We start from the raw sequence: 57,671 nt of genomic DNA, 5'->3' as shown, positions 1-57,671 counted from the left end.
TACGCAGTCGTTGGTGGATGCATTCTTTATGGAAAACGGTCTGCCTATCAATGATGATAATTCCGAATATGTGGAAACAGGTTATTCTGTTTCTGATGAAACTCGTGATAATACAGTGTGGGATACGGAAGTGAACGGAGGAGCGATAAGCAAGAAAAATACTTATAATATGTATTGTCATCGTGAGCCTCGTTTTTATGTTACGGTGAGCTATAATAACTCTTATTTCACACAGGAGAAGCGTGTATTTAATTTTTTCAATGGAAGTGCCGACAATCCGCATACCCATGATGCTCCGCAAAATGGTTATTTGATACGTAAAAAAATCTCTCCGGACTTAAATGTAAAACAGGGTACTTATAAGTATCGTCCGGGTATTGTCTATCGCTTGGGCGAGGCTTATCTGAATTATGCGGAAGCATTGAACGAATCCGATCCGGGTAATGGAGACATTTTGGTCTATCTGAATAAAATTCGTGAACGTGCGGGCATTCGTCAGTATACCACAGGTGCTACGGATGATAATTTTATTCATGTTGATTTGAACGACCAGGCGGAAATGCGCAAGTTGATTCGTGCCGAACGTCGTGTGGAATTGAGCTGTGAAGGAATCCGTTATGATGATCTTCGCCGTTTGAAAGAAGCGGAAAATGTATTGAACGGTGATTTCTACGGAATGAATTTCAGCGGAAAAGATAATTCTTCTTTCTATGTACGTACGCCTTATCTGAAACGGGTATACAAGAAAGCCTATTATTGGTTCCCTATCCATCAGTCGGAAATAGATAAGAATGATAAACTTGTTCAAAGCCCTTATTGGAATTAACGGTTAAAAATGCAATTGATTATTATGAAGAATGCGATAAAAAATATTCTAATGACATTACCCTTTGTAATTATGGGCTGTCAAGATGAAACGGAGCGGATAACTTTGGATTTCCCACAAGACACGATGGGACTGAAAGTTTCTTCGAGTGATGTGGTATTGAATCAGGATTTGGGTAATGAAGAAGCAATATCCTTTACATGGGGAAGTGCTGCCAATCGCGGAGAAGGAACGAAACTCACATATTATTTTAAGATGGATATGGCCGATAATAACTTTGAGACTTCCATCGCAAAAGTAGAAATTCCGGAAGGTGTACAAAGTATCAGTTATACGCACAAGGAGATGAACGCTTTATTGAGCGGGTGGAAGGTAACAACGGGAGAAACTGCCATGTTAGAGGCAGAAATCATAGCTGAAGTTTCAGGAGGCAGTGTATATATGAAACCGGAAATATCCAAGGTGCAGTTTTCGGTGACAGGTTATTATATTGCGGCGAGAGATCTTTTCATTGTAGGTAGCGCCGTTGAAGGGATGGATGCAACTAAATCGCTTAAAATGAATGAGGTGCTTTCCGAACAAAAATATGAATGGGGCGGACATTTGAAGCAAGGTGACTTTAAGTTCATAAAGAGCCGGACAAGTCTGACACCTTCTTATACAAGAGGCGCCGATAACAATACATTGGTTTATAATGAAACGGATGATGGTACGGAAACATTGTTCCACATAGATACGGAAGGGTATTATTTCATTACTGTCGATGTGGAGAAATTAACTATTGCAAGTGAATATCCGGAAAATAAATATGAAAAAGTTTGGGCGATAGGTGATGCTACTCCGGCAGGTTGGACTATTATGAATGCGGTTGGATTGACGAAAATTAATAATATACAGTTTGTTTATGAAGGGGATTTATATGGAGGACATTTAAAGTTTCCGTTGGAATTACGTGAGGATTGGAATATACCTTATCTGATGCCGAAGACGCATGATACAGAGCCTGGCGGTGATAATACTATGGAGTATGTAGAGAAAGAAAAAGTAGAAACTCATGATTATCAATGGAAAATTACGGAATCTCAGGCAGGCAGTTATAAAATAATTTTGGATACTTATCTGATGGAAATAACATTTGAAAAGAAACCGAAAATAGAAATACCTGATAATCTTCCTATTAAAGCTGTTTGGATGACGGGTGACGCTACTGTAACCAAATGGAATACACCATTTAAAATAGCTTTCCTGTATAATCCGGATGAAAAGGAAGGTACGTTTGTATGGGAAGGACATCTCGACTTAGGAGAAATAAAATTTCCCCTGAGTAATACTGAAGGTTTTGAGTGTGATTATTTGATGCCTGAGGTAAATGGTACTTTAGTTACCAATGCGCTGAAAATGGTACGTAAGAATTATCCTGATAATACAGATGAGAACGACTATAAGTGGAGAGTGGATGAAGCCGGGAAATATAAGATATCTCTGAATGTGATAGATATGACAGTTAAATTTGAAAAACTACCGTAATACCAGGTAATTATGATAAAAATATTTATTATACAATTTTTATTGATTGTGGCATCCCTTTTTGGGGGATGCCAAGATGAAGGAACCGGATGGACGCCTGATATGATTCCTGACGAGAATTTGCCGTCTGATGATGATGACGATGAACAGGTGTATGCACCTATCAGTTTGAACGCTCCTTTATATTGGAGTGTATATGAGTATGCCTGGGTAGCCGAACAGGCCGGTAGTAATACGAATATGCCTGAAGTGACTTGGGATGCGAATATTGATTGGGTATCGGAGAATCTTCTGCCTTATGGTTACGGTATGATTTGTACGGACGGCTTTATGTCAATGACAAACGATCCCGGTATTGATCCGGGTGGGTATATGACCCATTATGCCGGTATAAAACTGACGGATTTAGTAGCTAAATGTAAGGCCAAAGGTTTGAAACTGGGTGTTTATGATAATCCGTTATGGGTACACTGCTCGTATGAAACGGTAGTAAAAGGTACGGAAGGTATTACAGTGGGGAGTTTAGTGTACAATTCCGCCAAAGATGATGTTCTTTATCCGGATAAAGGGGATGTCTTTACTTGGATAGTTCCCAGCCATAAAGGTGCTAAGGAGTTTATTGATGGCTTCTTTAAATATTATAAGAAAATAGGAGTAGAGTTTATCCGTATGGACTTTCTCTGTCTGTTTGAAACGGCAGATGGCGCTGGCGGAATGCCCGGTAGAGGATATGGACGTGAAGAATACGAACTCGCGCTGAAGTATATTTCCGAGGCCGCCACAAAGTATCAGGTATTCACTTCGCTTGTGATGCCCAATCTGAAAAATGATGCGGAGTTGGAGAAGAAATATGGTAATATGATTCGGGTAGATGCCGATACAATGAAAGGCGGATGGCAACACTTTGCAAGCAATGGCCCTACATGGTTCAATCCCGATGGATGGCCGTCTACCTCTAATATGTTTACCGGCCTTATCAGTTGGTCGCACATTGCGGGAAGGGGAAAGGTAGTGCTGGATGCTGATTTTACCCGTTTGAATACATTTGATACGGAAGGTGAAAAACAGAGCGTGATTTCTTTGCAACTGATGGCGGGTGGTCCGATTGCCGTAGCCGATCAGTATAATACGATTGTCAGCGGTGATTTAAAGTTTTATCAGAATGAAGAATTGCTGGCTTTGAACAAAGACGGATTTGTAGGAAAACCTTTGTCGGATGATTTGTGGAATGCAAAAAATCAAATATGGTACGGACAGATGTCCGACGGAGACTATATCGTAGGTTTTTTCAATAAAGAAGATAATGAATATGACCGTACACTCGATTTTTCTGAAATAGGCATTGAGGGCAAGGTAAAAGTGCGTGATTTGTGGAAACATCAGGATGAGGGGGAAGCTGAAGCTTCTTTGAGTTATAAGATTCCCGGGCGTTCTTGTAAGATTGTACGGCTGACAAAATCTGAGTGATAATGAAAGTATAATAAAACAAGTATTGTCTTGTTTGAGAAATTCAGGTAAAAATAATGATATGATAAAGAATTTGAATATGAAACTGTTTTTGATGGCATTGACATTCTTTTTCGGAGGATGCGAGGATAAGGGTACAGGCTGGACACCGGATATGATTCCCGATGATCCCGTGATAACTCCCGGTGATGACGCTGATACGGAAGGAATACATACTTATAATGCCCCTCTCTATTGGAGTGTCTATGAATACTGTTGGAAATTGGAGCGCAGAAATGAAGAATTGGTCAATGCCGGTGGGCAAGGACAGGCTATTGATATGTCTGAAGGTTCCTGGCAGAATATAATCGACTATGTGGCGGAAAATCTGCTTCCTTATGGTTACAATATGATTTGTACAGATGGTTTTATGGCGATGGATGGTACTTCCGAGCCCGATCCTATGGGATATATGACGAAATACGGATCGGTAAAACTGAAGAAACTTTCGGAAATGTGCAAGGCTAAGGGACTGAAATTGGGTGTCTATGACAATCCTTTGTGGATACATGGTCCGGAAGAAACCATTATAGAGGGTACTGATAATATTACCTTCAAGGATTTGCGTTATAAGCAAGGTGAAGATAATGTACTTTATCCTGACGCCGACGATGGCTTCTGGTGGGTAGTAGCAAGTCATAAAGGCGCTGAGGAGTACATCGACGGCTTCTTTAAATATTATAAGAATCTTGGTGTGGACTTTATCCGTATGGACTTTCTTTGTTATTATGAAAACGGGTACGACCGCGGTATGAATGCCATAAAAGGTAAAGGGTACGGACGAGAGAATTATAAGCTTGCTCTGCAATATATTTGTAAGGCTGCAAAGAAATACGGTGTATTTACTTCGTTGGTAATGCCCAATATGCATGAGGACGCGGCTCTGGAGCGCGAGTATGGTAATATGGCGCGTATCGTTGGTGATACGTGGAGCGGTGGCTGGCATCATGTGTCTAATTCCGATCGCGGCAAAGTATTTGAAGATTGGCCCAGTTGTGGCAATATGTTCGATGGCTTTACGCACTGGTCTAAATACTCCGGACGTGGTAAAATGATTATGGACGGTGACTTTATCCGCTTGAATACATTCGGTTCCGATGCGGAAAAGGAAAGTGTCATTTCTCTGCAACTCATGGCGGGCGGTCCGGTAGCGATTGCCGATGTGCCGGGAGATAGTTTTGCCAATTCAGATTTGAAGTTTTGCCAGAACGAAGAAATACTGGCTTTGAATAAGGATGGTTTTGCCGGTAAACCTTTATCCGATGTTTTAAATAGTACGAACAGTCAGATATGGTATGGACAGATGACAAACGGTGACTGGGTGATAGGCCTGTTCAATCGCGAAGATTCCAAGCAGTTTCGTTCGGTGAAATTCTCCGATTTAGGTATTGAGGGTAAGATGAAAGTGCGTGACTTGTGGAAACATGCAGATGAAGGAGAAGCTGATAACTTGAATGTGGAACTTGAGGCGCATGCCTGCAAGATTGTGAGGTTGACCAAACTCTGATTGTCTCACTTATGAATAGATAGAGAAATATGAAAAATACAATTAATATAGTGTTATTTCTACTTCTGGCAGCAGTGGGGAAAGCGCAGAATCTTTTCTCACCGGACGGTAATTTATTACTGAAGACAGTAGTAGAAAGGGGAATTCCCTATTACGAACTTTCTTATAAAGGTAAAGCTGTGCTTGCACCGAGTCGTCTCGGATTGGATATTAAATATGAACGCGGATTAATGAACGATTTCAGTGTGAAATCGGTACAGACGGATTCATTGGACGAATCGTGGAAACCGGTATGGGGTGAGCAATCGCTTATCCGTAACCATTATAACGAAATGCTGCTTACCTTGGAACAAGGTTTCAGCGGGCGCACGTTGAATATACGTTTTCGTCTCTTTAATGATGGTTTGGGATTTCGTTATGAGTTTCCCGAACAACCTACTTTGAATAAGTTCGTTATCAATGAGGAACTGACTCAGTTCAATTTGGCGCATGATTATACGGCTTTTTGTATGCCGGGTGATTATGACACTAATGAGTTTACTTACACCACAGCTCCTCTTTCTCAGATACGTGAAGAGATGTCTAAACAATCCGTGGCCATGAAGTCGTATGAAGCGAAATCGGCGGGTGATTTGATAGTACAGACGCCTCTGATGCTGAAAGGGAGTAACGGATTGTACATTAATATCCATGAAGCTGCTTTGGTGGATTACGCAGCTATGGAATTGAATGTAAATGATAAGTCTTTTTGTTTGACTGCCTGCTTAGTACCGGATAAAAACGGTGATAAAGGTTTCTTGCAAACCCCTTGCTTCTCACCTTGGCGCACAGTGGTAGTAAGTGATGACGCAAGGAATATCCTTGCCAGTAAGCTGATTCTGAATCTGAATGAGCCTTGCGGATATGCAGATACATCTTGGATTAAGCCGATGAAATATATCGGTGTATGGTGGGAGATGTTTATCGGGACAGGGAAAGATTGGGCATACAGCAGTTATAATCGTGCAAAACCGGGAGTGACCGATTATAGCAAACTGACTCCTAATGGGCGTCATGCGGCCAATACCGATAATGTAAAAAGATATATTGACTTTGCTGCCAAACATGGTTTTGCCGCCGTATTGGTGGAGGGATGGAACGAAGGTTGGGAAGACTGGACGGCTTATACTAAAAATCGCCAGTTTAGTTTTACTTCTCCCTATCCGGATTTCGATGTAGATGAATTGCAACGGTATGCCCATGAAAAGGGGGTGCGTGTAATGATGCATCATGAAACGTCTGCCAATGCCGCTGATTATGAACGACAATTGGATGATGCTTTCAAATTTATGGTGAATCATGGTTATAATGCAGTAAAAACGGGTTATGTAGGCCCTATAATTCCGCGTTGCGAATATCATGCTTCGCAATGGATGAATAATCATTATATACATGTGGCAAAGCGCGCAGCGGATTTTAATATTATGGTAAACAGTCACGAAGCTGTACGTCCTACAGGGTTGTGCCGTACTTATCCAAACTGGTTGGCGCAGGAATCTGCCCGTGGAACCGAATTTGAATCAATGGGCGGTAATCCGGTGGATCACACTACTATTTTACCTTTTACCCGTTTAATGGGCGGACCGATGGATTATACTCCGGGTATCTTTCAGGGAGATTTGAGTTATTACGAGAACGGTTATAAAAAGGAGCAGCAGGCACGTACTACACTGGCCCGTCAATTGGCTTTGTATTGTACTATGTATAGTCCGCTCCAAATGGCTGCGGATTTGCCTGAGAATTACGAACGTTTTATAGATGCATTCCAGTTTATCAAGGATGTGGCGGTAGATTGGGATGAAAGCAGGTATTTGGAAGCCGAACCGGGTGATTATATCACTGTAGCACGACGTGCCAAAGGTACAAATAATTGGTTTGTAGGCTGTACGGCCGATGAGAATGGGCATGTATCCAATCTTAAACTTGATTTTTTGATTCCCGGTAAGAAGTATATCGCTACTGTTTATGCCGATGCAAAAGATGCCGATTGGAAGAAAAATCCGCAGGCTTATGTTATTCGCAAAGGGATTGCTACTTCCGAAACCAAACTGAAACTTAGGGCGGCTTCGGGTGGAGGCTATGCCATCAGTTTGATAGAAGTGCAAGATAAAGCAGAATTAAGGAAAATGAAAAGTTTACCAACTAATATTTATTGAAAAATGAAACGAATAGGATTATGTAAATTCAATGCTTTACTTCTCTTGGCAGGACTATGCGTGATGGGCAGTTGTGCCGAAGACGAATTACCGGCACCGATGAAGAAAGCGCGGACTGTGGTAAAACTTACGGCAGATTGGTCGGAATGTTCTTCGGCAGCACCGGCGAAATATATGGTGCGTATAGGCAATGAAACACAGGAAGTAACCGGTAATGTAAATAGTTTTTTATTGCTCTCCACAAGTGATTATGGCATGGTGGCGTATAATGAACCGCAAGGAGTTAGTGTTAACGGTAATATAGCTACCCTGAATGCGGTAGCTACAAGGAGTGAGGGAAGTTCTGTCGTTACAGGTAATCCCGATGATTTGTTTTCTGTTTCGGAGGATTTAGTACAGGATGAACTACTTGCTTTGACAGGAGATACATTGCGGCTGACTGTAAAGATGCAACAGCGTACACGTCAAGTTAATATAACAATGGATACCGATGTGGAGAGTATTAAATCGGTGACAGGTATGCTGGATAATGTAGTTTCGAGTATAGACCTAACTACCGGTGAACTGCTGAGTGTGGCTAAAGCTTCTGTCAGTTTTACTGCGTCACCGGTAGCAGAAGGTGAGGCAAGTATGCGGCTCAAAGGTACTGTGCGTCTATTGGGGGTATCTCAAGAAAAAGCCCAGCGGCAGATAATGACGGTGGAGATAACTAAAGAAGATGAAACAACTGAGACAATAACTACCGACCTTACTGAAGTATTGTCTAAACTTGACGAAGGCGGTAATACGCCGTTGGATATAGAAGGAAGAGGTGGGTTCAACGGTAATGTCATAAATTGGGTTGTGGAAGAAAAAGGAGATTTAGATTGGTTAAAATAATTAAGAACTTTAAAGACTTAAGCAATGAAAAAGAACACATGTTTTGTTATGCTGGCTGCTTTGATGATGGCAGGTTGCAGCAATGAAATAGAAGAACAGGTAATGGATAGCAGACGGGTACCACTGCAAATAAATGGTGATATCAATATGCTGATGACACGTGCGGCAGATGACTATTGGGATGAGAAGGACGCTATCGGTGTGTATATGGTAAGTGCAGAAAATAGCATAGTAGGTGATGTAAGTAATTATCGTTATGTAGTAATTGATAAGAACAATGGTAATTTTTCTCCTGACGGGGAAACTAATACGGCTTATTTTCCCGAAAGTGATGATGTTGTGAATGTAGTGGCTTATTATCCGCAAGGAAATGTAGTTGAAAATAAATTATCGTTGGATTTAGCTAATCAGGATGAGCAGCCACGTATAGATTTAATGTCAGCAAAAGCAGAAGGTGCAAGTAAAAGTACTCCTATTATTAATCTTGGATTTAAACATCGTTTGACTAAACTTTTTTTTGAAATAGAAGGTGATGTCAATACCGATGGTATATATGCTGCAATAGGCAATCAATATACTGATATTCAGTATGATATTTTGAATGATAAGTTGTTGATTGCTGATGGGAGTGAAAAAAAAGACATAGTTATGAAATATTGGAATTTGAGTAATTATCGTTTTACAGAAGCTATTGTGTTACCCAATGAAGAAAACAATAGTGCAGAAGATCGTAAATTGACATTTCAATTGAATGAAAAAATATTTAATGCGACGATTAGTAACAGTACTACATTTGAAGCTGGTAAGAAGTATACTTATAAAGTTAAATTTGAAACAACTCCTTCAGGAAATATAAATGTAAGTATTACAGGAGTAAGCATTAAGAATTGGGACGATGGTGATATAAGTGATGATAATATAATAGTTCCTGGAACATTGAAATTTGATAGATTATACTTGGCAAGTGGTTTCACGGATTGGGGACGGCCGTATGAAATGATGAAAAGCGAAGATGGGAAAACCTTTACTTGGACAGGAAATGTAAAAGATGATAACCAAGAAATAAAATTTGCTCTCCTTCAACAAAGTATTATTGGAGATGTACAATTAATGCCTAATATGAATGGAACAACTAATAAAGAAGTAGAATTAAATGTGGAAATGAATGCATATCCTGTGATATATTATGATAATGAATCCATTAAACGTGATAATAAGTGGGTGATAAAAGAAAAAGGTACATATACTGTCACTGTTAATGTGGAAACTATGAAAGTAGAAGTGGAAAAGTTAGATGTTGTTTATTTGGTTGGAAGTGTTTTATCAGTGGAAGAGGGTGAAAATCAAAACAATGGTTATGATTTGAAAAGAGCTCCCTATTTTACAAAGATAGATAACGATAAATATGAATTGATAATCAACTTGCATGAGGGTGACTTTAAAATACTCTCCAAAATAGAATATACTAATACTAATGATGATTATTATGCTCCTGAGGCAAATACTCCATTTGCAATAGGAAGTAACATGAATGTAGATTGTCGTCAGGAGAATGGTAGAGATTACAAATGGCAAGTAACTGAAGCCCAAACCGGTACTTATAAACTCACTCTGAATACTTCCGAATTGGAAAATGTAACATTAACCGCAGAGAAATTATAATCAGCAACAACTGAATCAACAGGGTGAAATAAAAGTTTTCAGGATTTTATAAAAAGCTTATATCCTCATTCATAAATACATGTCTATATTAACGGAATAATCTATGAATGAGGATATTTTTTGTACTATTAAAAGCCTTTTAATAAAGGCTCATATAGTAAAGGGGCGGGGAGGTATAATCAAGGAATAGATATAGGTTATACAAACTGTCAGTTAGTGATATGAATTCAGATAAATCATACAGATTTATTTATTATTTACTTAAACAGGTACTTTTGAATATGAAACAAACTTTTCAAATGATAGTATTGGTAACTTGTGCGTTGTTTATGGCACTGACGGTGCAAGCGCAGAATGCTACCAAGGTTTACCAACAGGTTTCTCCGGACAATAATGTCCATCTTTCTTTTGAACTGCAAGAAAAAGGCAAACCCTCTTATTCTTTACAATACAAGAAATCTCAGGTTATCAATCCCAGTACCTTGGGCCTTGAACTGAACGGGCAGGAAAGCTTGCAGGAGGGATTTGAAGTAGTAAATACCTCTACATCTTCGTTCGATGAAACTTGGCAACCGGTGTGGGGAGAGAATAAGGATATACGTAATTATTATAACGAACTGCTGGTGGAACTGAAGCAAACATCGACCGGCCGTTTTATGAATCTTCGTTTCCGCGTGTACGACGATGGGATAGGCTTTCGTTACGAATTCCCTCAGCAGAGGAATTTAGTCTATTTCGTTGTCAGGGAGGAACATTCGCAGTTTGCCATGAGCGGTGACCATACTGCATGGTGGATTCCGGGAGATTATGATACACAAGAATATGATTATACGGAGTCTAAACTTTCCGAAATCCGCGGGTTGCTGCAAGGCGCTGTCAGCGGTAATGCTTCGCAGACTGTTTTCTCGCCTACCGGTGTGCAGACTTCCCTTCAGATGAAAACGGCCGAAGGACTTTATATCAATTTGCACGAGGCTGCGTTGGTTGATTATTCATGCATGCATCTTAATCTGGATGATAAGAATTTAATATTCGAATCATGGCTGACTCCGGATGCGGTAGGAAACAAAGCATATATGCAGAGTCCTTGCCATACTCCTTGGCGTACGGTGATGGTGAGTGACGACGCACGGAAGATATTGGCATCGAATCTTATTCTTAACCTGAATGAGCCTTGTAAATATGAAGATACTTCTTGGATTAAGCCGGTGAAGTACATCGGTGTGTGGTGGGAAATGATTGCCGGTGGAAAGCCATGGGCGTATACTTGGGATATTCCTTCGGTGAAACTCGATGAAACGGATTATACCGGGGTGAAACCCAACGGGGTTCATCCGGCTAACAATGCTAATGTAAAGAAGTATATTGATTTTGCCGCCGAACATGGCTTCGACCAAGTATTGGTGGAAGGCTGGAATATTGGTTGGGAAGATTGGTTTGGCAATTCTAAAGATTATGTTTTCGACTTCCAAACTCCTTATCCCGATTTTGATATTAAAATGCTGAATGAATATGCTCATTCAAAAGGGGTGAAACTGATGATGCACCACGAAACATCATCCTCTGTACGTAACTACGAACGGCATATGGAAGCGGCTTATCAGCTGATGAATAAATATGGATATAACTCGGTCAAGAGTGGTTATGTGGGGAATATGATTCCCCGCGGAGAACATCATTACGGACAGTGGCTTAATAATCATTATCTGTATGCTGTGACTGAAGCTGCGAAGCATCGTATCATGGTTAATGCCCATGAGGCAGTACGTCCTACGGGACTTTGCCGCACGTATCCAAACCTGATTGGTAATGAGTCTGCCAGAGGTACGGAATACGAGGCTTTTGCCGGTAACAAACCTTTTCATACCACTGTGCTTCCGTTTACTCGTCTGCAAGGCGGCCCGATGGATTATACCCCTGGTATTTTCGAAATGGATATGAATAAATTGAATCCCAATAGTCATTCTCATGTAAACTCCACCCTTGCGCGTCAACTGGCATTGTATGTCACTATGTATAGCCCTTTGCAAATGGCTGCCGACCTTCCGGAGAATTACGAACGTTTTATGGATGCTTTTCAGTTCATCAAGGATGTAGCGGTAGATTGGGATGAAAGCCGTTATCTTGAAGCCGAACCGGGACGTTATATTGTGGTTGCCCGTAAGGCTAAGGGAACGGATAATTGGTTTGTAGGCTGCACCAGTAACGAGGACGGTCATATTTCAGCATTGAAGTTGGACTTCCTTGATAAGGATAAGAAGTATATTGCCACTGTCTATGAAGACAGTAAGGATGCCCATTATCGAACTAATCCTCAAGCTTATACCATTCGGAAAGGAATTGTGTCGGCCAAATCTGTATTGAAAATGAAAGCAGCGCCGGGTGGCGGTTATGCTATCAGTATCATGGAAGTTACGGATAAGGCTGCAATGAAAGGAGTGAAGAATCTGAAATAATATTTTAATTGAAACATTGAATGCCCAATGAATGGACTTAAGAAATCTTCTTCTCAAAAGAAACCCTTGCAACAAGGGTTTCTTTTGAATTTTAAAAAGGGGAAAACAATTATTTGTTTAGTTGCCCTACTAATGCTGGCAACCGCAAAGACTTCAGCGTCCGATAATAATCCGGTTGCCAATCCTGAAGCGGTGGTGATTTGCGGAAAAGCGCGCTTCACTGTTCTTACACCGGAAATGATTCGTATTGAATACAGTGCTAAAGGTATATTTGAGGACCAAGCTACGTTTACCGTAACCAATCGTAGGCTGAAGGTGCCACGTTTCAGGAAGAGGGAAGACAATACGTATTTGTATATAGTTACCGATAAGGTAAGGTTGAAATATCGCAAAAGTACAAATCCGGTGACAACTCCTGCGTCTCCTGAAAATCTGACCATAACTATCGATAACAATGGATGTGAGTCTGTGTGGTATCCCGGTAAATCAGATTCGTTGAATCTTAAAGGTACCTGCCGCACTCTTGACGGAAGTAATGGAGATAATAAGCGTGCCGAAATGGAGAACGGATTGATATCACGTTCCGGATGGGCTGTCATAGACGATTCATGGGCTGCCATACGCTCTGACGGTGGGCGTTCTTATGCTCTCCGGCCCAATGCGGATATGGAGTTTGACTGGTGGGCGGAACGCTCCGATACGGATGCTCTTGACATCTATTATCTGGGTTATGGTAATGATTATAAGAAAGCTATTTCCGACTACACTAAAATTGCGGGTAAGATACCATTGCCGCCCGATTATGTATTCGGATATTGGTATAGCAAATACTCTGCTTATTCGGCAGATGACTACCGCCGGATTATGTCTGAAATCGAGGATAATAAGATTCCTGCCGATGTAATGATTCTGGATATGGATTGGCACTGGAACGTAGGAAATGGACAATCCGGAGATAAAGGTGGTTGGACAGGATGGTCGTGGAATACCAATCTGATTCCGAATCCTAAGGGCTTGCTCCGGGATATCCATGATAATAATTTTAAGATTGCCCTTAATCTTCATCCTGCCGACGGTATAAACAAGAATGAATCGCCTGTCTATTTCGCGGCAATGAACTCGGAACTTAACGGTAAGTATCTTAACGACAAAAAAGATAATATCTCTTGGAGCATTGACTATACGGATTTTACAAAATCATTCTTTAAAAATATCATCCGTAATCACGAAAGTGAGGGAGTTGACTTCTGGTGGATTGACTGGCAGCAACATCTTACAAGCAATGATACTTACGGATTGAGTGAAACATTCTGGTGCAATCATATATTCTTTAACGATATGGTGAGAAAACGTACAGACCGCAGACCTGTAATTTTCCACCGTTGGGGAGGCTTGGGCAGCCATCGTTATCAGATTGGTTTTTCGGGCGATGCTCTTATAAACTTTCAGACTCTTGGCTTCCAACCTTATTTTACGGCTACAGCTTCGAATGTAGGGTATGGCTATTGGGGGCACGATCTTGGCGGACATGCGTTCACAGATGAGAGTATTGTAAATGATCCGGAACTTGTACTTCGTTGGATACAATTCGGAGTGTTTACACCGATTTTCCGTACACATGCGACAAACGATGCACGCATAGAACGTCGAATTTGGAAGTTTGATAATTTTCCGACGATGCTTGAGGCGGTACGGCTTCGCTACTCGCTTTTTCCCTATCTCTACACTATGGCCCGTAAAGCTTATGATACCGGTATATCTGTTTGCCGTCCTCTGTATTATGAATATCCGGATAGTGAGGAAGCTTATGTCTATGAGAACGAGTATTTTTTCGGTGATGATATCCTTGTAGTTCCTATTACTGAAGCTGCTGTTGATGGTATCAGTGCCAAGGAAATCTGGTTTCCTGAAGGAAAATGGTGGAGCGTATCTACCAATGAACTTATTGAGGGACCGTGTAAAAAGGTTATGAATTTCACACACGAGCAAATACCCTATTTTTTCAGACAAGGGGCTATCATACCCTACAACCCTCCTACTGTAATGAATGTTACCGAACGTCCGGATAATCTAATCCTGAATATTGTAGCCGGTTCTGATGGTGAAAGTTCTTTATATGAAGACAGTGGAAATAATAGTGATTATGCCACTATGTACTCTACAACAGCTCTGAAACAAATAGCTGATGGAAATAGAGGTAAGTATATTATTTCTGCACGTCGGGGTAATTATAAGGGTGGCGCGTCTGTACGTTCATATACGTTGCGGATATTTGATACTGCCGCACCCGTATCCGTAAAGGTGAACGGTAATACTGCTGTATCGTATGTTTATGACAAAGATAAAAGATGTACTACGGTCGAGGTTCCTGCCATAAAATGCTCCACAGGAGTTAAAGTTGAAGTTATCTATTCGAAAGAATAGATAACTTCAAATCTGTTTTTGAATACGTTATTGTCGAAAGATATTTTTCGGCAGTTGCATTTTTTATAATGTTCGCTTTTGCGCGGACAGTTGTTCGGAAATGAACACAGCTTTGTTTTAGATAATCGTTGATTTTCAGTTGTTTATAAGTTTGGCACAGCAATTGACTATATATAGCCGAAGGCGCTCGGCAAAGAAAGCCTGAATAACTCAAACTAATAATAACAATAAAAACATAACGATTATGAAGACAAATGTAATTCTTAAGGCAGTGGTAATGGTAGCGTAGTAATGGCAAGCGTATTAAACTTCTCTGCGAATGCAATGAATCCTACGGATTACGTAAAGAACGAGGAAATGAGCGGCGAACTGGTAACAGCCCGGACAATCTTCCGTAATGAGGATGGTTATTTATTCCGTCACCTGCGTTATACTTATGGCTATGACAATGAGAGTCGTGTAATCAGCAAAGAAGCTTCCAAATGGGACAGTGTAAAAGAAGCGTGGGTTCCTTACTTTAAGCTGAATATCGAATATACGGGTGATGAGGTTTCTTTGAGCTATGCCCGTTGGAACTCCAAGGACAATGCTTACAATGATAATATTGAAACCAGCGTTTACGAACTGAATCACAATGACGCTACTTTGATGCTGGCAAGTGTGAAATGAGACATACAGGCATAAAAAAAGGAGTACCGCTGTACTCCAACCTTTGTTAACCTTAAATCTAATACTATGAAAAACACATTGCAAAGGTACGGACTTTTGGGAAATCTCCAAATAAAACAAATAAAAAAGTGTGTTTTATAACACGTTTTAGCAAAAATACCCACTTTGTTAAGGCTTACTAAGGATTTAAACCCTCTACATACGTATTTTCTAAAAAAGGATTATCTTTGTCCTGCTTAATCAAATTACATTAAAACTCTAAACAGATACCGCTGTGAACGAAGATATTGTCCTTACCCCGATGATGAAACAGTTCCTTGATTTGAAGGCGAAACATCCCGATGCCGTCATGCTGTTTCGTTGTGGCGACTTCTATGAGACTTATTCCACCGATGCTATTGTAGCTTCTGAAATTTTAGGCATTACCCTGACAAAGCGTGCCAATGGCAAAGGGAAAACGATTGAAATGGCCGGTTTTCCTCATCATGCGCTCGATACGTATCTGCCCAAGCTGATACGTGCAGGCAAGCGCGTAGCCATTTGCGACCAGCTGGAAGACCCGAAGCTCACCAAGAAACTGGTGAAACGCGGTATCACCGAGTTGGTAACACCGGGTGTGTCCATTAACGACAACGTACTGAATTACCGGGAAAACAACTTCCTTGCCGCCGTTCACTTCGGTAAAGGCGCTTGCGGCGTGGCATTTCTGGACATCTCTACGGGTGAGTTCCTGACCGCCGAAGGGCCTTTCGACTATGTGGACAAGCTGTTGAATAACTTTGCTCCGAAAGAAGTGCTTTTTGAACGTGGCCGTCGGGGAATGTTTGAGGGTAACTTCGGCAGCAAGTTCTTTACATTCGAGCTGGAAGACTGGGTATTTACGGAAACCACCGCCCGCGAGAAGCTGCTGAAACACTTTGAAGTAAAGAATTTGAAAGGATTCGGCGTGGAACACCTCAAGAACGGTATCATTGCTTCGGGGGCTGTCTTGCAGTACCTCATTCTGACGCAGCATACGCAGATAGGGCATATCACTTCGCTGGCGCGCATAGAAGAAGACAAATACGTCCGCCTGGATAAGTTTACGGTGCGCAGCCTGGAGCTGATGGGCAGTATGAACGACGGCGGCAGCAGCCTGTTGAACGTGATAGACAAAACTATCAGTCCGATGGGAGCCCGTCTGTTGAAGCGCTGGATGGTGTTCCCCCTGAAAGATGTGCAGCCCATTAATGAGCGATTGAACGTAGTGGAGTATTTCTTCCGCCAACCCGACTTCAAGGAACTGATTGAAGAGCAGTTGCATTTGATAGGTGACCTGGAACGTATCATCTCCAAAGTAGCCGTGGGGCGTGTCTCTCCCCGTGAGGTGGTTGCCTTGAAAGTAGCCTTGCAGGCAATCGAGCCTATTAAGGAAGCCTGTATGGATGCCGATAACGCCAGTCTGAACCACATTGGTGGGCAACTGGACATCTGCCGCGCCATTCGTGACCGCATCGATAAGGAAATCAACAACGATCCCCCGTTGCTCATCAATAAAGGCGGCGTGATAAAATCCGGCGTGAATGCCGAGCTGGACGAGTTGCGTCAGATAGCTTATTCCGGTAAGGACTATCTTTTGAAGGTACAGCAGCGGGAGAGCGAACAGACGGGGATTCCCAGCTTGAAGATAGGTTATAACAATGTGTTCGGTTACTATATCGAAGTGCGCAATGTGCACAAAGATAAAGTGCCGCAAGAATGGATTCGCAAGCAGACGCTGGTCAATGCCGAACGCTACATTACGCAGGAATTGAAAGAGTACGAAGAGAAGATACTCGGCGCCGAAGACAAAATACTGGTACTGGAAACACAGCTTTACACAGAGCTGGTACAATCGCTGAACGAGTTCATTTCCGCCATTCAGATTGATGCGAACCAGATAGCGCGTCTGGACTGTCTGCTTTCCTTTGCCACCGCGGCCCGCGAAAACAATTATATCCGTCCCGTAATCTCCGACGACGAGGTGCTGGAAATACGCCAGGGACGTCATCCGGTCATCGAAAAGCAGCTTCCGATAGGCGAGAAGTACATAGCGAACGATGTAATGCTGGACAGCAGCACGCAGCAGATAATCATCATTACCGGTCCCAATATGGCGGGTAAGTCGGCGTTGCTCCGTCAGACCGCTTTGATTACGCTTATGGCGCAAATCGGTAGCTTTGTTCCGGCCGAAAGCGCGCATATCGGTTTGGTGGACAAGATATTTACCCGTGTGGGAGCCAGCGATAACATCTCCGTAGGCGAGTCTACGTTTATGGTGGAGATGAACGAGGCGGCGGACATATTGAACAACCTTTCTTCCCGCAGTCTGGTGCTCTTCGACGAATTGGGGCGCGGTACTTCTACTTACGACGGTATTTCCATTGCGTGGGCCATTGTGGAGTATATCCACGAACATCCGCGCGCCAAAGCGCGCACGCTCTTCGCCACGCACTACCATGAACTGAATGAGATGGAAAAGTCCTTCAAGCGTATCAAGAACTATAACGTGTCGGTGAAGGAAGTCGACAATAAGGTCATTTTCCTGCGCAAATTGGAACGCGGCGGCAGTGAGCACTCCTTCGGTATCCATGTAGCCAAAATGGCGGGTATGCCCAAAAGTATCGTGAAACGCGCCGGTGATATATTGAAACAGCTTGAAAAGGACAACCGCCAGCAAGGCATCGCGGCCAAGCCGATGGTTGAAGTGGGAGAGACGCGCGGCGGCATGCAGCTCAGTTTCTTCCAGCTCGACGACCCGGTGTTGTGCCAGATACGCGACGAGATACTGAACCTGGATGTGAACAACCTGACACCGCTCGAAGCGCTGAACAAGCTGAATGACATCAAGCGGATAGTCAAAGGAAAGTAACCTGCGATGTAAGTCGGGTTTCAAAGAATGAAACAAAAATTTCTCCTGAGGGAACGGTTTGTTTCCCCGTGAGAAACTCTTTGTTTCACGTAGCGGAACAAGAAATATCAAGGCATGGAACTTTCAGTTTCCTTAGGTGGAACTGTCGGTTTCATGCCTTGATACTTTTTTATTGTTGCGGAGTTCTTATTTTCCTGCCGTTTTCTTGCCGTGGAAACACATGAAGTACACTCCGATAAGTATGAACGGAATGCTGAGCCATTGCCCCATATTCAGCGTCATTGCGCTTTCAAAATCCACCTGATCCTCTTTCAGGAACTCGATGAAGAAGCGGAATACGAATATTTCAGTCAGGCAGAGGCCGAAGAAGAAACCGCGGTGGTAGGGTAGGGTAGCGCCGGTTTGCACTGCGGTGGACTTGGCTTTGGTGGTGCTGAAGTCCGTTTCGAGCTTGTTTTCCTGCTGCTTTTGTCCGCGCCTGTACAGGTAGACCATGCCCAGAAAGAAGATGAAGTAGGCGATTGCCTCGTAGAGCTGTGCCGGATGGCGGGGCAGCATATCCACCCGTTCAAAGACGAAAGCCCAGGGCACATCGGCCGGCTTGCCGATAATCTCGGAGTTCATCAGGTTGGCAAGGCGGATGCAACAGGCGGTGACAGGTGTGGCTACGGCTATCATGTCCAGCACATCCATATAGTGCATCTTGGTTTTGCGGCAGTACATCCAGAGGGCGATAATCAGTCCCAGCGTACCGCCGTGACTGGCAAGCCCTTCGTAACCGGTAAACTTCCAGCCGCCGTCCGGCAGGAACTTCACGGGAAGTATCATTTCCCAGAAGTGATTCAGGTAATAATCCGGCTGGTAGAACAGACAGTGCCCCAGTCTCGCTCCTACCAGGATGCCGAAGAAGCAGTAGAAGAACAACGGTTCGAATGTCTTTTCGTCGATTTTCCGGTCGTGGTACTGGCGGTGTACTATTACGTAGGCAAGAGCGATGCCTACCACCCATAACAGGCCGTAATACCGGATTGGAAGGCTGCCGAAAAGGTTGAACAGTTCCGGGTTGGGATTCCAGTTGATAGAGAGGAGAGTCAGCATATTCATAAGCAATTTAAGTTAGTTTATATCTTTGTTTTCGTCCTTCGGAACGTAGCGCAGAATCTGCTCTTTTTGTGTATTGCACGGAAGAGGTTCTGCGCTACGCTCCGGAAGACGGAAACTGTATAAGATGGTGAGGCAAAGGTATAAAATTATTTGAATTTCTCCGCTACCATTCTGTATGTAGGGATGTCGATATTCTGTTCTTCGGCTGCCGCAATCATGTCGAAAAGCAATCCCTGCACTTCGCTTTGGTGGCCGCGCGCCATGTCTTTTTGCATGGAAGCGGTGCTTTCGGGGGCAAGCTTGTCGATTACCTTGAGGTTGTACGCTACGATATCTTCCTCGAACCCGATGCCCAGTTTCCGCCCCAAGGCCGCGCTTTCCTGCGAAAGCCCGATGAAGGTGTCGCGTACTTTGCCGGGCTTCTGCACTTCGCCCATAGGCACGTCGTAGTAAGCTCCGGTAACGGCCATGGCCGAGATGAAAGACCATTTGACGAAGGTGTCGCGGTTGATGTCGGAAGATATGTCGGCCTTGATGCCGCTTTCCTGCAAATCCCGCTGTATGGCTGCCAATGTTTCACGGGAAACAATGGTGTCTTTGTGTGCCCCGTAAACCAACCGGAATATCTTGCCCATTTGCGTGATTTCGCCTTTGCCGGATACGAATCCTACGATGTAGATGCAGCCGTCCAGTACCGTGACGCCGGGAACCAGCCGCTGGATGCGCGGACCTGTGCCATAGACGTTCAGGATGGGGATTACTACCGTGTCCTTGTGTGCGGCGTGCCTGATTAATTCCGTAATGGAATCTACGGAATACCCTTTGACGCATACGAAAATAACGTCTGCCTTGTAAGCGTCCGCCGAAGAGGCGAGGGCGGCATATTCCTCTGCCGTATAAGCCGGAACGGCCAATGTATGCTCGCCTTTTAAATCGGAATGTAACTTCAATCCGTTTTCACGTAAGGCGGCAAGATGTCCGCCACGGGCAATACAGGTGACATCCTTTCCGGCGAGAGCGAGAAATGCGGCTATTGAACCGCCTACGCCGCCGGTTCCTGCAATGAGATACTTCAGGTTGTTATTTTTCATTTGTAGCGTATCTTTAGAAGATTAATTATTTCTGTATTTCTGTCAGCATCCTCTCAATCAGTTCTTGCGGGGAGAAATGCAGTTTTGAAAAAGCAAACCATTTTTTTCCAAGATCTTTCAAGGAAGCCCCTATGTGGAAAACTTCGGAGTCTATGATGAGGAAACGGTCATGAGACTGCTTGTATTCATGGATGGCTATTGCCGGATATTCAGCATTGTGTCGTTGCAGGTCCAATTGCAACTGTTTGGTGAGTTTGGCTGTATATACAGTAGCTTCCACTTTTTCATTTCTCTTACTAAGTATCATAAGGGTATTTTCATCAATATAATTGTCAATGAGAACAATTGTCTTTTGGGCTGATTTTATCAGATTAGAGGCGAAAACATAGGCATCGAAGATTTGTCCTTCAAAAAAGATACCTTCTACGGGTGGAAGGGCGGTACGGACAAAGAAATCTATTTTTTCTTCTATTTGCCCGATACGTTGTTCGTGTTTCGGTAAATCATTGTTTATTCTTTGCTCGATGTTGTTTAGCCGTTTATTAATCGAATATCCTCTCAGCAGGTATTCTTTTAATATTTTGTTTGCCCAACATCTGAAAGAGGTTGCATTTTTACTATTGACACGATATCCTACGGATAAAATCGCATCAAGATTATATATCTTGGTTTTATAGGTTTTGCCGTCCGCAGCAGTTAGTTCCAAAATGGAACATACTGAATTTTCTTCCAATTCATTGCTGTTGAAGATATTTTTCAGATGTTTGGTAATGGCTTGTCTGCCGGTACCGAATAATTCTGCAATTTGTGCTTGCGTGAGCCAAACTGTTTCGTTTTCTAATCGCACTTCGAGCTTGAAGGTTGTTTCTGGCTGATAAAGTACTATTTCTCCTTGCTGTTCCATAAATTTTAGGAGTAAAAAGGATGATTATTGAATTGTCTCGAAATGCCGAATTCAGCTTTATGATTGAGGATGTCGAAATTTTTGATTGCTACATCATTGGCCCTGCCCAAAACATATAGTTTGTCATTCATTTCGACATACCCTCTTCCTGTTATTTTTATACGTTGAAGCGGAAGTGCATGATGTCTCCGTCCTGCACCACGTATTCCTTGCCTTCCACGCCCAGTTTTCCGGCTTCGCGCACGGCGGCTTCACTGCCATACTTAATGTAGTCTTCGTACTTGATGACTTCTGCACGGATAAATCCTTTCTCGAAGTCGGTGTGGATAACACCGGCGCATTGCGGGGCTTTCCAGCCTTTGCGGTAGGTCCATGCCTTTACTTCCATTTCGCCGGCGGTGATGAAGGTTTCGAGGTTCAGCAGGCTGTAGATAGCTTTAATCAACCGGTTGCAACCGCTTTCTTTCAGGCCGAGGTCTTCGAGGAACATCTGCTTTTCTTCGTAAGTTTCCAGTTCGGCGATGTCGGCTTCGGTCTGTGCGGAGATGATGATGAGCTGGGCATCTTCGTCTTTGATAGCCTCGCGCACCTGCTCTACGTATTGGTTGCCGGTGGCGGCGCTGGTGTCGTCTACGTTGCAGACGTAGAGTACCGGTTTCGTGGTGAGCAGGAACATCTGTTTGGCGCATTGCTCCTCGTCATCGTTCTGAGGTATTACGGTGCGGGCACTCTGTCCCTGTTCCAATGCATCTTTGTAGCGGAGCAGGAGTTCGTACTCTACTTTCGCCATTTTATCTCCGCCAACTTTGGCTATCTTCTCTACACGCTTGATGCGGTTTTCTACCGTATCGAGGTCCTTGAGCTGGAGTTCGGTATCGATGATTTCCTTGTCGCGCACCGGATCTACGCTTCCGTCCACGTGTACGATGTTGCCGTTGTCGAAGCAACGCAGCACATGGATAATGGCGTCGCACTCGCGGATGTTGCCCAGAAACTGGTTGCCCAGTCCTTCACCTTTGCTGGCGCCTTTCACCAGTCCGGCAATATCGACAATGTCGCATACGGCGGGTACGATGCGTCCCGGATGAACGATTTCGGCAAGTTTGGTCAGTCGCTCGTCAGGCACGGACACCTGACCCATTTGGGCGTCGATAGTACAAAAAGGAAAGTTTGCCGCCTGTGCCTTTGCACTGGACAGACAGTTGAAAAGAGTGGATTTCCCTACGTTGGGCAGTCCCACTATACCTGCTTTTAATGCCATAAATATATCTTGTTTTTTAATTATTATTCAATTAATTGGCTGCAAAGATAGTCTTTTATCTTTTCTCTTCTTCGAACATGCGGTGAAAAATGCTTTTCAGACGCACCTCATCCGCTATGATGCTTTGCAGTTCTTTCAGCCTTTCGGCGTTCTTTGAGTCGGGAAGCCAAAGTTTAAGGTAGCCGCCGGGTGCGTACTTTTCCATCAGATGTTTGTGAAAACGTTGGTAGTGCCATGCTTCGTCCGCCGCAGGATTTTGTTTCAGTCCGTACTGTACGGTACGGCGCAGGGTGGTGTCTGTGTCGATGATACGGTCGGCTTCGGCCACGATTTTGCCGTAGATGCTGCGCGGCTCATGGTTGCTGGATGCCCGGTGGTCTTCCACGGCTTCCCGCATGATTGCTATCTCCTCTTTGCCGAACCATTGCAGAAGGTTGCTGTCGGCGGCTATGATTTCTCCCGAAACAAGGTGATGCGTGGCGCGGTCGCGGCAAAGCCCTGTGTCGTGATAGGCTGCTATGGTGTAGACAAGACGTTCGTCTGCCTGGGGGTAGAGCTTGGCAAGAGCGAGGCTTTCGTTAATGACTGTTTGTACATGCGAACGGTTGTGTGCCTTGTCGAAGTGTTCGTATCGGGGGATAATCTCCGTTTCGATGTAGTGGATAAGGTTTTGAGGTATCATGCTTCTATGTTTTTACTGGAAAGCAAAAATACAAAAAGAGCCGGAACAAATACATTCCGGCTCTTCAGTTTATGAAAAGGTTTTGGGTTATTATTAGTAGAGTATCTTTATGAGAGAAAATGAATGGATTACATATTGGGATTATCCATTGTTATTGTCATTTCAGGGATAAGAATATAGGTATTCTTCTTATTGCTCCATTTATAATAAGTAGTAGTTATGGATTTACCTTGATAGGCATAGCGGATGCACATGTCATGAGTCCATGCGTTTTTTACGGCATTCCATTTCAACGCTTCGCTTTCTGTTATACGCTTTTGGTCATCGTATTTATAATTGTACTTCATATAGTTGGCAAGCGTACTGCCATCCATCTTGTAAACAGTTTCGGCAACTTTCATTCCATTTACTTCTTCCGAATTGTAAATAAGGTTACTTTTGTTGTCTGCTGACGCATTCATTCCACACACAAAAAGAAAAGAGAATAAAATCAAAGTTTTTAAAGTTTTCATGATTTATGTTTTTTAGAGTATTACTTACTATTTTCTATCATATATTTCTTAAAATCGCTGCAAAGGTACGCATATAATTGACATAAATAAAATATATGACTAATATTTTATCAAATTGTCAAAAACAACAAGGATGATATGCTTTCTTTTTGGAGCGGTTTGTGAATAAAAAATATCCGGCAGCAAAGGTGCCGGATATTCTGATGAGCAAACTGTATTTTAAAGCGATTGCTTCTGTTGCTTTCTGATTGTAAGTTAAATAAAGTTATCGAGCGGATTAGTGCGCTTCCAGCCAGTTCTTTCCCCACCCGAAATCGGCTTTCAAGGGTACCAGCATGCGATATGCCCGTTCCATCTCTTCGATTACAATTTTTTGTATAATCTCTTTTTCTGCCTCGGGAACGCTGAAATTCAGTTCGTCATGGACCTGTAAAATCATCTTTGCTTTCAGATTGTTACTTTGAAGGCGCTGGTAGATGAGCGACATGGCTACTTTGATAATGTCGGCAGCACTTCCCTGAATGGGAGCGTTAATGGCATTGCGCTCTGCATAACCGCGTACTACGGCATTCCGTGAGTTGATGTCGGGCAGGAAGCGCTTGCGGTGGAAGATGGTTTCCACATATCCGTTTTCGCGCGCCACCTGTATGCTTCTGTCCATGTATTCCTTGACTTGCGGGTAGGTTTCAAAATACCCGTCTATCAGTTCTTTGGCTTCCTGACGGGGAACGTTCATACGCTCCGCCAGCCCGAAGACAGAGATGCCGTAGATGATGCCGAAGTTGGCTGTCTTGGCTTTGCGGCGCATATCGGCGGTTACGTCATTAATATCCACCTTATATATTTTGGCGGCAGTGGCGGCATGAATGTCATAACCGCTGAGGAAGGCATCAATCATATTCTTGTCCTGGCTCAGATGTGCCATGATGCGCAGTTCGATCTGCGAGTAGTCGGCAGAGAAGAACTCGCATCCGTCATCGGGAATGAAGGCTTTGCGGATTTCCTTGCCGTCCTCGTCACGAATGGGTATGTTTTGCAGGTTCGGATTGCTTGAGCTGAGTCGTCCGGTAGCGGTTACCGCCTGGTTAAACGAGGTATGGATACGTCCCGTATGCGGATTTATCAGCTGGGGCAATGCATCGATGTAGGTACTTAGCAGCTTTTTCAGTCCGCGGTATTCAAGTATCTTACCGATGATTGCGTGTTTGTTCCGAAGGCTCTCGAGTACTTCCTCGGAAGTGACATACTGTCCGGTCTTGGTTTTTTTGGCTTTCTCTACGATTTTGAGTCTGTCAAACAACACTTCGCCTACCTGCTTGGGTGAGCCGATATTGAAGGTTTCGCCACCTGCCAGTGCATAGATTTCTTTTTCAATCTCCTGCAGGCGGAGCGTGAAATGCTCGGACGATTGTTTAAGCGCTTCCGTATCGATACGCACTCCGTTGCTTTCGATGTTGACGAGCACCGGTACGAGCGGCATCTCTATTTCGTAAAAGAGATGTTCGGCAGCGTGCTCTTTCAGTTCTTTTTCGAGTACGTTCTTCAGTTTCAGTGTAACGTCCGCATCTTCGCAAGCGTAGCGGTATACGTCTTCCGGCGGAAGGTCGCGCATGTTCTTTTGGTTCTTGCCTTTGGCTCCTATAAGTTCGTCGATGTGGATGGTCTGGTAGTGCAGATAGATTTCGGCAAGGTAGTCCATATTGTGCCGGAGCTCCGGTTGCAATACATAATGGGCAAGCATGGTGTCGAAAAGTTTTCCTTTTACCTGTACTCCGTAGTTTTGAAGGACAATCATATCGTACTTGATATTTTGTCCTACTTTCATGGAATTTTCATTTTCGTAAAGAGGGCGGAACTCATTGACGATTTTTAACGCTTCGTCACGATTTGCCGGAACGGGTACATAGTAAGCCCGGTTTTCGGCATCACTGAAGCTCATTCCCACTAGTTCCGCTTCCATCGGTTCGGTTCCGGTGGTTTCCGTATCTATTGAGAGAATTTCTTTTGTAAGTAACTTTTGAATAATTTTCTTTCTTTTCTCTTCTGTATCAATCAGTTGATAGTCTACATCGAGCGTTTCTAAGCGCGTGAGAATCGAATTTTTTGCATCACCCGTCCCGTTGTCCGCAAAATTTGCAAACAAATCGCCTTGAACCGGAGCGTTGTTTCCGGAAGTTGTGCCGTCGGTGGGTTGGGCAAACAAAGTTCCCGCATAAGGATCGGGCGAAGCGGAACTGGAAGAAGAGGGAAGGGGAGAGCCTGTCTTTTTCAGGACACGGTCGATGAGGGTACGAAATTCCAGCTCTTCAAAAATCTTGCGGAGCTCTTCTTCGTTCGGCTCTTCGCGGACGAGTGTGTTCATGTCGAGCTTGATAGGTACGTCCACTTTGATGGTTGCAAGGAATTTGGAGAAAGCAATCATTTCCCGGTTTGCCTCTACTTTGGTTTTAAGCGCACCTTTCAGCCGGTCGGTATGGGCAAGCAGGTTTTCGATGCTGCCGAATTCAGCCACCAACTTTTGTGCGGTTTTCTCTCCCACGCCCGGACAGCCGGGGATGTTATCGGAAGAGTCGCCCATCAGTCCCAGCATGTCGATGACTTGCTCTGTGGACTGAATATCGAACTTCGCTTTTATCTCCTCGATACCCATGACTTCGAATCCGCCACTGTGTTTGGGGCGGTACATGAATACATTCTCCGATACCAGTTGGCCATAGTCTTTGTCGGGCGTCATCATGTAAGTGACAATACCTTGTCTGCCGGCTTCGGTGGCAAGCGTGCCTATTACGTCGTCGGCTTCATAACCGGGCACTTCCAGGATAGGAATGCGGTAGGCACGGATAATATCCTTTATAATAGGTACGGAAAGACGGATAGCCTCGGGAGTCTCTTCCCGTTGCGCTTTGTATTGTTCGTAAGCCTCGTGGCGGAATGTAGGTCCCGAAGGGTCGAAAGCTACTCCTATATGTGTGGGATTTTCCTTTTTCAGCACCTCTTCCAGAGTGTTTACAAACCCCAGAATGGCGGAAGTGTTGAATCCTTTGGAGTTGATTCGCGGATTTTTGATGAACGCGTAATAAGCACGGTATATCAATGCGTAGGCATCAAGCAAGAAAAGTTTATCGGTTGAATTCATATATTTATCCTTTTTTTCATGGTAAAAGTACAAAAAAATACCGTATTAACCGTTTTATTACTATTTTTGTGCTCAAATAGCGATGTATGGACAGTATATCCTTCATAAAATCCCCGATTTCTGCGGAGTTGGAAGACTTCAAAAAGCATTTTGATAGTTGCCTTTCCAGTTCTAACCTTTTGCTGAACAGCGTGATTGCGCATATACGGCAGAAGAATGGGAAGATGATGCGCCCGATTCTGGTTTTGCTTGCGGCGAAGCTGTACAATGAGATTTGTCCGGCAACGCTTCATGCTGCGGTTGCTTTGGAGCTGCTGCATACGGCAAGCCTGGTGCACGATGATGTGGTGGACGAGAGTACCGAACGCCGGGGGCAGCTCTCCGTGAATGCCGTTTTTAATAATAAGGTGGCGGTGCTTACGGGAGATTATTTACTGGCAACGGCTTTGGTGGAAGTGGGGATGACGCGCAATTACGGCATTATCGATATTGTTTCGAAGTTGGGACAGGATTTGGCGGAAGGGGAGCTGTTGCAGCTTTCCAATGTCAGCAATCCCGAATATTCCGAGGATATTTACTTTGATGTCATCCGCAAGAAGACGGCCGTACTGTTTGCCGCGTGCATGAAAGCGGGTGCGCTTTCGGTGGGAGCTGGCGATGAAAAGGCGGAATATGCACGTCTCTTTGGCGAATACATCGGTCTTTGCTTTCAAATCAAGGATGATATATTCGATTACTACGAAAGCAAGGAAATCGGCAAACCTACCGGCAATGATATGCTGGAAGGAAAGCTGACCTTACCTGCACTTTATGCCCTTAATTCAACCCGCGACAAGCAGGCGCAGGAGATTGCCGCGAAAGTAAAGAGCGGAACGGCTACAACTGATGAAATAGCCCGATTGATCGAGTTTTCCAAGGCAAACGGCGGCATTGAATACGCTACGAAAGTTATGATTGAGTTTAAGGAAAAGGCGCTTTCGTTATTAGCTTCCATGGAAGATACGGATGTCAAGAAAGCGCTTGTTTGCTATCTTGATTACGTAGTGGAACGCGAAAAATAAGTTTGTTTTTTATACAATAAAGACGGAATATCTATCAAAGTTTCTTTTATATCCCGTCATTCAAAAACGAAGCGAAGAACCTTTTCTCCTTATATAGAGAGCAGGTTCTTCGCTTTGTTTTATATAACGGATATATCAACCGTATTCCTCTTAAAAGAATTTCATTTCTTCGCCTTTGATTTCCGACAGCAGGAGATTTGCCAGACGGCTGGTTCCCAAACGGAACAATCCGTTGTTCAGCCATTCTTCGCCCAGCACTTCTTTTACAATGGTGTAGTAGATGAGCGCATCGTTTACGCAGTTGATGCCTCCTGCCGGTTTGAAACCTATCTTGTTGCCCGTCAAAGCATGGTATTCCTTAATAGCCTGACACATTACGTAGGCTGCTTCCGGAGTGGCGGCAGGCTGCTGCTTGCCGGTGGAAGTCTTGATGAAATCGGCTCCGGCATACATGGATAGGATAGAGGCCTTTTTGATATTGGCTGCCGTTTTCAGCGCGCCTGTCTCCAGGATAACCTTCAGGTGATGCTCCTTGCAGGTGGCTTTCAGCTCCTGTATCTCATCGCACATGGTTTCATAGTCGCCGCTTAGGAACTTTCCTACGGAGATTACGATGTCTATCTCATCCGCGCCTTCCATGATTGCCATGGCGGTTTCGGCTACTTTTACTTCTATGAAAGTCTGTGAAGAGGGGAAACCTGCCGATACGCAGGCTATCTTTACGTCTTCCACTTCCAGCGTATCCTTAACTACTTCCGCAAAGTTGGGATATACGCAGATGGCCGCTACGTTCTTCAAATCGGGAAATTCTTCGTCAAACTGGTTTACCTTTTGGGTGAATTTCATGACGCTTTCATCGCTGTCCGTACTGTTGAGCGTGGTCAGGTCAATGCAGTTGAACAGGAACTTCTTTACTTCCGGAGTATTGTTTGCAGGGACTTTCTCTGCGATTATTCCGGCTACTTCCGCTGCCACTTCCGCATCATTCAAATTGGTGTTGTACTTCGCCAGAGCGGCATCGTACTTGCTCTGTGTAGATTCGTTATTCTCCATGGTCGGATAATTTAGGATTATTGATATGTCTTGCCTGGTCGCGTTTGGTTTTCTTCTCGATGCTGCGTGCAAATGCTTCGGTGATGTCTACACCGGTCTGGTTGGCAATGCAGAGAAGTACCCAAAGGACGTCCGCGATTTCTTCTTCAACGTTGTCTTTCTCTCCTTCCTTAAAGGACTGGTCGCCGTATTTGCGTGCCATAACTCGTGCCAGCTCGCCGACTTCTTCGGTCAATACGGCCATATTGGTGAGCTCGCTGAAGTAACGTACTCCGTATTTTTTTATCCAGGAGTCCACTTCTTGTTGTGCTTCTTTTAACGTCATTATTCCTTGTTTTTTGTATCCATACAGATGGTCACAGGGCCATCGTTTACTAATTCTACCTTCATATCGGCTCCAAATTCGCCGGTACCTATCTCTTTACCTAATGCAAAACTCAATTCCTTGCAGAATTGTTCGTACAGCGGAACGGATATTTCCGGTTTTGCCGCCCGTATGTAAGAGGGGCGATTGCCTTTCTTGGTAGATGCGTGCAGCGTAAACTGGCTGATTACCAATATCTCACCGTCAATGTCGAGTATGGATTTATTCATAACGCCATTCTCGTCGTCAAAAACACGCAGGTTGACAATCTTTTTACACAACCAGTCGATGTCTTCCTTGCCGTCCGTCTCCTCTATGCCTACCAATATCATAAATCCTTTGCGGATGGCGGACTTACAGGTTCCGTTGATTGTGACAGACGCATGCCCGGTACGTTGTATAACTACTCTCATGTTTTAGCCCTAAAAAATTATTTTGCAGGTTGCAAAGTTACGAATAAATTCGTGATTGCCGCGGTGTGGGACAAGAATTTGTATTGAAGGACTATTTGTCTGTAAAATAGTCCTTTATGATTTTCGCTTTCGCCTCGCCAATCACTTTGACAATATCTTCCGCCGATGCCTCCTTGATACGTTTTACGCTTTTGAACTCCTTTAGCAGAGCGTTCTTTGTCTTTTCTCCAATCCCTTTTATCTCGTCTAAAGCCGAAGCTACCTGCCGCTTGCTGCGCTTGTCGCGGTGGAAGGTAATGGCAAACCTGTGTACCTCGTCCTGTATCTGCGTCAGCAGACGGAAAAGGGGAGAGTTTTGTTTCAGTCCGATGGTCTGCGGCGGGAAACCGTACAGCAGTTCCGATGTGCGATGCTTCCCGTCTTTGGCAAGTCCGGCAATGGGGATGTCAAGGTTCAGTCCGTCGACAACCTCTTTTACGGCGCTCATTTGCCCTTTTCCGCCGTCGGTGATAAGAAGGTCGGGCAGGGGAGCGTTCTCCTCGATAGCGCGCTGATAACGCCGTTTTACAACCTCTTTCATGGATGCATAGTCGTCCGGTCCTTCCACAGTCTTGATGTTATATTTCCGGTAGTCTTTCTTGGACGGCTTTCCTTTGATGAAGACAACGCATCCGGCAACAGGGTCCGAGCCTTGGATGTTGGAGTTGTCAAAACACTCTATCCGCATAGGCAGCCTGTCGAGGTGCAATTCTTGCTGGATTTCCTTTAAAAGGCGTACCGTGCGTTGTTCCGGATTCAGCTTTTCCGCTTGTTTCAGACGGTCGGCCTTATATTGTTTAACGTTAAGGATGGAGAGTTCAAGCAATTTCTTCTTATCACCGCGTTGCGGGATGGTAAAGATGACGTCTTTAAGCTCCATGTCCAGCTCAAAGGGCACGATGATTTCGCGGGAAAGGCTCTTGTACCGTTCGCGCATTTCGATAATGCCCAGTGACAGGAGCTCCTCTTTCGTTTCGTTCAGCCGTTTCTTGTACTCAAAGGTGAAAGCCTGGTTGATAGCCCCGTTTGTGATATGCAGATAGTTGATGAATGCGGACTTTTCATCGGTGTCTTCCTCGATGGAGAACACGTCGATATTGTGCAATACGTTGCTTACCACTTCCGATTTAGAACGGTAATTTTCCAGCAGCAGATACTTTTCCTTGATTTTCTGTGCCTCTTCAAACTTCATTTCCGCCGCAAGCTCCTGCATCTGCTGATACAGCATCCGCTCTATCTCCTGGGTATTTCCCTTGAGTATTTCCTTTATTTCAGCGATGTTTTTGAGGTATTCTTCCTGATTCTGCTTGCCTATGCAGGGGCCTGCGCAGTTCTTGATGTGATATTCCAGGCATACATTGAACTTCCCTGCCCGGATGTTTTCGGGCGAGAGATTCAAGTTGCAGGTGCGTAGCGGGTACAAATGCTTGATGAGGTCGAGCACTGCATACATGGATGGTATGTGGCTGTACGGGCCGTAGTAGGAAGAACCGTTGCGTATGATTCGCCGCGTCTTGAATACGCGGGGGAAATATTCGTTCTGCACGCAGATGGACGGGTAGGTCTTGTCGTCTTTCAGCAGTACGTTGTAACGGGGTTTGTATTTCTTGATAAGATTGTTCTCCAGCAGCAAGGCATCCTCTTCCGTGTTGACCACGATATACCGGATATCTGCAATCTTGCTCACCAGTACCCGTGTCTTTCCCGGTTCATGTTCTCTGTTGAAGTAGGAAGAGACCCGGCGCTTCAGGTTTTTTGCTTTCCCTACGTATATAATCGTTCCCTCGGCATTCAGATATTGGTAAATACCGGGACTTTCGGGAAGGTTCAGAACGATACCCTTCAGGTAATCATTTGTTTTTAGCTCGTCCATATCGTAAGAAAAAGGTGGTAAAGAAAAAGGTGGTAAAGCAATACGATGCCAAGAGCATGCGGCGATACATTCTCGTGCAGCGATGTGATTGCTTTACCACCCGGTTGTTTCTTTAGAGTGTCAATACCGATTCTACATCTACATCTTTGCTGAATATATCCTTTCCATGCAACTCTTTCAATTCGATAATGAAGTTTACATATACCTTTTTAGGGTTCAGTTTCTTCACCAGTTTGCAGGCTGCTTCCATTGTTCCGCCCGTAGCCAGAAGGTCGTCGTGCAGCAATACTACATCGTCCGGCTCAATGGCATCCTTGTGGATTTGTACCGTATCTTTGCCGTACTCTTTGTCGTAGCTTTCTTCGATTGTTTCCGCAGGCAGCTTTCCGGGCTTGCGCATGGGTACGAATCCTGCGCCTAAGCGGGTGGCGAGAATGGGGCCCATGATGAAGCCTCTGGATTCTATACCTACCACTTTGGTTATCCCTTTATCCTTGTACATTTCATACAGGGTGTCCGAAAGCTCTTGCAGTGCCGACGGGTTTTTAAACAGAGTGGTCACATCGTAGAATAAAATCCCGGGGATGGGGAAGTCGGGAATTTCCCGAATGGTCTTGGCAAGTGTTTCTTTGCTCATAATCAGTTTATTTAATACGTTTATTGAATTCTTTGTTTCACGTGGAACGTTGCTTCTTATCGCCCGCAAAGCACCAGCAGCACGTTGATGTCGCTGGGAGACACTCCCGGAATTCGGCTTGCCTGGGCTATCGTTTCCGGGTCTATCTTCACCAGCTTCTGGCGGGCTTCGGTAGAAAGAGACTGGATGGAATTATAGTCGAACCTTCCTTTAATCTTTATGCTTTCCAGCCGTGCCAGTTTGTCTGCTATGATTCGCTCGCGTCCGATATAGCCTTCGTACTTGATAAGTATTTCCGCAGCTTCGACTATTTCGTCTCTTCTGTCTGCAACTTTATCCTGTTCCGTAATCTTGTCCAGTTCCCGACGGAAAGCGCTGACATGTTCTGCCATGTTTTCCAAGGTTACTTGCGGACGGTTTATTAAGTCTACCAACTTGCATCCCTGGCGGAGCGGGGTAGTGCCGAGCTGTTCCAGCACCGGGTTGATTAATGCCGGTTTCATCGAATAACTCCGGGTGAACTCTATGATGCTTGTAACGGCTTCGCGCTTGCTCTTTAATAGTTCGTAGCGGTCTTCTTTGGCAAGTCCCAGTTTCCAGGCTCTTTCGGTCAGCCTCATATCGGCATCGTCCATGCGGAGCAGGATGCGGTATTCCGCACGTGAAGTAAACATGCGGTAAGGCTCATCGACGCCTTTGGTAACCAAATCGTCGATTAATACGCCTATATAGGCTTCGTCGCGTGCCAGAGTGAATGGTTCTCCGCCGTGGCAGTTGATATGCGCGTTGATACCTGCAATGATTCCTTGTCCGGCAGCTTCTTCGTAGCCGGTCGTTCCGTTTACTTGTCCGGCAAAGAATAGGTTCTTGATTTTCTTCGTTTCCAACGTATGTTTCAGTTGGGTGGGATCAAAGTAATCGTATTCTATTGCGTAGCCGGGGCGGTAAATCACGAGGTCGCGGAATGCCGGAATCTTTTTCAGCGCTGCAATTTGTATGTCCATCGGCAGGGAAGAAGAGAAGCCGTTCAGGTAAAGTTCCTGCGTCGTTTCACCTTCCGGTTCCAGGAAAAGCTGGTGCTGTTCCTTGTCGGGGAAGGTTACGATTTTGGTTTCTATACTGGGGCAATAGCGGGGCCCTATACTTTGAATCTGCCCGTTGAAAAGGGGAGAATCCGGCAGCCCTTCACGAAGGATGCGGTGTGTTTCCTCATTGGTGAAGCAGGTCCAGCACGGCAGTTGCTTCAGGTGGCGTACGCCGTTGTTCATAAAGGAGAATTTATGGAAGTCGTTTTCTCCTTCCTGAATCTCCATATCTTCGTAATGCACGCTTCGTCCGTCGATGCGTACGGGAGTTCCTGTTTTCATTCGCCCGTATGTGATGCCGTGCCGGGCGATGGATTCGGTCAGTTGGTAAGATGCGGGTTCTGCCATGCGCCCGCCCGGAAGCATGGTGCGCCCTACGTGCATCAGTCCGTTCAGGAAAGTTCCGGCAGTCAGTACGACGCATTTGGCGCGGAAGGTCACTCCCCAAACAGTGGTGAGTCCGGTTACCTCGCCGTTTTCAACGAGGATTTCCTGTACGGTGTCCTGCCAGATGTGCAGGTTGGGAATGTTCTCCAGAATCTCGCGCCATGTCCAGATGAATTTGTTGCGGTCGCACTGTGCGCGCGGACTCCACATAGCGGGGCCTTTGGAGCGGTTCAATATGCGGAACTGGATAGCCGTTTTATCGGTTACCAATCCCATATATCCGCCTAAGGCGTCTATTTCGCGTACAATCTGTCCTTTGGCAATACCTCCTACGGCAGGGTTACAACTCATCTGTCCTATCTTATTCATGTCCATTGTGATAAGACAGGTCTTTGAACCCAGGTTTGCGGCGGCGGCAGCGGCTTCACAGCCGGCATGTCCGGCGCCGATTACGATAACGTCATACTTAAACTCCATTCGTTCAATCTCTTTTAAAACCATGCAAAGTTACTAAAAAGTTATTTTGTAGCCGCGATTTATCTCCTTTCCTTGTGAATTCTTAGGAAATACCTCGCGGGTTTCTTTCCGTTTTGCCTGTATGTAATCTTCTTTCGCCTTGTATATAATCTCTTATTCGTTTAAGGAAAATATCCGAAAGGCAGGTTCTTTTCTTCGTCCCGCAGTTGCGGGACGGACGGTTGCCGGCTGCGGGCCCGGCAGCCCGCAATTGGCAACCGCGGAGCCTGCAATTGGAAAACGCAGAAAGTAACGTGGTAAAGCGGTATTATATACGGTGCAAAACAAAGAAAAGAAAGAGGGAATGGAACATTTATCTACGGGATTAGCTTCCCGATTGCCCGTATAAAACCTTTTCAGACCTCGAAAATCGTTGAAAAAGTCGCTTATATGGAATTTCTGATTATTGGGTTAATGCATTGACCCATAGTGTATAGTCTGTTTTTGAGGGTGACGACCGATTGTTTGTCATCACCCTTATCATGTTGGTCGTCACATCCGCAATCCCTCTCTGGTAAAGGGATGCGAGGTGGTTAGTGACGAGTGACGAGAGATTGTGCAAAAAAACGATAGGGGGGAGAGTTGAACTTTGCTTGCCGATACGCCTTTTGATTTTATCGCATGGCGAGCGCCTTGTTTTCGGCGGCTTCCATGATTTCCCGTTCTCCCGGTCCTTTGTCGTTGATGCCGCAAAGGTGCAGGATGCCGTGGATGATGACGCGATACAGCTCCCGTTCGTAGTCATTGCCGGCAAACTGTTCGGCGTTGGTGCGTACCGTATCCAGGCTGATGAAGAGGTCGCCGCTCAGGCGGTTGCCTTCGCAGTAGTCAAAAGTGATGATGTCCGTGTAGTAATCGTGCTGAAGGTACTGGCGGTTCACTTCGAGGATTTTCTCGTCCGAACAGAAGATGTAGGCTATTTCGCCGATTCTCTTGTTGTAGGTGGCGGCAACGGCTTTGATCCATTCCGTTGTTTCGCGTTTCTTGATTGCGGGCATTTCGATGCCGTCTGTCTGATAACTTATCATACTATTTCCAGTTTTTTTAAAAGAAGAATATATAACTGATGATGATAGCGGCGATGATACCGGAAAAGTCGGCTATCAGGCCGCAGGTGACGGCGTTGCGGGTTTTCGTGATGCCTACGCTGCCGAAGTAGACGGCAAGGATGTAGAACGTGGTATCCGAAGCGCCGCGTGCCACACAGCTCATGCGGCCGACAAAAGAGTCGGCGCCGTATTGTTTCATTGTATCAATCATCAGTCCGTTGGCTCCGCTGCCGCTTAACGATTTCATCAATGCAGTGGGCAGCGCACCTACAAACTCGGTGTCCGCTCCGGATAATCCGACGATGTAACCGATGCCGTTTACGATGATGTCCATCGCTCCCGAAGTGCGGAAAACGGCGATTCCAACGAGGAATGCCACCAGATAGGGAACGATGCGTATGGCGGTTGTAAATCCTTCCTTGGCGCCTTCGATGAAAGCATCGTACACATTAATCTTTTTCCATAATCCCCATAGGATGAAAAGCAGGATGATGGTAAAGAGAATGATGTTGGCAACCAGCGTGGAGTAAACGCCCATTTCTTCGCGGCTTACTTGGGTGAACAGGTAAATAAGCCCGGAGAAGAACAGGCTGATGCAACCGATCAGAATAAGAATGGGTTTGTTCAGCAGGTTTATCCGTTGCGCAATGCTGACGGCGGTGACACCGACAATGGTAGAGATGGCGGTAGTAATCAGCGTAGGGATGAAAATGTCCGTAGGCTGCGCAGCGCCCATTTGCGAGCGGTACATCATGATGCTGACGGGTATCAGTATCAACCCGGACGTGTTCATTACCAGAAACATAATCATCGGGTTGGTAGCGGTATCTTTTTTCGGATTCAGCTCCTGAAGCTCTTTCATGGCTTTCAGTCCCATCGGGGTGGCGGCATTGTCCAGCCCCAGCATGTTGGCGGAAAGGTTCATGAAGATAGAACCCATGGCGGGGTGTCCTTTGGGAATTTCCGGGAAGAGGCGGCAGAACACGGGACTCAGCCAGCGCGAAAGCGCGTTTATCATACCGCTGTTCTCGCCGATTTTCATGATGCCCAGCCATAAGGATAGAATACCGGTGAGCCCCAGTGATATTTCGAATGCGGTCTTGGATGAGTCGAATGTAGAGTTGACAAGTTCCGTAAATATCTCCGTGTCTCCCATAAACAGGAGTTTGCAGAGTGCCACAATGAAGGCGATTACGAAAAATGCTACCCAGATGTAATTTAAAACCATGTGTCCTTACTCTTCTTCTTAAATATTAATAGTTGCTTTCGTTGGCAAGATTCCATACGTTGAGGAAGGATGCCTTGGTTATTTCCACGACTTTTTCCCAGTTCAGTAATGCAGCGTGGTCTGACGGCTGGTGATAGTCGGGATGGCCGTCGGTGTGATACCAGATGACGGGGATGCCCGAACGGGCGAACGAGGCATTGTCACTTCCGCCCACGGGGTTGTCCCAGGGACGGTAGTCGGGTTGCAGTTGCAGTCCGTAGCGGGTGATGTCCCGTTTCAGCCATTCGCCGAAGGCAGGATGGGCGGCTGTGTAGAAGTAGACTACGTGCTGCGGTTGTTCGGGCTTGTTGTTACGCCCTATCATGTCGAAGTTGAGATAACCCTTTATCTGTTTGAGAAACGGGCAGTGCTGTACGAAATGTTTTGAACCGAGCAATCCTTTTTCCTCGCCGTCCCAAAAGGCGAAGATGACATTTCTCAGCGGCTTTTCTCCGCTGAGGGCAAATGCACGTGCTATCTGCAATACGGCGGAGACGCCGGATGCGTTATCATCCGCACCGTTGTATATCTTATCGTCCGCCAGCGTTTCGTCTACGCCCAGGTGGTCGAAGTGAGCGCCTACAATGACATATTCATCGCTGCGCTTGCCGGGAATGTATGCCAGCACATTATCCATTTTCAGGGAACGGTGCGTGCCTTGTTTCAGTACGGCAACGGAGTCGGGGTGTACCTGCCAGCGTCCGCGTTGCTGCCTTTCCTTGGCGTATGCCTCGAAAGGCTGGTAATAGCCGTTCTTGTCCAAAGGGCGGATACCGGCTTCTTTCAGGCAGGATACGATGTAGCGGGCTGCTACCCGCGAACCATGCATGCCTGCTTCGCGTCCTTGCAGTTCGTCATCGGCCAGAAACTCCACAATGGCTTCTGCGGAAGTACGGTTGATGCTTTGCAATCCTTTTTCGAGCGGGGACTGTGCATGTAGCGACAGGGCGGAAAACAGGAAACAGGCGGTTCCTAAAAATACTTTATGCATGGCGTTCCGTTTTTAGTGACTAAAGTGTGTATCTGTTGCAAAATTAAAGATAACTTTTCATAGTTTCTATAGATTTGTCGTATTTTTGTATGTTGGCAAGGCAATTCAAGTACATGTAAATCAAACGGTGAGTGATGGGAAAAGGGAAAATCCTATAGAAATTCCCGGAAGAAGAAAGGAAGGAGTTTATGAAACGTTGAAAGATTTCCATATCTTTGTCCGGAAGCGGAGATAAGCGGCACTTCGATATAAAAAATGAATGGATTCATTTTATTCTGCTCTCGGTTTGCACTATCTTTGTCGTTGTATAGATTGAATTTTAATGGAACAAGAAGATTTTAACATACGCGAGCATCAGCTCACCAGCAAGGAGCGTGACTTCGAGAACGCTCTCCGCCCTTTGAACTTTGAGGATTTCAGCGGACAGGATAAGGTGGTTGATAATTTGCGCATTTTCGTGAAGGCTGCCCGTCTCAGGGGCGAGGCCCTGGACCATGTGTTGCTTCACGGTCCTCCCGGATTGGGAAAGACCACACTTTCCAACATTATAGCCAATGAATTGGGAGTAGGTTTCAAGATTACTTCCGGTCCGGTGCTCGACAAGCCGGGCGACCTGGCAGGCGTACTCACCAGCCTGGAGCCGAACGATGTGCTTTTCATCGACGAGATACATCGGCTGAGTCCCGTAGTGGAAGAGTATCTGTATTCGGCAATGGAAGACTACCGCATCGACATCATGATAGACAAAGGCCCGTCGGCGCGAAGCATACAGATTGATTTGAATCCGTTTACGCTGGTGGGGGCCACCACCCGCAGCGGTTTGCTGACGGCTCCGCTACGTGCCCGTTTCGGCATCAATCTCCATCTGGAGTATTATGACGATGATGTGCTGAGCGGTATTATCCGCCGTTCGGCAAGCATACTGGACGTACCCTGCTCCACAAGAGCCGCCTCGGAAATCGCAAGCCGCAGCCGCGGTACGCCGCGTATCGCCAATGCCTTGCTGCGTCGCGTGAGGGACTTTGCACAGGTGAAAGGTTCGGGCAGCATCGATACGGAAATCGCCAATTTCGCACTCGAGGCGCTTAACATTGACAAGTACGGACTGGATGAGATAGACAATAAGATACTTTGTACGATTATCGATAAGTTCAAGGGCGGTCCGGTGGGACTTACAACCATCGCTACGGCCTTGGGAGAAGATGCGGGAACCATCGAAGAAGTTTATGAACCGTTCCTGATAAAGGAAGGCTTCCTGAAACGCACTCCCCGCGGTCGTGAAGTAACAGAACTGGCCTATAAACATTTGGGGCGGAGCCTCTACAATAGCCAGAAGACGTTATTTAATGATTGACGCTTATTGATAAGCGACCGGTTAGAGAGAGTATAATAAAACACTGAATAACGTGGCTGGATTGAAATCATTGGCAAAAGAAACTGCCATTTACGGGTTGAGCAGTATTGTGGGGCGTTTCCTCAACTATCTGTTAGTGCCCGTATACACCATGGCCTTGTCTGCACAGTCGGGGGGCTATGGCGTTGTGACTAATATCTATGCGTGGGTGGCACTGTTGCTGGTGCTGCTGACGTGCGGCATGGAAACGGGCTTTTTCCGCTTTGCCAATAAAGGAGAAGACGACCCGATGCGGGTGTATTCCACAACATTGCTCAGCGTAGGCATCGGTGCGCTGACATTCCTTGCGCTGGGACTGCTGTTTCTTCAACCGGTTGCCGACTGGCTGGAATATGGAGAGCATCCCTGGTACGTGGGAATGATGATGATTGTAGTGGCGATGGATGCCATTCAAAGCATTCCTTTCGCTTATTTGCGCTATAAGAAACGGCCCGTCAAGTTTGCAGCGCTCAAACTGCTGTTCATCTTCCTGAACATAGCCTTGAACCTGATTTATTATGTCTGGATGAAGGGCGATGATGTGGCGTATGCCTTCCTCTTCAATCTTGTGTGCACTTCTACCATCATGCTGTGCATGATACCCGAATTGCGCGGTTTCGCTTATGTGCTGGACAGGAAACTGCTGAAGCGGATGCTTGCTTATAGCCTGCCGTTGCTGGTGTTGGGCATTGCGGGCATCCTGAATCAGGTGGCGGACAAGATTATCTTTCCCTTTGTCTATCCCGACCAGGCGGAAGCCACCGTACAACTCGGCATCTATGGAGCCGCCAGCAAGATTGCCATGGTGATGGCGATGCTGACACAGGCTTTCCGCTACGCCTACGAGCCTTTTGTATTCGGCAAGAGCCGCGATAAGGACAACAAGCAGGTGTATGCGCAGGCCATGAAGTTCTTTATCATCTTTACACTGGTGGCTTTTCTGGCAGTGATGTTCTATCTGGATATTCTCCGCTACATCATCGGCCGCGACTATTGGCCGGGGCTGCGTGTTGTGCCCATTGTAATGGCTGCGGAAATCTTCATGGGAATTTATTTCAATCTCTCTTTCTGGTACAAGCTGATTGACGAAACGCGTTGGGGAGCTTATTTCTCACTGATAGGCTGCACGATTCTGGTGGTGATGAATATCTTTTTAATTCCGAAGTTCGGGTATATGGCTTGCGCATGGGCCGGATTTACGGGTTACGGCGTTGCGATGCTGCTTTCTTATTTTGTCGGTCAGAAGAAATACCCGATTCAGTACGATTTAAAGTCGATAGGGTGCTATGTGCTGTTGGCTGCGGTGCTTTATGTAGCTGCGGAATGTGTACCTATTGAAAACATCTGTCTGCGTATGACGTTCCGTACGCTGTTGTTATGCCTGTTTATAGCCTATATTATAAAGCGCGATTTGCCGCTTAGTCAAATACCTGTTATCAATCGTTTTATCCGAAAATAGAATTATTTTTATGGAACAGCCTGTCAATCCCAACCGGAATGTATTTGCCGTCAAGAACTTCCTTAAAGAGTATCTCGATTTGCGCAAAGATAAAGACAATGAACTTGCCACTGTAGACTCCATCCGTAAGGGTGTCGAGTTTAAAGGAGCCAATTTATGGATTCTGATATTTGCCATCTTTATGGCTTCACTCGGTCTGAATGTCAATTCTACCGCTGTAATTATCGGTGCGATGCTTATCTCGCCGTTGATGGGACCTATCATGGGAGTGGGGCTTTCAGTGGGTCTGAACGATTTCGAGCTGATGAAGCGCTCGTTGAAAAGTTTCCTGATAACTACGCTGTTCAGTGTCACCACGGCTACCGTCTTCTTCCTGGTAAGCCCGGTTGCCGAGGGGCAGTCGGAGTTGCTGGCGCGTACCTCACCGACGATTTATGACGTATTCATCGCACTGATGGGCGGTCTTGCGGGAGTAGTGGCACTCTCCACGAAGGAGAAAGGCAATGTGATTCCGGGTGTCGCTATTGCCACGGCATTGATGCCGCCGCTGTGTACGGCAGGTTATGGACTGGCAACGGGAAACCTGATTTATTTCCTCGGTGCATTCTACCTTTATTTCATTAACTCCGTATTCATCAGTCTGGCTACTTTTATCGGCGTACGGGTAATGCACTTCCAGCGCAAGGAGTTTGTGGATAAGAATCGCGAAAAGAAGGTGCGGAAGTATATCGTGCTGATAGCTGTCCTTACGATGTGTCCGGCGGTGTACCTCACAGTGGGAATTATTCAGGATACCTTCTTTGAAAGTGCGGCCAACCGCTTTGTAAACGAACAGCTTGCCTTTGAGAATACGCAGGTATTGGATAAGAAAATCCACCATGAGGGCAAGCACCATGAGATACGGGTGGTCCTGATAGGTCAGGAAGTGCCGGAAGCCTCTATTGCCATCGCCCGCAGTAAAATGAAAGATTATAAACTGGACAATACCAAGCTGGTTGTGCTCCAGGGAATGAATAACGAGTCGCTGGATATGTCGTCTATCCGCGCCATGGTTATGGAAGATTTCTACAAGAACAGCGAACAGCGTCTGGTGGAGCAGAAGCAGCAGATTTCTTCTTTGGAAAAGAACTTGGAACAGTACCGTAAATACGATGAATTGGGCAAAAAGATTATCCCTGAGCTGAAGGTGCTTTATCCCTCCGTCAAGTCGGTTTCCATTTCGCACGCGCTTGAGCTGACGGTCGATTCGGTACGGATAGATACCGTTACGCTTGCCGTCCTGAAGTTCGGCAAGCATCCGGATGCCCGTGAAAGGGAGAAAATAACCGAATGGCTGAGAGCGCGTACGGGTTCCGAAAAGCTGAGGCTGATTGCGGAGTGATGTCCGGATGCGGTGAAAGAGAAGCGTCCGGCCGCACAGGCTGTCGGTGTGGGAGTACAAAACGGGCAGGCAAACTTATATAAAGTTAAGTAGAGAACGATATGGTTTTGAGATTTGTAGCAGTGGTTGTTTGCTGCCTTTCTGCGTGGGTGGTGCAGGCGGATGAGGGCATGTGGATGCTGGGTAATCTGAATAAACAGACTCGCCGGGCAATGAAAGAGCTCGGTTTGCAAATGCCGGCAGACAAGCTATACAGTGCCAGACGTCCCTCATTGAAAGATGCCGTAGTGAGTTTCGGCGGTTTCTGTTCGGGGGTGGTCGTGTCGGAAGACGGACTGGTATTTACGAATCACCATTGCGGTTTCAGCAGCGTCCAGCAGCATTCTTCCGTGGAGCATGACTATCTGAAAGACGGCTTTGTGGCACGTAACCGCAGCGAGGAACTGCCGAATCCGGAGCTTTATGTCCGCTTTCTGCTGCGGACGGAGAATGTAACGAAACGGGTGCTTGGTGTGGTAAAGCCGGAGATGACCGAGCCGGAGCGTTCCGGTGCGGTGGATTCGGTGATGTTTGCCATCAGTGAGGAAGTGGCGCGTAAGGACTCTACTTTGGTGGGAATTGTAGATGCGTACTATGGCGGCAATGAGTTCTGGCTGTCTGTTTACCGCGACTATAACGATGTCCGGCTGGTATTTGCACCGCCTTCCTCGGTAGGCAAGTTCGGTTGGGATACGGACAATTGGGTGTGGCCGCGTCATACGGGCGATTTCTGCGTATTTCGCATCTATGCCGGTAAGAACAACCGCCCGGCGGATTATTCGCCGGAAAACGTCCCTTATCGTCCCGAATACGTAGCGCCGATTTCTCTGGACGGGTATAAAGAGGGTTCTTTCTGCATGACATTGGGCTATCCGGGCAGCACGGAGCGTTACCTCTCTTCGTTTGGCATCGAAGAGATGATGAACAACGGCAATCAGGCACAAATAGATGTCCGGGGCATCAAGCAGGCTATCTGGAAGCGCGAAATGGACAGGCGGGACAGTATCCGCATAAAGTATGCTTCCAAATACGATGAAAGCTCCAATTACTGGAAGAACAGCATCGGGGTGAACCGGGCTATCCGGAAATTGCATGTCTTGGAAAAGAAGCGTGCCATGGAGCGGGAGCTTCGCCGTTGGATACAACAGACACCCGGAGAACGTGAGAAGCTGTTGCGGTTGTTTCCCGATTTGGAACTGGACTATAAAAATACCCGTGAAGCCAACCGTGCTCTGGCTTATTTTGCCGAATCTTTCCTGAATGGCCCTGAACTGATACAATTGGCGTTGTCCATTTTGAATTTTGATTTTGAAGGGGAACGGAAAACGGTTGAGGCCAATCTGAAAGCAATTGTAGAAAAGTACGCCAATCTGGATTTGGAAATCGACAAGGAAGTCTTTACCGCCATGGTGAAAGAATATCGTTCCAAGGTCGATTCTACCTATTTACCGGAGTTTTACGGTACGATTGCCACCCGGTACGGCGGTAACGACAAGGCCTATGCGGATAGTTTGTATGCCGCTTCGGAACTGACTACCCCTCGCGGATTAAAACGTTTTCTGGAGCGGGACACTACCTATAACATCTATGACGACCCTGCCATAAACCTGGGCATAGACCTGATTGGCAAGATGTTTGAAATCAATATGCAGACGAGAGAGTCCGCCATGAATATCGCCCGTAATGAGCGCTTGCTGAATGCTGCCGTACGCAGGATGTATTCATCGCGTAATTTCTATCCGGACGCCAATTCCACCATGCGCTTGAGCTTCGGTACGGTATGCGGATACACCCCGTTTGACGGTGCTGAATACGATTATTATACCACGACCAAAGGTATTCTTGAAAAGGTAAAGACCCATGCAGGCGATGTGGATTTTGAGGTGCAGCCGGAACTTCTTTCTTTGTTCTCCAACCGCGACTTTGGCAGATATGCCGGTGAAAAGGGAGAAATGAACGTTTGCTTTATCTCCAATAACGATATAACCGGCGGCAATTCGGGAAGCGCCATGTTCAATGCCAGAGGCGAACTTCTGGGACTGGCTTTTGACGGCAATTGGGAAGCGATGAGCAGCGATATACTCTATGAACCGAAGATGCAGCGCTGCATCGGGGTCGATGTACGCTACATCCTGTTCATGATAGAGAAGTACGGCAAAGCCGGAGATTTGATACGGGAGCTGAAAATCGTTTCCGGAAAATAGCCGGTTATGCGATTCCCCTGATGCGGTCGTCGAAAGCGGACAATGCCGCTTTGGCCCCTTCACCCATAGCTATGATAATCTGTTTGTAGGGTACGTCGGACACGTCTCCGGCTGCATAAACACCCGGAAGCGTGGTGCGGCAGAATGCGTCTGTCTTGATTTCACCGGTCGGTGTCGTTTCCAATGTGTCCCGGAAAGGTGCGCTGTTGGCTGCCAGACCGATTTGTACGAAGATACCGTCCAAAGGATAGTCGCGCTCCTTGTTGGTGATGCGGTCTTTGATGCGGATACCGGTTACTTTCTCTCCGTCGCCCGTCACTCGGGTGGTTTGTGAAGAAGTGAATATCTCCACGTTGGGAAGGCTTCCGGCTTTTTCCTGCAATACCTGGTCGGCTTTTAGCGTATCGGCAAACTCGAAGACGGTAACTTTCCTGCAGATTCCCGCCAGGTCGATGGCCGCTTCTATGCCGGAGTTCCCGCCGCCGATGACGGCTACATGCTTGCCTTGGTAGAAGGGACCGTCACAATGCGGGCAGAAGGCTACACCGCGTCCGAGGTATTCGGCTTCTCCCTCTACGTTCAGTTTACGCCAGCTTGCGCCTGTGGCAATGATTACCGCAGGGGCTGTAAACGTTTCTCCGCCACCGGAGAAAACCTTTTTCTCTTTGCCCTGAAGCTCTGCTCTTTCAATCTTCCGGTCTTCAAAAATCTCTATCGGGTAATGTTCTATGTGCGTCCTGAGTGCGTCGGCAAGCTGTGAACCTGTTGTCCGGGGTACGGAGATGAGGTTCTCGATGCCTACGGTTTCTTTTACCTGTCCGCCTATTCGTTCGGCAATAATGGCTACGCGCAATCCTTTGCGGGCGGAATAAACGGCTGCCGAAGCCCCGGCAGGACCTCCGCCCAGGACCAGCACGTCGAACTCCCTTAAGACGGGTGCTGCATTCTCTTGCGGCAGGCTGCCGAAGGTATCTTCCAGTTTTTTCAGGAGTTCCCCTAAAGAACCGCGTCCCACATGAAGTTGCTTCCCATTGGCGTAAACGGACGGTACGGCTTGTATTTTCAGCGCATCCGCTTCTTCCTGAAAGACGGCTCCGTCTATTGTGTCGTGGGTGATATAGGGATGCAGCAGTGCTACGGCATTGAGCGCCTGCACAATGTCCGGGCAGTTGGTACAGGCCAGCGACACATAAGTTTGCAGATGGATTGGGCCTTGCAATGCCTTGATGCGGCGGCCGATACCCTCGTCCGGGAGATTTTTGCCCTTTCCATCGGCATTTAGCACGGCAAGAAGCAGCGAACTGAATTCATGTCCGCCCGGAACGGCACGGAATTTTATTCCGGTTTCTTTCCCTTCTTTCAGGAGCGTAAACTCCAGTTTGGGTTCATCGGTTTCGGTCACCTGGCAGGACAGTTTGTCGGAACAGCTCGCTATGTCATTCAGAAAATCAATCATCTCACCGGCCTGTTCATGTTCCGGATTGCAGGTGATGTGAAAGGTATAGCGGGCTTCCAATGGTTGGAATATGCTCCGCACTTGGTCTAATATAGTTGCTTCTAACATGATGATGCAGGTTTTTAAATGTTGGAGTATAAAAAAAGACTATCTCATTTCTTGTACTCTTGCAAGGAAGAAATGGAGATAGTCTTTACATAGTAATGTCTATCGTATGGGGGTACGATTAAATCTTGCCGACTAAATCGATGCTCGGCTTCAACGTTGCACCGCCTTTCTTCCATTTGGCGGGACAGACTTCACCGTCGTGAGTGGCTACGAATTGCGCAGCTTCCACCTTACGGAGCAGTTCGTCCGCATTGCGTCCGATGTTGTTGTCCTGAATCTCGGCAATCTTGATTTTTCCTTCAGGATTTACAAGGAATGTACCGCGATAAGCCATACCTTCTTCTTCGATCATCACACCGAATGCACGGCTCAATGTTCCTGTCGGGTCTGCCAACATCGGGTATTTAATCTTGCGGATGCTTTCGGAAGCATCGTGCCATGCTTTATGTACAAAGTGAGAGTCTGTACTTACGGAATAGACCTCTACGCCCATGGCTTGGAACTGGTCGTATTTTTCTGCAATATCCACCAGTTCGGTAGGACATACAAACGTAAAATCTGCCGGATAGAAGAAGAAAATGGCCCATTTGCCTTTTACATCTTCGTTAGTTACTGTTTTGAAACTTCCGTTTTGGAAGGCCTGAACTTTGAATTCAGGGAGTTGAGAGTTGATAATCGGTTCCATAATTATACTTTTTAAAAGGTTTGGTTTTTGTTTTACCGGTGCAAAGATTGTGCAGACCGAATGCAGAAGCAGGCTTGCCTGATTATGCCGAGGTGCAGCCGATCTTTGCTTTTCCTGTTTGCAAAAATATAGCATTTTTCTCCGGTAGAACAAAAAATCCGATTGAAAGGTTTTATGGGCCGATAGACAAAATCTATACGAGTACCTGAGTGGCTTTCAGGGAGAGCATTTCTTTGGGCACTGCCGCTGTTACCTCTTGGACGATTGTATTTAAAAGCGTGTTGCGGATAAAACTCCGGTTGGTCAGCATGATGATTTGCCGGGTAGGACAGGGGATGGCAAAAGGATGTACCAGTTCTTTCTGCGTGCCGTTCAGTTGCAGGACAGCCAGTTCGGGAATGAAAGTAATGCCCTTGCCGCTTTCTACCATGCGCATAAAGGTTTCCATGCTGCCCAGATGGTAGGCCAACTGGCTGGCACGGGCTGCCTTCAGTTGGCAGAAACGCTCCAGTTGGTCGCGAAAACAATGCCCTTCATCCAGCAGCCAAAGCTGTTCTCCCGTCAAATCCGAAGTCCGTATGACTTCATTGCTGAAAAGACGGTTTTCCCGCGCAATATACGTGTAGAACTGTTCGTAGAATAACGGTATTTGCCGGAATTCTTCCATTCCTGCCAGACCGGCTACGATTCCGGCATCTATGTCTCCCGTTTGCAGGGCTTTCTTGATGTCGTTCGTCTTCATCTCTACCACCCGGATATCAAGCTGCGGATATTTCTTCATCAATTGCGGAAAGAAACGCGGCAGCAGATAGGGAGCTATGGTGGGAAGTATGCCCAGTTTGAAAATTCCGCTGAGCGAATGCTTTTCTTCTTCTATAATGTTTTTTATACGATGGGTCTGAACCAACACATTCCGGGCTTGTTCTATGATGTGAATGCCGATGGGAGTAGGGCACACAGGCTGCTGGCTGCGGTCGAAAATCTTTGTGTCCAACTCTTCTTCCAACTTTTGAATCATGGCGCTCAAGGTGGGTTGTGTGACCCGGCAATATTCAGCGGCTTTGGCGAAATGACGGAACTGATTGACAGCAAGTATGTATTCCAATTGTTGTAAAGTCATAGAAACAGGGCTTTTGAATGTTATATATAGAATCGTTCTATGCAAAGATAGAAATTATCTGTTTGACAAGCACTTATTTGCCGCTTATCTTTGCAACAGGAACAAAGAAAAATAGTATGAACTTTTAAAATAGAAAGATTATGAAAACTTTAGATTACTTACATTTGAATGAAAAGAAAGTTGCTGACGTAGTATCGGCATTGCATCAGCTATTGGCAGACTTTCAGGTACATTATACCAATTTGCGCGGTTTCCATTGGGATATTAAAGGACACGGGTTCTTCGTGCTGCACGGTAAATTTGAAGATATGTACAACGATGCCGCAGAGAAAGTGGATGAAATCGCAGAACGTATCCTGATGTTGGGCGGTACGCCCGAAAACAAATTCAGCGAATATCTCAAGGTTGCCAAAGTGAAGGAAATCTCCGGTATTACTTGTGGCGGTGAGGCTGTTGAGCATATCCTCGAAACTTACAGTTATCTTATCGGTGAAGAAAGAAAAGTGATAGAACTGGCCAATGAAGCCGGTGATGATGCAACGGCCGATTTAATGACCGGTTACCTGAAAGAGCAGGAAAAAATGGTTTGGATGCTCGTTGCTTTCAGTACCAAGAGCTGTGCGAAATAGGAGATAAAAAGCAATAAGATAGTAGGGTGATAAAGTGATGATGCATTGCTTTGTCACCCTATTGCTTTGTTACACTGTTATTTATCACCTTGTCACTCCATCATCTTTTTAGAATAATGACGGTTACGGCTGAAATGATGAGCAGGATGCCCAGTGCTATGCTTCGGGTAAACGGCTCTCCGAAGATGGCAATGCCTACGCATACCGCCGTTACAGGTTCCATAGCTCCCAATACGGATGTCAGTGTGGAGCCTATGTTTTTGATGGCGCGTACCAGTGCAAGGTTGGATATTACGGTAGGTACTAACGCAAGCATCACCAGATTGCCCAATGTGGTGCGGTTCGGAATGGCCTGTAACCCTATCCCGGAGATTTCCGTTCCGGTGAATAACAGGATACCGCCGAACAAAAAGACGTAAAACGTCATTTTAAGCCCTTTCATTTCGAGATTTTTCAGTTGGCTTACCGTTACCAGGTAAAGGGCATATCCCAATGCAGAAAGCAAAACAATGAATATGCCGGACCAGGTGACGCTTCCCGTACCGTCTCCGTTGGACAGGAAAAATACGCCGGCTACTGCCAGTGCAATGGCCGCCATGCGCCACAAAGATTTCTTCTCGTGGAAGAATATCATCATGATAAGCGTAGTCAGCACCGGATACATGAAATGAAGGGTGGTGGCCACACCGCTCGACATGAACTGATACCCCCAAAAGAGGAATACTGCGGAACTGTCGTAAAGGCATGCCAGCAGCAGAAGCGGCAATATCTCCTTACGGCGTATGCGGAAAGACTGCTTGTCGAGCAGCAGTATGCCTGCCAGTGCCAGCATGGCGAAAAGAAAACGATATAATAGAATAGACCAGAAACCCATTCCTTGCTGCATGGCGGGGATTGTAAATAGCGGAATCAATCCGAAGCTGGCAGAAGACAATAGTCCATATAAAAAACCGTTGACTTTGTTCACGTCGTTTGCTTATTTCTTTTTAGGTGTCCGTTTTGCCCAGCCTTCTTCGCTGAAGTCCGGTTCTGAATCTTTAAATTCGTTATTGCCTTGAAAGAACTGTTTCCAATCGTCTTTTTTGCCGCGTGCCTTGGTATAACCGCGTTCTTCGCGACTGGGCTTGTTCTTTTTCTTGTCGGTAGCGGCATATTCGGTCTTATCGCTGCGTTTGCCGGCAACCTCGCTGCGACGCTCATCCTTGTAGCTGCGTTTTTTGCCGTCAAATTCCTTTTTGCCGTAGTTGCCGCCTTCGTTCCTGCGTTTTCCTTTGGGAGCGTCTTTCCCTTCTTCTCCCGCAATCTCTACAGAAACCTTACGGCCGTTCCAGTTGGCCAGGTTTAAGGCTTTTATAACGTTGCCCGCTTCTTTGTCTTCCACTTCAAAGAAAGAGAACTTCTGCATCAGGTCGATACGGCCTAATTCAACACGCCCGCGGGTATTGTTGTTCAGGAGGCTGATCAGTTCGTTGGGGAAGAAGTTGTCCATTTTACCGAGATTGATAAACAGACGTTTAAAGCCCGGAGTTGCCTTACGGGCATTGCTGCCGCGTTCGCCGCGTTCGCCGCTTTTGGCGCTGCGTTCGCTGCCGGTGGCAATTTCTATTTCCTCACGGTCGCGATAGTAGTCCAGGAAGCGGTTGAATTCGAGGGAAACCATGCGTTTAATCAGGTCTTCCTTACTCAACCAGTCCAGCTTGCGGTAAATGTCGGGCATGAAATCACGGATTTCATCCTCATTTACTTTTACTTTTTCGAGTTCGTCAATAACCTTCAGCAACTGCTTCTCGCAGATTTGCTTGCCGGTAGGCATTTCTCCCTGAATGAATTTCTTGCCGATGATGCGTTCGATTTCACGCATTTTGCCTTTTTCGCGCAGGTTGATGATGGCGATGGATGTACCTGTTTTTCCGGCACGTCCCGTACGTCCGCTGCGGTGTGTGTAGCTTTCCGTATCATCGGGCAGGCCGTAGTTGATGACGTGGGTGAGGTCGTCGACGTCCAGACCACGTGCGGCAACGTCGGTAGCCACCAGCAGTTGCAGGTTGCGTATGCGGAATTTCTGCATGACGGCATCGCGCTGCGCCTGGCTCAGTTCACCGTGCAAAGAGTCGGCATTGTAACCCTCCTGCATCAGTTTGTCGGCAATTTCCTGGGTTTCCTTGCGGGTACGGCAGAAGATGATGCCGTATATCTGCGGATAGTAATCTACGATGCGTTTCAGGGCGGCGTACTTATCCTTGGCATGAACGGTGAACACCACGTGTTTCACGTTGCTGGTTCCTTCATTTCTGCGTCCGATGGTGATTTCCTTTGCATTGTGCAGGTATTTTTTGGAAATACGTGCGATTTCGGGACTCATGGTCGCGGAGAACAGCAGTGTGTTACGCTCTTGGGGCACATCTGCAAGAATGGCATTGATGCTGTCCGTAAATCCCATGTTCAGCATTTCGTCCGCCTCGTCCATAACCACGTTCTGGATGGTGGAGAGTGAGACGGTCTTGCGTTCCATAAGGTCGAGCAGACGTCCGGGGGTAGCTACGATAATGTGTACCCCCCGCTTCAGGGCACGTATCTGGCTTTCGATGGACGAACCGCCGTACACGGGCAATACCCGCAGACCGTCGATGTACTTGGAGTAATCATTCAGGTCGCCCGCTATCTGTAAACAGAGTTCGCGGGTAGGGCAAAGAATAAGTGATTGGGGTATTCGGTTGTTAACGTTGATTTGCTGTATAAGCGGCAGACCGAACGCTGCGGTCTTTCCTGTTCCTGTTTGTGCCAGTGCTACTACATCATTATTTTCTCCCAAAAGGTAAGGGATTACTTCCTCTTGTACCGGCATGGGACACGCATATCCCATTTCTTCAATGGCGCGGCGTATCTCCGGCGACACACCGAGCTCTTCAAATGTCTTCATTAAATCTTTGTATATCTTTATATTTCAGGTGCAAAGATAATGCAAGCCGGGAGCATAATAAAATAAACTTGTCTGTTTTTTATGCCGAGGTGCGGTTTATCTTCGCATTTGGCGCAAAGATAAGAGTTTTTTGGCGATTAATCATTAATTACTGAGCAAAATACTCCGTAACCTTTTTATTTCGTTCTTGCTTAGTCCGATACCTTTCCGCAGGTAAGTATCCATGTCACCGTATCGGCGTTCCGCTTCGTCTTTGGCAGCGTTCAGGAAATCCTCGCGTGCGGAGAAAAGGGTAGTGATGGCTTCCTGTGAGCGTGCAGGCAACTGATAAGCGTATTTGGAGGCGCTTGGAATGTTGAAGTAATCATTACTCAGCCGGTAATCTTCCATGATTATATCCTCGTTTATTCCCAGTGCGGCAAGCACCAGTGCGGACACGATACCGGTACGTCCTTTGCCGGAGGAACAGTGTATGACTACCGGATAACTGTTTTTATCCAACAGGATATCGAATATCTGCCGGTATTCTTTGGTATATTGGTCTATTAAAACGCGGTTCATACGCTCTACCATGCGGTAGACGGTGTCACATTTGATTTTTTCTTCCCGTATGCCTTTCAGTATGTCTTCCATATCTCCTGTGGCAAGCGGAATATGCACGACGTTGAACCCTTTTTGCAACGGCGACTGCCTGCCTATCTCCGAAGATGCCCGCAAGTCGATAAGTGTCTTGATGCCGAGGTTCTTGAGCTCCCTGCGTGAGGAACATTCAAGGCTGTCTATCTCTGCCGAGCGGTAAATCATTCCCCAGCGCATCTGTTTCTTGGTGGAATAAGAAGGATAGCCGCCCAAATCACGGAAGTTCTGTACACCGGGAATGTTGATATTGCGCGTGGCAATCTTAACACGATATTTGTCGTCGAACAAAAGGGTGTAATAATAACGTTTGGTCGGATCGTTCGTGACGATGGTCATTTTCAAGTCCGAGATATCGGCCATGGCCACGGGAACATCTTCCGGAATGAAGTCAGGATCGGTCGAAGCATATACTTTTATGTTCCCTTTGATAAGCGGAGCCATTTCCCATTTGACGATACAGTTCCCTACATTATTTTCTTCGCATACAACGGATATGTGTGGAGCTGTGCCGCTGCAAGAAGGAAGCAACACTGCCAGAACAAGCAAGTTCAACAGATTCTTATACATAATTCGTAAACTCTCTAATGTCGTTTACAGCAAATATATGGTTTTTCGTTGCAGATTATACAGCGTATATGAAGCTTTTATAATTTTTAAATGATAATTTATTTTTAAGTGCTGATTGGAGAGAGCCCTCAATATTTGCATCTCTCCGCAAACTCGTTTGACACCGAATTGCTGTAGCTTTTGCAGACTTCTGCGGCAAATTCCATACCGTAACGGATAATCTGGTCCCACTTGGCTTCACCGATTGTATTCAGGTCGTCATAGCGGACATCGTATTTCAGCAAGCCGTAAATGATACCTGCATTGAAGTTGTCGCCCGCTCCGACGGTACTTACGGCTTTCAGTGGCGGTATGTCATATTCTTTGGAGACGGAAGCGGTGCGGAGCGCAATCTTTTCCGCTCCTGCCGTGCATAGGAAATTGGGACAGTAGAATTTAATCTTGTCCTTGTATATCTTGTCTGCTTCGCGCAGGTTGTACATATAGAAGAAATCGTCCTGCGAACCGCGTACAATGTCCGCGTATTCCAGATTTTCAATAATGGTCGGCGCCAATTTTATGGCCTCTTCCTTATGGGAAGAACGAAAATTGGGGTCGTAGTACACGATAGCTTTCTTTTCGCGTGCCTGGTCGAGCAGCTCCAACACTTTCTCGCGCAGCACCGGATTCAATGCGTAGTAAGAGCCGATGACAACAATGTCGTCCTCTTCCAGTTTGGGGTATATGACATCCAGCCGCTGTTTGGGATAATCCTTGTAGAAGATATATTCGGCATCGCTGTTGTCATCCAGAAAGGCAAGCGAAACGGGCGATTTCCCGTCAGGAAATACGTTGACGTAGTCCGTAGAGATATGGTTGTCACGCATGAACCTGAGGATGATATTGCCTACATGGTCGTTGCCGGTTTCACTGATGAAATAGACTGGAACGCCGGTGCGGCTCAATGAAACGATTCCATTGAATACGGAACCGCCCGGAACGGCAGCCGAAGGTTGCTCGTTACGGAAAATAATGTCTAATATCGTTTCCCCGATGCCGATTACTTTACGCATAACGCTCTTGATTTTTCTCCGAGGTAACCGCCGTGGTGACGTTTGGAGTAGTCTTCAATGGTAAATCCGGTTTTCTGCATGGTCTGTACTACCAGAATATCTCCTATAACGGTCATTACCGTTGTAGAAGTGGTAGGGGTCATGCCCAGTATGCAGACTTCCTTGGGACTTCCTGTGCTGAGACATACATCCGATTCCTGTGCCAGCGGACTGTCCGGATTTCCTGTAATGACGATAAATTTCAGTTGCGGATTCAGGTTATGCGCCAGTTGTGTCAGTTCGACGATTTCCCGTGTTTTGCCCGAATTGGAGATGAGCAGCAGCAGGTCATTCTCCTGCAGGATACCCAGGTCTCCATGCTGTGCTTCGCTGGGGTGCAGAAATACGGAAGGAATGCCGGTCGAGCAAAAGGTTGTAGCAATATTCATGGCTATTTGCCCTGCTTTACCCATGCCGGAAGTTACCAGTTTGCCTTTTTTACGGTGTACCTGTTCTACGATAAGTTCTACCGCCTTTTCGTATGCGTCCGTTACAGGGATATTCAATACGGCCTGCGCTTCTTTCTGCAAAAGCTCTTGAATGGATGCTATCATTGTCTCAATTTTGATTTATGGATTATAAGTCTACAAATATCCGTAATTTTCCATAAACGGCAATAAGTTTTATTGTATTTTTGTGCCGGTAAACTGTTTGTAGCGTAAGAATGAAGAATTTAACAGAAGAAATACAGCCTCGCCATAATCAGCACACATTGCCGAACGGCTTGCGCATCATCCATGAACCCTCCTTGTCGAAGGTGGCTTATTGTGGTTTTGCGGTGGATGCCGGAACACGCGATGAACTCGAAAACGAGCAGGGGATGGCGCATTTTGTGGAGCATCTTATTTTTAAAGGCACCAGGAAGCGCAGGGCGTGGCATATTCTGAACCGCATGGAGAATGTGGGCGGCGATTTGAACGCTTACACCAATAAGGAAGAAACCGTAATTTATTCCGCATTTCTTACCGAACATTTCGGGCGTGCTTTTGAGTTGCTGACGGATATTGTATTCCATTCCACTTTCCCTCAGCGGGAGATTGAAAAGGAGACAGAGGTTATTATAGACGAAATCCAGTCGTACGAAGACAACCCGTCCGAACTGATTTTTGATGATTTTGAGGATTTAATCTTTCGCGGGCATCCTCTGGGACGTAATATCCTCGGCAATCCGGAACAGTTGAAGAAGTTCCGCAGCGAAGATGCGGCGGTCTTTACTTCCCGCTTTTACCGTCCGGGCAATATGGTGTTCTTTGTTTTAGGCAATATGGATTTCAGACAAGTGGTGCGTTGGGCGGAAAAACTATTGGCTGATATTCCGGCTGAGGCTGTCGATAACCGTCGTACGCCCCCGCCTTTATATGTTCCGAAAAATCTGGTTTTACACAAAGATACCCATCAGGCGCACATCATGATTGGCAGTAGGGGGTACAATGCGTATGAAGACAAGCGTACGGCGCTCTATCTGCTGAATAACATCCTCGGAGGTCCGGGCATGAACAGCCGGCTGAATGTGGCCTTGCGCGAACGGCGCGGGTTGGTCTATAATGTAGAGTCCAACCTGACTTCTTATACCGATACCGGAACTTTCTGTATTTATTTCGGTTGCGATCCGGAGGATGCGGAGCTTTGTACCCGCCTTGTGTATAAAGAACTGAAACGCCTGCGCGATACCCGGATGACTTCTTCTCAGCTTGCCGCCGCCAAAAAACAGCTTATCGGGCAGATAGGCGTGGCTTCGGACAATAACGAGAACAATGCCCTCGGCATGGCAAAGACCTTCCTGCATTACAATAAATATGAAACGGCCGAAGCCGTGTTCCAGCGTATCGGACAACTGACTCCCGAAATTCTGTTGGAAGTGGCAAACGAGATGTTTGCGGAGGATTATTTATCGACACTTATTTACGATTGACAGCCTTATTCCCGCTTATTCTCTTCAGGCTGTTCCAACCGCTTCCTGCTGAATTCACAGCCGCAGTACAGTTGGTTATAGAAGTCATACTCTTTGAGGAGCTGGTTGCGGCGGTCTTGCAATCCGCCTTTCCGCCAGTTCTGTTCCCAAAAGATTGTACCGGGATAAAGGGCGGCTGCCCGTTTTCCCGCTTCGTTTATCTGGTCGAGGTTTTTCCAACGCGAAGATGCAAGGGTAGTGGTAAAGACAGAGAAGCCGTGTTCGGAAGCATAGCGTGCCGTTTCCGTCAGGCGTAATGTAAAGCATTTCAGGCAACGGCTGCCTCGTTCCGGTTCGTTTTCCAGTCCCAGCATTGTGTTCCGCCAGTGGGTATAATCGTAATCTGCATCGATGAAATCGAGGTTTTGGGACGTTACGAAACGAACGGCTTCCTGCTTTCTTATCTCATATTCCTCTTGCGGATAGATGTTGGGATTACAATAAAACACTGTCGGGCGGATGCCGTTTGCCAGCAGGCATTCAATGATGGCGGAGGAACAGGGAGCACAGCAGGAATGAAGCAGAACTCTGTCGTCGCCGTTGGGAGTTTGAATTTTCAACATAGTCATGAAGTATTTTAAACTTTCAGTTTTATTTTGCCTTTCACCAGCACTCCTGTCAACTGTACGATGATGATGGAGAAGACAAGCGATTTGAGCAGTCCCGGTACACCGCTTCCCAATGCTTCCGGATAAGTCCAGCCAGCTAATTGCTGGACGGAGTACCATATATAGGGAAGAATGTAGCAAGTGAGCGTTGCCGTTCCTGCGGGTTTGATTATATCGAACCGGTTGGTTTTGCCCTTTACATCGGTCAGCCAATAGAAAAAGCCGAATAACGGGAAGAAGGCGGCAAGACAATAAAACAGCCAGGACGGGGTAGCCTGTATCTTGGAGATAATCCAGTATGGATGCGAAACCAGTGCAAGAATCAACATGCCGGCACCAAGGATGCAGAGCATACCGATGAATTTGCCGGGATGTTCGCGATTGGCGTAGCGTTGCATGAGCAAGGAGGTCAGCAGACCCGACATTCCGAATGCGTGCAGCGTCCAGTCACTGGGAATGAAAGGCAGCAACAGGATACGGCTTCCGTACTCTTCCGGGATAAGGCCGGAATGGCTGATTACAGCGAGCGTTATCACTGCAAACCATGCAACCGCGTTTTTACGTAGGCTTTCGCGGGTGAACAGATAGATGCCGGCACATACGGCATATGTCCAGCCTATAAGACCGAGGATTCCCCACCAACTTGTATGGAACGGTTTCCCGTTGAGGTCTTTATAAATAACCAGCGTTGCAAGCAATACCACGCCTGCTACTTTCATTACGGTGAAAAGGGCTTTTTTTGTACCTTCGGCCTTTGGATATACTCCCCATGTCAGGAAGAAACCGATTACCATAAGGATAGTAAACCAGGAATGGGAAAGACCGCCTTCGATGCCGCCGCTGTTAAGCGAGAACAGCCCCATGGCAATGAGCGCTACCGTACGCCAGAATATATGTGCAATGACCTGTGTGGTTGTATCGCCCTTTTTATAACGGTTCTGTATGGCAAAGGATACTGACATGCCCATGCAGAACAGAAAGGCCGGAAAGATGGTATCGGAAAATCCCAGCATATCCTCATCGGCGGCGGCGTGCATCAGCCAGTGAGGGACATTCTTCAATCCGGGAATGTCGTTTACGAAGAGCATAAGGAACATGGTGAGTGCGCGGAATACATCTACCGCAGCCACTCGTTGGGGTGTTAAGTTTTTCATGATAAATTTATTTTGGGGGTTCAAGGGGCAAATATAGGAAAGAATTTCTCAATATGGGGTATCAGGTTATAAAAAAGCCATTCAATCGCAGTATCATTGCAGTTGAATGGCTTTTAGCACGTTTTTAAAGGAATTCCTTATTCAAACAAGGATTTGGCGATTCCCATTTCCAGTCCTCTCAGCTCTGCCAATCCTCTCAGACGGCCGATGCAGGAGTACCCCGGGTTGGTTTTCTTCTTCAAGTCATCCACCATCTGGTGACCGTGGTCGGGACGCATCGGGATGGAAACCTTACGGCGCT

Annotated in this window: 44 protein-coding genes and 1 pseudogene (1 of these 45 running past the window's edge); 18 read left to right on the top strand and 27 right to left on the bottom strand. The window is 46.2% G+C overall.

The genetic code is table 11. The features are described from left to right. The 11 genes and pseudogenes from H8S52_RS11940 to mutS form a co-directional block, all read left to right on the top strand. Positions 1-826: the final stretch of a RagB/SusD family nutrient uptake outer membrane protein gene (locus H8S52_RS11940; protein WP_186909900.1), read on the top strand. It extends 1,040 nt beyond the left edge of the window; the window shows 826 of its 1,866 coding nt (coding positions 1,041-1,866); the start codon falls outside the window, past its left edge; its stop codon occupies positions 824-826. A 24-nt stretch (positions 827-850) separates the two neighbouring features. Then, positions 851-2,353: a SusF/SusE family outer membrane protein gene (locus H8S52_RS11935; protein ID WP_186909899.1), complete on the top strand. Its 1,503-nt coding sequence runs from the start codon at positions 851-853 to the stop codon at positions 2,351-2,353. 12 nt (positions 2,354-2,365) lie between these two features. Continuing rightward, positions 2,366-3,820 (top strand): glucan 1,6-alpha-isomaltosidase, encoded by a 1,455-nt coding sequence (locus H8S52_RS11930; RefSeq protein ID WP_118940083.1) that lies wholly within the window; start codon positions 2,366-2,368, stop codon positions 3,818-3,820. 79 nt (positions 3,821-3,899) lie between these two features. Beyond that, the gene (locus tag H8S52_RS11925; RefSeq protein ID WP_225982458.1) at positions 3,900-5,366 is read left to right on the top strand and encodes a glucan 1,6-alpha-isomaltosidase; all 1,467 of its coding nucleotides are present in this window, start codon (positions 3,900-3,902) and stop codon (positions 5,364-5,366) included. 29 nt (positions 5,367-5,395) lie between these two features. Next, a complete protein-coding gene (locus H8S52_RS11920) occupies positions 5,396-7,561 on the top strand; it encodes a glycoside hydrolase family 97 protein (RefSeq protein ID WP_118940081.1) in 2,166 nt (721 codons plus the stop codon). A 3-nt stretch (positions 7,562-7,564) separates the two neighbouring features. Continuing rightward, entirely contained in the window at positions 7,565-8,440 is an 876-nt protein-coding gene (locus H8S52_RS11915; RefSeq protein ID WP_118940080.1) for a FimB/Mfa2 family fimbrial subunit, read from the top strand. 24 nt (positions 8,441-8,464) lie between these two features. Next, positions 8,465-10,102 carry a fimbrillin family protein gene (locus tag H8S52_RS11910; protein ID WP_186909898.1) on the top strand — a complete coding sequence of 546 codons (1,638 nt, stop codon included), beginning with the start codon at positions 8,465-8,467 and terminating at the stop codon, positions 10,100-10,102. Between the two features lie 299 nt (positions 10,103-10,401). Then, positions 10,402-12,558 carry a glycoside hydrolase family 97 protein gene (locus H8S52_RS11905; RefSeq protein ID WP_370527585.1) on the top strand — a complete coding sequence of 719 codons (2,157 nt, stop codon included), beginning with the start codon at positions 10,402-10,404 and terminating at the stop codon, positions 12,556-12,558. Between the two features lie 132 nt (positions 12,559-12,690). Continuing rightward, positions 12,691-14,982 carry a glycoside hydrolase family 31 protein gene (locus H8S52_RS11900; protein WP_225982453.1) on the top strand — a complete coding sequence of 764 codons (2,292 nt, stop codon included), beginning with the start codon at positions 12,691-12,693 and terminating at the stop codon, positions 14,980-14,982. 244 nt (positions 14,983-15,226) lie between these two features. Then, positions 15,227-15,651 (top strand): annotated as a pseudogene (locus tag H8S52_RS11895) (DUF3836 domain-containing protein). 274 nt (positions 15,652-15,925) lie between these two features. Beyond that, entirely contained in the window at positions 15,926-18,541 is a 2,616-nt protein-coding gene (gene mutS / locus H8S52_RS11890; RefSeq protein WP_118940076.1) for a DNA mismatch repair protein MutS, read from the top strand. A 186-nt stretch (positions 18,542-18,727) separates the two neighbouring features. Here mutS and lgt read toward each other — a convergent pair whose 3' ends face one another. The 7 genes from lgt to polA all read right to left on the bottom strand — a co-directional run bounded on the left by lgt (position 18,728) and on the right by polA (position 27,231). Then, on the bottom strand, positions 18,728-19,639 hold the full coding sequence (gene lgt, locus H8S52_RS11885) for a prolipoprotein diacylglyceryl transferase (RefSeq protein ID WP_118940087.1): 912 nt from the start codon (positions 19,637-19,639) through the stop codon (positions 18,728-18,730). 152 nt (positions 19,640-19,791) lie between these two features. Further along, positions 19,792-20,736, bottom strand: a complete 945-nt coding sequence (locus H8S52_RS11880; RefSeq protein ID WP_118940075.1) for a ketopantoate reductase family protein — start codon at positions 20,734-20,736, stop codon at positions 19,792-19,794. 25 nt (positions 20,737-20,761) lie between these two features. Continuing rightward, positions 20,762-21,640, bottom strand: a complete 879-nt coding sequence (locus tag H8S52_RS11875; protein WP_005655812.1) for a virulence RhuM family protein — start codon at positions 21,638-21,640, stop codon at positions 20,762-20,764. A gap of 157 nt (positions 21,641-21,797) precedes the next feature. Beyond that, entirely contained in the window at positions 21,798-22,901 is a 1,104-nt protein-coding gene (gene ychF, locus H8S52_RS11870) for a redox-regulated ATPase YchF (protein ID WP_005655814.1), read from the bottom strand. A gap of 55 nt (positions 22,902-22,956) precedes the next feature. Beyond that, a complete protein-coding gene (locus tag H8S52_RS11865; RefSeq protein WP_118087008.1) occupies positions 22,957-23,583 on the bottom strand; it encodes an HD domain-containing protein in 627 nt (208 codons plus the stop codon). Positions 23,584-23,711: 128 nt separating this feature from the next. Further along, positions 23,712-24,095, bottom strand: a complete 384-nt coding sequence (locus H8S52_RS11860; RefSeq protein ID WP_005655821.1) for a DUF3836 domain-containing protein — start codon at positions 24,093-24,095, stop codon at positions 23,712-23,714. A gap of 277 nt (positions 24,096-24,372) precedes the next feature. Beyond that, complete coding sequence (polA, locus tag H8S52_RS11855) at positions 24,373-27,231, bottom strand: DNA polymerase I (RefSeq protein WP_186909897.1); 2,859 nt, start codon at positions 27,229-27,231, stop codon at positions 24,373-24,375. An 86-nt stretch (positions 27,232-27,317) separates the two neighbouring features. On the opposite strand from polA, the gene H8S52_RS11850 reads away from it, so the two are divergent. After that, a complete protein-coding gene (locus tag H8S52_RS11850; protein ID WP_016660996.1) occupies positions 27,318-28,292 on the top strand; it encodes a polyprenyl synthetase family protein in 975 nt (324 codons plus the stop codon). A 150-nt stretch (positions 28,293-28,442) separates the two neighbouring features. Here H8S52_RS11850 and deoC read toward each other — a convergent pair whose 3' ends face one another. The 9 genes from deoC to H8S52_RS11805 form a co-directional block, all read right to left on the bottom strand. Further along, positions 28,443-29,345: a deoxyribose-phosphate aldolase gene (gene deoC / locus H8S52_RS11845; protein ID WP_005655828.1), complete on the bottom strand. Its 903-nt coding sequence runs from the start codon at positions 29,343-29,345 to the stop codon at positions 28,443-28,445. After that, entirely contained in the window at positions 29,335-29,670 is a 336-nt protein-coding gene (locus H8S52_RS11840; protein ID WP_005655830.1) for a nucleotide pyrophosphohydrolase, read from the bottom strand. Before H8S52_RS11840 ends, deoC begins: the two co-directional genes overlap by 11 nt. Continuing rightward, positions 29,670-30,122 carry a D-aminoacyl-tRNA deacylase gene (gene dtd / locus H8S52_RS11835; protein WP_118087007.1) on the bottom strand — a complete coding sequence of 151 codons (453 nt, stop codon included), beginning with the start codon at positions 30,120-30,122 and terminating at the stop codon, positions 29,670-29,672. Before dtd ends, H8S52_RS11840 begins: the two co-directional genes overlap by 1 nt. Before the next feature lie 91 nt (positions 30,123-30,213). Beyond that, entirely contained in the window at positions 30,214-32,034 is a 1,821-nt protein-coding gene (gene uvrC, locus H8S52_RS11830) for an excinuclease ABC subunit UvrC (RefSeq protein WP_186909896.1), read from the bottom strand. A 112-nt stretch (positions 32,035-32,146) separates the two neighbouring features. Next, the gene (locus H8S52_RS11825; RefSeq protein ID WP_005655836.1) at positions 32,147-32,671 is read right to left on the bottom strand and encodes an adenine phosphoribosyltransferase; all 525 of its coding nucleotides are present in this window, start codon (positions 32,669-32,671) and stop codon (positions 32,147-32,149) included. 56 nt (positions 32,672-32,727) lie between these two features. Further along, entirely contained in the window at positions 32,728-34,620 is a 1,893-nt protein-coding gene (gene mnmG / locus H8S52_RS11820) for a tRNA uridine-5-carboxymethylaminomethyl(34) synthesis enzyme MnmG (RefSeq protein WP_040315934.1), read from the bottom strand. Between the two features lie 653 nt (positions 34,621-35,273). Continuing rightward, entirely contained in the window at positions 35,274-35,687 is a 414-nt protein-coding gene (gene ybeY / locus H8S52_RS11815; RefSeq protein WP_005655843.1) for an rRNA maturation RNase YbeY, read from the bottom strand. 16 nt (positions 35,688-35,703) lie between these two features. After that, positions 35,704-36,936 carry a nucleoside recognition domain-containing protein gene (locus H8S52_RS11810; protein ID WP_005655845.1) on the bottom strand — a complete coding sequence of 411 codons (1,233 nt, stop codon included), beginning with the start codon at positions 36,934-36,936 and terminating at the stop codon, positions 35,704-35,706. A 25-nt stretch (positions 36,937-36,961) separates the two neighbouring features. Next, positions 36,962-37,966 (bottom strand): M28 family metallopeptidase, encoded by a 1,005-nt coding sequence (locus H8S52_RS11805; RefSeq protein ID WP_005655846.1) that lies wholly within the window; start codon positions 37,964-37,966, stop codon positions 36,962-36,964. Between the two features lie 322 nt (positions 37,967-38,288). Here H8S52_RS11805 and ruvB point away from each other — a divergent pair, with 322 nt between their 5' ends. The 4 genes from ruvB to H8S52_RS11785 all read left to right on the top strand — a co-directional run bounded on the left by ruvB (position 38,289) and on the right by H8S52_RS11785 (position 44,442). Next, positions 38,289-39,320, top strand: a complete 1,032-nt coding sequence (gene ruvB, locus H8S52_RS11800; protein WP_005655850.1) for a Holliday junction branch migration DNA helicase RuvB — start codon at positions 38,289-38,291, stop codon at positions 39,318-39,320. A 52-nt stretch (positions 39,321-39,372) separates the two neighbouring features. After that, a complete protein-coding gene (locus H8S52_RS11795) occupies positions 39,373-40,818 on the top strand; it encodes a lipopolysaccharide biosynthesis protein (protein WP_005655851.1) in 1,446 nt (481 codons plus the stop codon). A 10-nt stretch (positions 40,819-40,828) separates the two neighbouring features. Then, positions 40,829-42,199 (top strand): TIGR00341 family protein, encoded by a 1,371-nt coding sequence (locus tag H8S52_RS11790; RefSeq protein ID WP_005655854.1) that lies wholly within the window; start codon positions 40,829-40,831, stop codon positions 42,197-42,199. Positions 42,200-42,300: 101 nt separating this feature from the next. Beyond that, positions 42,301-44,442 carry a S46 family peptidase gene (locus tag H8S52_RS11785; protein ID WP_186909895.1) on the top strand — a complete coding sequence of 714 codons (2,142 nt, stop codon included), beginning with the start codon at positions 42,301-42,303 and terminating at the stop codon, positions 44,440-44,442. Positions 44,443-44,446: 4 nt separating this feature from the next. On the opposite strand, the gene ahpF is transcribed toward H8S52_RS11785, so the two are convergent. The 3 genes from ahpF to H8S52_RS11770 all read right to left on the bottom strand — a co-directional run bounded on the left by ahpF (position 44,447) and on the right by H8S52_RS11770 (position 47,811). Continuing rightward, positions 44,447-46,006 (bottom strand): alkyl hydroperoxide reductase subunit F, encoded by a 1,560-nt coding sequence (ahpF, locus tag H8S52_RS11780; RefSeq protein WP_186909894.1) that lies wholly within the window; start codon positions 46,004-46,006, stop codon positions 44,447-44,449. Between the two features lie 118 nt (positions 46,007-46,124). Continuing rightward, positions 46,125-46,691, bottom strand: a complete 567-nt coding sequence (gene ahpC / locus H8S52_RS11775) for an alkyl hydroperoxide reductase subunit C (RefSeq protein ID WP_022103286.1) — start codon at positions 46,689-46,691, stop codon at positions 46,125-46,127. Positions 46,692-46,884: 193 nt separating this feature from the next. Beyond that, positions 46,885-47,811 (bottom strand): hydrogen peroxide-inducible genes activator, encoded by a 927-nt coding sequence (locus H8S52_RS11770; protein ID WP_005655863.1) that lies wholly within the window; start codon positions 47,809-47,811, stop codon positions 46,885-46,887. A 140-nt stretch (positions 47,812-47,951) separates the two neighbouring features. Between H8S52_RS11770 and H8S52_RS11765 the strand changes: the two genes are divergently transcribed. After that, on the top strand, positions 47,952-48,440 hold the full coding sequence (locus H8S52_RS11765; protein WP_117740634.1) for a Dps family protein: 489 nt from the start codon (positions 47,952-47,954) through the stop codon (positions 48,438-48,440). A gap of 100 nt (positions 48,441-48,540) precedes the next feature. Here H8S52_RS11765 and H8S52_RS11760 read toward each other — a convergent pair whose 3' ends face one another. The 5 genes from H8S52_RS11760 to H8S52_RS11740 all read right to left on the bottom strand — a co-directional run bounded on the left by H8S52_RS11760 (position 48,541) and on the right by H8S52_RS11740 (position 54,211). Continuing rightward, positions 48,541-49,407, bottom strand: a complete 867-nt coding sequence (locus tag H8S52_RS11760; protein ID WP_186909893.1) for a DMT family transporter — start codon at positions 49,405-49,407, stop codon at positions 48,541-48,543. A 9-nt stretch (positions 49,408-49,416) separates the two neighbouring features. Further along, a complete protein-coding gene (locus tag H8S52_RS11755) occupies positions 49,417-51,360 on the bottom strand; it encodes a DEAD/DEAH box helicase (protein WP_186909892.1) in 1,944 nt (647 codons plus the stop codon). A 144-nt stretch (positions 51,361-51,504) separates the two neighbouring features. Next, a complete protein-coding gene (locus tag H8S52_RS11750; protein ID WP_117954264.1) occupies positions 51,505-52,566 on the bottom strand; it encodes a tyrosine-protein phosphatase in 1,062 nt (353 codons plus the stop codon). A 128-nt stretch (positions 52,567-52,694) separates the two neighbouring features. Next, entirely contained in the window at positions 52,695-53,618 is a 924-nt protein-coding gene (locus H8S52_RS11745; protein ID WP_186909891.1) for a carbohydrate kinase, read from the bottom strand. Next, positions 53,606-54,211 (bottom strand): SIS domain-containing protein, encoded by a 606-nt coding sequence (locus H8S52_RS11740; protein WP_186909890.1) that lies wholly within the window; start codon positions 54,209-54,211, stop codon positions 53,606-53,608. The genes H8S52_RS11745 and H8S52_RS11740 overlap by 13 nt, the downstream gene beginning before the upstream one ends. A gap of 110 nt (positions 54,212-54,321) precedes the next feature. Between H8S52_RS11740 and H8S52_RS11735 the strand changes: the two genes are divergently transcribed. Further along, positions 54,322-55,569 (top strand): pitrilysin family protein, encoded by a 1,248-nt coding sequence (locus tag H8S52_RS11735; RefSeq protein WP_186909889.1) that lies wholly within the window; start codon positions 54,322-54,324, stop codon positions 55,567-55,569. 5 nt (positions 55,570-55,574) lie between these two features. On the opposite strand, the gene H8S52_RS11730 is transcribed toward H8S52_RS11735, so the two are convergent. From H8S52_RS11730 to H8S52_RS11720, 3 genes are all read right to left on the bottom strand, one after another. Continuing rightward, on the bottom strand, positions 55,575-56,171 hold the full coding sequence (locus tag H8S52_RS11730) for an epoxyqueuosine reductase QueH (RefSeq protein WP_186909888.1): 597 nt from the start codon (positions 56,169-56,171) through the stop codon (positions 55,575-55,577). Between the two features lie 14 nt (positions 56,172-56,185). Beyond that, the gene (locus H8S52_RS11725) at positions 56,186-57,370 is read right to left on the bottom strand and encodes a DUF5009 domain-containing protein (RefSeq protein ID WP_186909887.1); all 1,185 of its coding nucleotides are present in this window, start codon (positions 57,368-57,370) and stop codon (positions 56,186-56,188) included. Positions 57,371-57,507: 137 nt separating this feature from the next. Continuing rightward, the coding region (locus H8S52_RS11720; protein WP_186909886.1) for a mannonate dehydratase at positions 57,508-57,671 on the bottom strand (164 nt) is incomplete at its 5' end.

The sequence above is a fragment of the Bacteroides sp. NSJ-48 genome (assembly GCF_014287405.1).
Lineage (GTDB): Bacteria > Bacteroidota > Bacteroidia > Bacteroidales > Bacteroidaceae > Bacteroides > Bacteroides stercoris.
Note: the sequence above shows the minus strand (reverse complement) of the source record. Positions and strands in the feature narration are given on the sequence as shown.

Excerpts from the sequence above, each read along its gene's own strand:
- H8S52_RS11725 (WP_186909887.1), bottom strand. The coding sequence starts at position 57,370 with ATGAAAAACTTAACACCCCAACGAGTGGCTGCGGTAGATGTATTCCGC.
- H8S52_RS11805 (WP_005655846.1), bottom strand. The coding sequence starts at position 37,966 with ATGCATAAAGTATTTTTAGGAACCGCCTGTTTCCTGTTTTCCGCCCTG.
- H8S52_RS11865 (WP_118087008.1), bottom strand. The coding sequence starts at position 23,583 with ATGATACCTCAAAACCTTATCCACTACATCGAAACGGAGATTATCCCC.
- H8S52_RS11915 (WP_118940080.1), top strand. The coding sequence starts at position 7,565 with ATGAAACGAATAGGATTATGTAAATTCAATGCTTTACTTCTCTTGGCA.
- H8S52_RS11905 (WP_370527585.1), top strand. The coding sequence starts at position 10,402 with ATGATAGTATTGGTAACTTGTGCGTTGTTTATGGCACTGACGGTGCAA.
- ahpF (WP_186909894.1), bottom strand. The coding sequence starts at position 46,006 with ATGTTAGAAGCAACTATATTAGACCAAGTGCGGAGCATATTCCAACCA.
- ahpC (WP_022103286.1), bottom strand. The coding sequence starts at position 46,691 with ATGGAACCGATTATCAACTCTCAACTCCCTGAATTCAAAGTTCAGGCC.
- H8S52_RS11730 (WP_186909888.1), bottom strand. The coding sequence starts at position 56,171 with ATGTTGAAAATTCAAACTCCCAACGGCGACGACAGAGTTCTGCTTCAT.
- H8S52_RS11745 (WP_186909891.1), bottom strand. The coding sequence starts at position 53,618 with ATGCGTAAAGTAATCGGCATCGGGGAAACGATATTAGACATTATTTTC.
- H8S52_RS11765 (WP_117740634.1), top strand. The coding sequence starts at position 47,952 with ATGAAAACTTTAGATTACTTACATTTGAATGAAAAGAAAGTTGCTGAC.
- ruvB (WP_005655850.1), top strand. The coding sequence starts at position 38,289 with ATGGAACAAGAAGATTTTAACATACGCGAGCATCAGCTCACCAGCAAG.
- deoC (WP_005655828.1), bottom strand. The coding sequence starts at position 29,345 with ATGGAGAATAACGAATCTACACAGAGCAAGTACGATGCCGCTCTGGCG.
- H8S52_RS11880 (WP_118940075.1), bottom strand. The coding sequence starts at position 20,736 with ATGAAAAATAACAACCTGAAGTATCTCATTGCAGGAACCGGCGGCGTA.
- H8S52_RS11850 (WP_016660996.1), top strand. The coding sequence starts at position 27,318 with ATGGACAGTATATCCTTCATAAAATCCCCGATTTCTGCGGAGTTGGAA.
- H8S52_RS11930 (WP_118940083.1), top strand. The coding sequence starts at position 2,366 with ATGATAAAAATATTTATTATACAATTTTTATTGATTGTGGCATCCCTT.
- mnmG (WP_040315934.1), bottom strand. The coding sequence starts at position 34,620 with ATGGAGTTTAAGTATGACGTTATCGTAATCGGCGCCGGACATGCCGGC.
- H8S52_RS11935 (WP_186909899.1), top strand. The coding sequence starts at position 851 with ATGAAGAATGCGATAAAAAATATTCTAATGACATTACCCTTTGTAATT.
- H8S52_RS11860 (WP_005655821.1), bottom strand. The coding sequence starts at position 24,095 with ATGAAAACTTTAAAAACTTTGATTTTATTCTCTTTTCTTTTTGTGTGT.
- H8S52_RS11825 (WP_005655836.1), bottom strand. The coding sequence starts at position 32,671 with ATGAGCAAAGAAACACTTGCCAAGACCATTCGGGAAATTCCCGACTTC.
- H8S52_RS11840 (WP_005655830.1), bottom strand. The coding sequence starts at position 29,670 with ATGACGTTAAAAGAAGCACAACAAGAAGTGGACTCCTGGATAAAAAAA.
- H8S52_RS11785 (WP_186909895.1), top strand. The coding sequence starts at position 42,301 with ATGGTTTTGAGATTTGTAGCAGTGGTTGTTTGCTGCCTTTCTGCGTGG.
- dtd (WP_118087007.1), bottom strand. The coding sequence starts at position 30,122 with ATGAGAGTAGTTATACAACGTACCGGGCATGCGTCTGTCACAATCAAC.
- H8S52_RS11750 (WP_117954264.1), bottom strand. The coding sequence starts at position 52,566 with ATGTATAAGAATCTGTTGAACTTGCTTGTTCTGGCAGTGTTGCTTCCT.
- lgt (WP_118940087.1), bottom strand. The coding sequence starts at position 19,639 with ATGCTGACTCTCCTCTCTATCAACTGGAATCCCAACCCGGAACTGTTC.
- H8S52_RS11770 (WP_005655863.1), bottom strand. The coding sequence starts at position 47,811 with ATGACTTTACAACAATTGGAATACATACTTGCTGTCAATCAGTTCCGT.
- polA (WP_186909897.1), bottom strand. The coding sequence starts at position 27,231 with ATGAATTCAACCGATAAACTTTTCTTGCTTGATGCCTACGCATTGATA.
- ychF (WP_005655814.1), bottom strand. The coding sequence starts at position 22,901 with ATGGCATTAAAAGCAGGTATAGTGGGACTGCCCAACGTAGGGAAATCC.
- uvrC (WP_186909896.1), bottom strand. The coding sequence starts at position 32,034 with ATGGACGAGCTAAAAACAAATGATTACCTGAAGGGTATCGTTCTGAAC.
- H8S52_RS11920 (WP_118940081.1), top strand. The coding sequence starts at position 5,396 with ATGAAAAATACAATTAATATAGTGTTATTTCTACTTCTGGCAGCAGTG.
- H8S52_RS11925 (WP_225982458.1), top strand. The coding sequence starts at position 3,900 with ATGAAACTGTTTTTGATGGCATTGACATTCTTTTTCGGAGGATGCGAG.
- H8S52_RS11910 (WP_186909898.1), top strand. The coding sequence starts at position 8,465 with ATGAAAAAGAACACATGTTTTGTTATGCTGGCTGCTTTGATGATGGCA.
- H8S52_RS11755 (WP_186909892.1), bottom strand. The coding sequence starts at position 51,360 with ATGAAGACATTTGAAGAGCTCGGTGTGTCGCCGGAGATACGCCGCGCC.
- H8S52_RS11810 (WP_005655845.1), bottom strand. The coding sequence starts at position 36,936 with ATGGTTTTAAATTACATCTGGGTAGCATTTTTCGTAATCGCCTTCATT.
- H8S52_RS11790 (WP_005655854.1), top strand. The coding sequence starts at position 40,829 with ATGGAACAGCCTGTCAATCCCAACCGGAATGTATTTGCCGTCAAGAAC.
- H8S52_RS11900 (WP_225982453.1), top strand. The coding sequence starts at position 12,691 with ATGCTGGCAACCGCAAAGACTTCAGCGTCCGATAATAATCCGGTTGCC.
- ybeY (WP_005655843.1), bottom strand. The coding sequence starts at position 35,687 with ATGATAAGTTATCAGACAGACGGCATCGAAATGCCCGCAATCAAGAAA.
- H8S52_RS11740 (WP_186909890.1), bottom strand. The coding sequence starts at position 54,211 with ATGATAGCATCCATTCAAGAGCTTTTGCAGAAAGAAGCGCAGGCCGTA.
- H8S52_RS11875 (WP_005655812.1), bottom strand. The coding sequence starts at position 21,640 with ATGGAACAGCAAGGAGAAATAGTACTTTATCAGCCAGAAACAACCTTC.
- H8S52_RS11735 (WP_186909889.1), top strand. The coding sequence starts at position 54,322 with ATGAAGAATTTAACAGAAGAAATACAGCCTCGCCATAATCAGCACACA.